Source organism: Streptomyces sp. NPDC127106, from assembly GCF_042677605.1.
Classification (GTDB): Bacteria; Actinomycetota; Actinomycetes; order Streptomycetales; family Streptomycetaceae; genus Streptomyces.
Genome location: NZ_JBHXTC010000059.1, coordinates 1 through 43,822, shown reverse-complemented (window position 1 = coordinate 43,822; position 43,822 = coordinate 1). Strand labels below are relative to the sequence as shown.

Below are 43,822 nucleotides of genomic sequence, written 5' to 3'. Positions count from 1 at the left end.
CCGCGGGCCGGCGCCCCCCCGGCAGCTAGCGCTTCGGAGGGGCCGAGTGCTTGGCCGGAGGGCTGGTCGGCTCGTCGCCGGACGAGGCGAGCCAGCCGCCGACCCCGAGCGCGGCCACCAGGCCCACCGCGGCGGCCGACAGCGCCAGCCGCCGCCGACGGACCGTGCCCGCCCGGTGCCGGGCGGCCCCCGGCCGGTGGCCCCCGGCCGGCCGCGGCACCCGCGCCGTGCCCAGCGCGCCCCCGGCCAGCTCGTCCGGCGCCGGCACCCGCATCGAGGTGTGGGTGTCCCTGTTGGAGTCGGTCGCGGTGCCCGGCACCAGCGGGACGACCCCGCGGCGCCGGACCGGCTCGGCCTGCCCCGGGGCTTCCCGCGCCTCGGGCTGCTCCGGCTCCGCGTCGTCGGGCTCGTCCACGTCCAGCGGCGGCATCCCCGCCAGCATCGGCAGCAGGTCCCGCAGCCGCGCCGACAGCTCGGAGGCCCGCAGCCGCGAGGCGGGGGCCTTGGCCAGGCACTGCACGACCAGTTGCCACAGCTCGTCGGGGATCCCGGGCAGCGGGACCACGGTCTCCGTCACGTGCCGGCGCAGCACCGCGCCCGGGTGGCCGCCGCCGAAGGGGGTGAACCCGGCCAGCAGCTCGTACAGGACGGTGGCCAGGGCGTATATGTCGACGGCCGCCCGCGGCGGGAGGCCCTCCACGATCTCCGGGGCCAGGTAGTCCGGCGTGCCGATGATCCGGGTGGCCGGGGCCGACGCACGGCCCGTCGCGGCGCCCGCCCCGGCCCGCTTCGGCGAGTCGATCAGCTTGGCGACCCCGAAGTCGGTGAGCAGGGCGGGGTGCGATCCGCCCGGCCCGAGCGGGCCCTGCATGTCGAGCAGCACGTTCTCGGGCTTGACGTCGCGGTGCACGACCCCGGCGGCATGGGCCGCGGCGAGCGCGTCCGCGACGTCCGCGACGATCGCGACGGCCGCCTCGGGGGCGAGCCGCCGCTCCCGGTCCAGGCGCGTGCGCAGGTCCGTACCGCGCACGAGGTCCATGACCAGGGCCAGGTCGTTGCCGTCGACGACGAGGTCGCGGACGGAGACGATGTGCGGGTGGTCCAGGCCGAGCAGTGCGCTGCGCTCCTGGACGAAGCGTCCGACCAGTTCCTGGTCGGACGCGAGGTCCTCGCGCAGGAGTTTGACGGCGACGGGCCCGTCCGGCCCTTCGCCGAGCCACACCGTGCCCGCGCTGCCGCGCCCCAGGATCTGGTGTGCGGTGTACCGGCTGCCGATTTTCCGTGCCACGACTGCTCCCTCAGCGGCTGGCGTACGCCCCAAAGCTACGCGGCCGGAAGGGTGAAGGGGGGGGCGGGGCGGCGCGGGCGTTACATGAAAGGGGGTATAAATGCCCCGCATGTGTGTAAAAATAGATATTCAGGCCCGGGGGCGGCGGCCCCCCGCACCCCGGCGGGGGGGCGCGTGGGGCGGGGCCCCGCGCGCCCCCCCCCCCCCCACCACTTCTACGGGCAAAATCGCGCCCGGATGTCGACAAATCTACGAAGTCGGCGCTGTGCGGGCCCGGTTCAGGGCGTGGTGCCGCTGCCGGTGTCGGTGCCGGAGCCCGTGGCTTCGCCGAGGGCCGAGACCCAGTCGACGATTCCGGTGCCCCAGCTCCACACCTGGTCCCACCAGCCCTTGCCGGTGCCGATCCACTCCTGGAGCGGGGTGAGCTCCCAGACCAGCCAGCCCGCCACGAAGAACACCAGGATCATGACCAGGCAGCCCTTGAGGCAGCCGAGGCCGGGGATCTTGATGGGGTTGGCGCTGCGGCGGCGCGGCTCGCGCGGCTCCCGCGGGGCGCGCGGCTGCGGCGGGGCCTGCGGGGGCGCTTGCCGGACCGGGGGCTGCGGGGCCTGCGGGGGCTGGTACGCGGGCTGCTGCTGCGGCTGCCGGTACTGCGGGGGCTGCGGCGGCGGGGGCGCCTGCTGCGGCTGCGGGTAGTACGGCTGCTGCGGTGCCTGCTGGTACTGCGGCGGCTGGGGGCGCTGCGGCTGCGGCGGGTACTGCTGCGGCGGCGGACCCTGACGGTACTGCGGGGGCCGCTGCGGCTGCGGGGGCTGCTGGGGCTGCTGGGGGCGCTGCTGCGGCTGCGGGGGCGCCTGCCGCTGCGGGCGGCGGCGCAGCGGGTCCTCGCTCGGGTCGAGGTAGTGCATCTGCGTCTGCTCGTTGCGCTCGCGCGCGGCCCGCATCTGCGTCTGCCAGGGGTGCGGCTGGTCCGGGCGCTCCACGGGCGGCATGACCGAGGTCGCGGCCGCGTCCGGGACGCCGGGGGCGCCGGTGCTCGGCAGGACGGAGGTGGCGTCGTCGGCGCCGACCGGCGGCAGGACGCTGGTCATGGCGTTCGGGTCGTACGCACCGGCCGGGCCGACGCCCGGCGCGGCGGCCGGGCGGGCGGGCAGCGCCTGCGTGGGGTCCGCGGCGCCCACGGTCCCGGGGACGGGCGCGGGCGAGGGGTCCGGCGCGAGCAGGGCGCCGACGCCGAGCGCGGCCTCGACCTCGTTCGGGGCGCTGTGCACGCCGATGCCGGCGGCGACCACGCGCAGGCCGCGGGCCAGGTTCTCGGCGCTGGGGCGCTCGGTCGGCTCCTTGCGCAGGCAGCGCTCGATGACGATCCAGAGCGGCTCGGGCACGGTCGGGGGGCGCTGCGGGTCCTCGTTGAGGTGCCGCTGGAGCACTTCGAGGGCGGTGGAGCCGGCGAACGGCGGGCGTCCGGTGACGAGTTCGTAGAGCAGGATGCCGGCGCCGTAGATGTCGACGGCGGAGGTCTGCGGGCGGCCCTCGGCGGATTCGGGGGCGACGTAGGCGGGGGTGCCGACGAACTCGTGGGTGCGGGTCAGGCCCGGGGAGTCGGCGAGGCGGGCGATGCCGAAGTCGGTGAGCATCGGCTTCATCCGGCCGTCGCCCTCGTCGAGGAGCACGTTGGCCGGCTTCAGGTCGCGGTGGACGATGCCGTCGGCGTGGCTGGCGGCCAGCGCGTCCGCGATCTGCGCGGTCAGCAGGGCGGCGGCCACCGGGGTGAAGGGGCCGTTCTCACGGATGTACTTGTGCAGGTCCGGGCCGTTGATCAGGTCCATGACGAGCGCGAGGAGGTCGCCCTCGACGACGAGGTCGCGGGTGCGGACGATGTTGGGGTGGGTCAGGCGCAGCAGGACCGAGCGCTCCCGCAGGAAGCGCATGACGATGTCCGGGTCCTGGGCCAGCTCCTCCTTGAGGACCTTGATGGCCACGGTCTCGCCGGGCTGGCCGGCGACGGCCGCCTCCGCACCGGCGGTCTCTCGCTGGCGGGCACGCCAGACGGTGCCCGTGGCGCCGCGCCCGAGCGGCTCCTCGAGCAGGTACTTGCTGCCGACTGGCCGCACGTCTCGCGCTCCCTGTGTCGTCCTGCGGTGGTCCCGCCGGTGGTTCGTTCTCCCGGTTCGTCTTCCGGGTTCGTTTTCCGGCCCACTCTAGGGGGTGTCCTCCCGGAAGACGCGGGGTACCGGAGGTTGGTTGCCGTACATATGTACGAAGGGTGACGTTCGAGGGGTATGCCTGGGGCGATTTTCCTCGGCTTTCCACAGAGGTTCCCCACGGATTTCCCGCGGGTGCGATCATTCAAGATCATTTCTTGGGGAGAACCGGGCGTGTTGTCCGCGACAGGTGCGAGGATGCACCCGTACGGAACGGCGGGGACGGGAGCCCCCGCCGGGTGGGGGTTTCGGGGCAGCCGTGCGGCTGCCGTCGTCCCCTGCCGGGCGCACGAACCGCGCACCGCGCAGAAGGGATCGCTGACGGCGATGCAGATCCGGCTGACCGTCCTCGGGTCGCGCAGCGGCCACCAGACCGCGCCCGCCGGGTGTGACGTGCTCGTCACCGCGCCCGCCGGGACCGCGCTGGCCGCGGTGGCCTCCGGGCTGGCGGCGACCGTCGGTGGGCCCGACACTCCCCCGGCCACCCCTGCGGGTACCCCCCGGGGCACGGTCGTGCTGTACGCCGGTGCGGAGCGCCTCGACCCGCAGCGGCAGGTGCTCGGGGAGCCGCCGCTCGTCGACGGGGCGGTGCTGGGGCTGTACGCCCCCGTGCCGGACGCCGCGCCGGACGCGGCCGAGGGCGCCCAGCTGCACGTGGTGGCCGGCCCCGACGCGGGCGGGGTGCACCTGCTGCACCCCGGGGCGATCCGGATCGGCCGCGCGGCCGACGCGGACGTCCCGCTGGACGACCCGGACGTGTCCCGGCTGCACTGCGCGGTGACCGTGGCGGCGGACGGGCGGGTGGCGGTCGCCGACCTGGACTCCACGAACGGCACGACGGTGGACGGGCGGGAGGTGGGCGCGCAGCCCGTGCCGCTGGCACCGGGCGCGCTGCTCCGGATAGGCGAGACCACCCTCCGCCTGGCCGTCTCCGCCCCGGACCACCTGCCGGTGGTCCCGGACCGCGAGGGCCACCTCTGCGTCCCGCCTCCGGCCGACGCCGCCACCCCGGCGCCCGCCACCCCGGCGCCCACCGCCCGGCCCGCCCCCACCGGCCCGGCGGGCTCCGCGGCGGCGTCCGGAGTCACGGGGACGGGCCCCCTCCCGGCCCGGCCCGGCACCACCGGCCCGGCGGAGTCGGGCGCCGGAGCCCCGCCCGCCGGCAGCACCGCAGGGGCCGCTCCGGCCGGCTCCGGCCCGGCGCGCCCCGTCGGCACCGCCCCGGTCGGCTCGGTCCCGCCGCGGCCCGCCGCCGCCCCGCCCGCCGCCGCTCCCTCCGCCACCGTCCCCGCAGGGCCCGCTCCGACGGACTCCGGCCCGGCGTGGTCCGGCTCCCCGGCTCCGGCGGGCCCCCGCCCGGCGGCATCCGGCCCCGCCGCCGGGTGGCGGGGTGGGTTCGGGGCGTGGGCGCGGCGGTGGATGCGGGGCGAGGAGGAGCCCGCGGCGTCCGCGCCGGCGCCGAAGGCCGCGGCTGCCGTGCCGGACGCCGACGACCCCGCCGCCCTGCTGCTGGCGGCCCTCGCGCCCACCCGGCGGCTGTGGTCCCGGCCGCGCGGCCGCCTCGACGTCGGCCTCGGCGCCGGCAGCCGGGTCGCGCTCCAGGACGTCGGCGCGCTCGGCGTCGCGGGTCCGCGCGCCCGCCTGTCCGGGGTGGCCCGCTCGGTGGTCGCCCAGCTCGCCGCGCTGCACGCGCCCGCGCAGCTGGAGATCGTGCTCATCAGCAGCGACCGGGCCCGTCCCGTGGCGCAGCGCCGCGAGGAGTGGGGCTGGCTCGGCTGGCTGCCCCACGTACGGCCCGCGCACGGCCAGGACTGCCGGCTGCTCCTCGCGTACGACCGCGACCAGGCCGCGGCCCGCACCGCCGAGCTGACCCGCCGCCTCGACGAGGGCCCCCTCGGGGTGAACTGGGTCACCGCCGACGACCGCGCCGTCCGCGGGGCGGCGGCCGCGTACCAGGGGCCGCACACCCTGCTCGTCGTGGACGGGGACCCCGGCACCTCCGCGGTGCGCGACCTCACCGGCCGGCTCGCCTCGCACGGGGCGGCCGCCGGGATCCACGTCCTGGTGCTGGCCGAGACGCCGGCCGCGACACCCGCCTCCCCGCTCTCCGACACCTACGAGGCCGCCTGCGCGGCCGTCCCCGCCTTCCGGGACTGCGGCGCGGCAGCCGTGCTCAGCGGCGACGTGGCCACCACCGTACGGACCTTCGCCGTCGCCGGCGGCACGCCCTGCCCGCCCGGCACCGCCACCCCCGCCGACGCCGTCTCCGCGGCCTGGGCGGAGCGGTTCGCCCGGGCGCTGGCCCCGCTGCGCGTCGGGACCGCCGGAGCCCCGCCGCAGCAGGCGGCCACGGCGCTCCCGCCGACCGCGCGGCTCCTCGACGAGCTGGGCCTGGCCCGGGCCACCCCGGCGTCGCTGATGGCCCGTTGGGCCGCGGCGACCGAGCAGGGGCAGGGCGTCGGCGGGCTCGTCGAGTTCGTGCTCGGCGGCGGCCGCGGCGGCCCGGTCGGGGCCGAGCTGGTGCAGGACGGGCCGCACCTGCTCGTCGAGGGGCCGGCCGGGAGCGGCCGCACCGAGCTGCTCCGCTCGGTCGCCGCGTCGCTGGCGGCCGGGGCGCGGCCCGACCGGCTGGCCCTCGTCCTGCTCGACGGGGCGGGCGGGGAGCGCGGTGACGGGCTGCTGCCCGCCGCCGACCTGCCGCACGTCTCGGCGCACCTGGTCGCCGCCGACCCGGTGCGGATGCGGGAGTTCGCGCAGGCCCTGGGTACGGAACTGAAGCGGCGCGCGGAACTGCTGGACGGGGTCCCGTTCGCGGAGTGGCACGCCCGCCGGGAGGTGTCCGACCGGATGGTGTCGCCGCGCCGGCCAGCCCCGGCGGAGCAGGTCGGCGCGGAGCAGGGCGGCAGCGGTGACGCGGATCAGCCGCGTACGGGCACGCTGCGGCTGCGCGCCGCCGCCGTACGCGTCGACCCGCCGGCCGGGCCGAGCCCGCTGCCCCGCCTGGTGGTGCTGGTGGACGACCTCGACGCGCTGGTCGCGCCGGGCCTGGGCAGTGCGGGCCGGCCCGCCGCCGGGTCGGTGGTCCGCGTCCTGGAGGCGGTGGCCCGGGACGGGGAGCGGCTCGGCGTGCACCTGGTGGCCGCGACCGCCCGTCCGGACCGTACGGCCGATACCGAGCTCGTCCGGAGCGATCCGCTGCGGGTGGAACTCGACGCGCCGGACCGGCCGGGTCCGGGCCGCGGTCTGCTCCGTTTCGCCGACGGGCGGACGGTCCCGTTCCAGGGCGGCCGGGTGACCGGCCGGATACCGCGGACGGCCACCCAGCGGCCGACGGTGGTCCCGGTGGAGTGGGAGCGGATGGGTGATCCTCCGGCCCGCCGTCCGGTGCGTGAGCTCGGCAACGGCCCGACCGACCTGGCCCTGCTGGCCAGTGCCCTGGACCGGGCGTCGCACCTGGTCTCGGCGGTACCGGTGCTGTTCCCGGCCGCCCCCTGACCGCGCCTGCGACGCCACCACCCCGGCGGGCCCCCGGCCGCGCGCCACGACCCCCGCGAGGCCCCCGTGAGCCCCGTACGGGCCCCCCGCTCTGCTCCCGGGGGCCCGGCGCGTCGCCGCCACGCCGGGCTGACGCGGTATTGCGGGGGTGCCCGGCTCGGCGTAGACCTGTGGAACGGGTCACACCACGGGAATCGGGGGCGAACCATGCTCAGGCAGGGACCGATCCATACGAAGAACCGTAGGAGCAGCAACCGCGCCTGGGCGGTCCTGGCCGCCGCGGGCGCCCTTGCGCTGAGCGGGTGCGGGGGCGGCGGGGGCTCGGAGGCGGATCCGCCTCCGGGGGCGACGGCCTCGGCCGTGCCGCGGGTGCAGTTACCGCGGCTGGACGGGGAGAAGCTCCAGGTCTCGGCGGTGTGGACGGGCCCGGAGCAGGCGAACTTCACGAAGGTGCTGAAGGAGTTCGAGAAGCGGACGGGCGCCACGGTCACCTTCGTGCCGGCCCAGGACCCGATCGTCACCTTCCTCGGCACGAAGATCGCGGGCGGGCAGCCGCCGGACGTGGCGCTGCTGCCGCAGGTCGGGGCGCTGACCGCGGCGGTGCAGAACAAGTGGGTGCAGCCGGTCGGCCCGGAGGCCAAGGCCCAGCTCGACGCGAACTACTCCGACGGCTGGAAGAAGCTGGGCGCGGTCGACGGCACCCCGTACGGGGTGTACTACAAGGCCGCCAACAAGTCGCTGATCTGGTACAACGCGAAGGCCTTCGAAGCGGCCGGGGTGCAGCCCCCGACGACGTGGAAGGAACTGCTGACCGTCGCGGACACGCTGTCCGCGTCCGGCACCCCGGCGCTGTCGGTGGCCGGCGCGGACGGCTGGACGCTGACGGACTGGTTCGAGAACGTCTACCTCTCGCAGGCGGGCCCGCAGAAGTACGACCAGCTCGCCAAGCACCAGATCAAGTGGACGGACCCGAGCGTCGGGCAGGCGCTGACCACCCTCGCCGAGCTGGTGGGCCGCAAGGACTTCCTGGCGGGCGGGCCGAGCGGGGCGCTGGCGACCGAGTTCCCGAAGTCGGTGACGCAGGTGTTCACCGGCGGGGACCGGCCGGCGGCCGCGATGGTCTTCGAGGGCGACTTCGTGGCGGTGAACATCGCCCAGACGGACGCGAAGATCGGCGAGGACGCCCTGGTGTTCCCGTTCCCGGCGGTGGGCGCCAAACCTCCGGTGGTTTCGGGCGGTGACGTGGCGGTCGCGCTGAAGCCGTCGAAGGGCGCGCAGGCGCTGCTGACGTTCCTGGCCTCCCCGGACGCGGCGGAGATCCAGGCCCGCGAAGGCGGTTTCCTGTCCCCGAACAAGGCGGTGAACCCGTCGGCGTACCCGAACGACATCCAGCGGGGCATCGCGCAGGCCCTGATCGCGGCGGGCGACGACTTCCGCTTCGACATGTCGGACCAGGCGCCCGCGGCTTTCGGCGGGACCCCGGGCGCGGGCGAGTGGAAGGCGCTGCAGGACTTCCTGGCGAACCCGTCGGACGTGGCGGGCACCCAGAACAGACTGGAGGCGGAGGCGGCCAAGGCGTACGGGAACTGACCCCGTGACGTCCTCGACCGGTACGGGGGCGGCCGCGCGCAAAGCCGCCGCGCGCAAAGCCGCCGCGCGCAAGGCCGCGCCGTCGTCGCGGTCCGGGCAGGCCCGGCACCGCCGCCTCGTCGCGGCGGCGTTCCTCCTCCCGGCGCTGGTGCTGCTCGGGGCGCTCGTCGTGCACCCGATCGGCTACTCCGTCTACCGCAGCCTCTTCGACCGCTCCGGCGACCGCTTCGTCGGCGGGGACAACTACGCGGAGATCCTGCGCGACGACGCCATCCGCACGGCCGTGGAGAACACGGCCGTGTGGGTCGTGGTCGCGCCGGCCGCCGCCACGGCCCTCGGTCTGGTCTTCGCGGTGCTCACCGAACGGGTGCGCTGGGGCACCGCGTTCAAGCTGCTGGTCTTCATGCCGATGGCGATCTCGATGCTGGCGGCCGGGATCATCTTCCGGCTGGTCTACGACCAGGACCCCGACCGGGGCGCCGCCAACGCGGTGCTGGTCGCGGTGCACGACACCTTCGCGCCGGCGTCGGCGTTCCCGCGGGCCCGCCCGGGCCGGGACGCGCCGCTCGTCCCCGCCCGGGGCGCGGACGCGGGCGGCTACGTCACCCGCGAGCCGGTCCGGGCGGGCACGCCGGTGCTGCTCCCGCTGGTCGGCGTCGCCCCGGAGACGCTGCCCGGGGGCACCCGGACGGCGCGGCCCGCGGCGGCGGAGCCGGGCCGGGTCACGGGGACGGCCTGGCAGGACTTCACGCGGGGCGGGGGCGGCCGGACCAACGCGGTGGACCCGGCGGAGTCCGGCTTCGCCGGGATGCGGATCGAGGCGGTCCGGGACGGCCGGGTGGTGGAGTCGGCGACGACCCGCGCGGACGGCACGTTCAGCATGTCCGCGAAGGCCGACGGGGCGCTGCTGCGGCTGCCCGCGTCGAACTTCCGGGAGCCGTACGCGGGGGCGGACTGGCTGGGCCCGTCGCTGGTCACCCCGGCGATCATCGGCGCGTACGTGTGGATGTGGGCCGGGTTCGCGATGGTGCTGATCGCGGCGGGGCTGGCCTCCGTGCCGCGGGAGCTGCTGGAGGCGGCGCGGGTGGACGGGGCGAACGAGTGGCAGGTGTTCCGCCGGATCACCGTCCCGCTGCTGGCGCCGGTGCTGGCGGTGGTCCTCGTCACCCTCGTGATCAACGTGATGAAGATCTTCGACCTGGTGTTCGTGATCGCGCCGGGCTCGGTCCAGGACGACGCCAACGTCCTGGCCCTCCAGCTGTACCGGACCTCCTTCGGCACGGACGCCGACGCGGGGCTGGGCAGCGCCATCGCGGTGCTGCTGCTGGTGCTGGTGGTGCCGGTCATGCTCTACAACATCCGCCGCATGCGCCGGGAGGCCCGCCGATGAGCTTCGTGCACACCGCAGCCTCGCGGGCGGCCGGCGGGGCGGTCCGCGTCTTCCTGGTCTGCGCGGGCCTGTTCTGGCTGCTGCCCACGCTCGGACTGCTGGTCTCCTCCTTCCTGGACCCGGGCGACCTGAACCGCGGCGGCTGGTGGCAGGCGCTGACCGCGCCGGCCCGGCTGACGACCGGGAACTACGAGCGGCTGCTCGCCAACGACGCGATCACCGGCTCGCTGCTGAGCACGGTGGCCATCACCGTGCCCGCGACCCTGCTGGTGCTGGTGCTGGGCTCGTTCGCCGGATACGCCTTCGCCTGGCTGGAGTTCCCGGGCCGGGACTGGTTGTTCCTGGTCGTCGTCGCGTTGCTCGTCGTCCCGGTGCAGGTGGCGCTGATCCCGGTCTCCGAACTCTTCGGCACCCTCGGCCTGTTCGAGACGACCGCGGGGGTGGTGCTGTTCCACACCGCGTTCGGGCTGCCGTTCGCGGTGTTCCTGCTGCGCAACTTCTTCGCGCAGATCCCGCGGGAGCTGCTGGAGGCGGCCCGGCTGGACGGGGCCGGCGAACTGCGGCTGTTCGCCCGGGTGGTGCTGCCGCTGGGGGCGCCCGCGATCGCCTCGCTGGGCATCTTCCAGTTCCTGTGGGTGTGGAACGACATGCTGGTCGCGCTGGTCTTCGCTGACTCCTCGCACCCGCCGGTCACGGTCGCCCTCCAGCAGCAGGTACGGCAGTTCGGCAACAACATCGACGTCCTCGCGCCCGGCGCGTTCTTGTCGATGGTGGTGCCGCTGGTGGTGTTCTTCGCGTTCCAGCAGCAGTTCACGACCGGGGTGACGGCCGGCGCGGTGAAGTAGGACGGTCGCGCTGGGCGGCACCACCGTGGGCGACACGGTCGGCCGCCGCCACGGCCGGACCCCGCGGGGACCGGCTTCGACGTGCCGCGTTGACGCGGTGTAACCCGTTTGCCGCACACCGCGTAACCCGGTCGCCGCACCGGGGGTTCCTGGGAGGTAAGCCCGCGCCGACTCCTGGATGTGCCGTGCCCCGGTTCAGCGTCATCGTGCCCGCGTACAAGGTTCAGGCGTACCTCCAGGAGAGCCTGGAATCGGTCCTGTCCCAGTCCTACCCGGACCTGGAACTGATCGCCGTCGACGACGCCTCGCCCGACGCCTGCGGTGCGCTGATCGACGAGTACGCGGCCCGCGACCCCCGGGTGACGGCCGTGCACCTGGCGCACAACCTGGGCGCGGGCCCGGCCCGCAACGCGGGGCTGGCCCGGGCGACCGGCGACTACCTGGTCTTCCTCGACGGCGACGACACCCTCGCCCCGGGTGCCCTGCGGGCCGTCGCCGACCGGCTGGGGCACACCGGTTCTCCCGACGTCCTCGTCTACGACCACGCGCGTCTGCTCGTGACCGGGGACACGGCCCGCAACCCGCTCGCCCACCTGCTCGGCGAGGACGGCCCGGCCAGCTTCCGCCCCGCCGACCGCCCGGCCCTCCTCCGCCTGCCGGCGGCGGCCTGGAACAAGGCCTGCCGCCGCGACTACGTCGAGCGGGAGGGGTTGTCCTTCCCGACCGGCCTCTACGAGGACCTCGTCTGGAGCTCCCAGGCGCTGCTGGCGGCCGAGTCCGTCGCCGTCCTGGACCGGGTGTGCGTGTACGACCGGCAGCGGCGCACCGGCTCGCTCCGGACCACCACCACCCGCCGCCACCTCGACGTCCTCGACCAGTACGAGCGGGTCTTCGGCCTGATCGCCACCCGCCCCGGTCTGGAGCGCTGGCGGCCGGCCGTGCACCGACGGACCGCCGGGCACCTCTGCGCCCTGTACGCGGACCCGCGCCGCCTCCCGCGCGCCGCCCGGGCCGAGTTCTTCGCGCGGGCCTGCGCGCTCCTGCGCCGCCACCGGCCGGCCGACCCGGCCCCGCCGCCGCTGTCGCTGTCGCGCGCCGACCGGATCCGGCACGCCCTGATGCGGCTCGGCCTGCGCCGCACGTACGGCGCCCTGGCGGCGCTGGACCCCGCCGGGGCGGCCGCGGCCCGGGCCGGGACCGCCCTGTGGCGGGGGCTGCGCGAGACCGCGCTGCGCCTGCACTACCGCCTCCAGCGGCTGCTGCCGCTGCGCCGGGAGCTGGCCGTGTTCTCCGCGTACTGGCACGGCGGCTACGCCTGCAACCCGGCGGCGATCGAGGCCAAGCTGCGCGAGCTCGCCCCGCGGATGCGGACCGCCTGGATCTGCGATCCCCGGCACGCGGCGACCCTCCCGCCGCGGACCGCCCTGCTGCGCCCGGGCTCGGCCGCGTACTGGAGCGCGTTGGCGCGGGCCGGGTACCTGACCACCAACGTCAACTTCGACCGCGGCCTGGTCAAGCGCCGGGGTCAGGTGCTGCTGCAGACCCAGCACGGGACTCCGCTGAAGCGGGTCGGCCTCGACCTCCAGGACCGGCCGGCGGCCGCCCCCACCACGGACTTCGACGGTCTGCTGCGCGGCGCGGACCAGTGGGACTACCTGCTCTCCGCGAACCGGCACTCCACGCTGGTGTGGGAGCGGGCGGTTCCGGCCGCCTACACCACCCTGGAGTACGGCTACCCGCGCAACGACGCCTTCCACCGGGCCACCGGGCCGGACGTGGCGGAGCTGCGCGAGCGCCTGGGCATCCCGGCGGGCTCGACGGCGGTCCTGTACGCGCCGACCCACCGCGACTACCGGCGCAGCCGCCCCGAGCACCTGGACTTCGAGCGGGTGTTGCGGGACCTGGGGCCGCGCTTCACGATCCTCTCCCGCCGGCACCTGACCTACGCGGACACGGGCGCGGGCACCGGGGCGGGCCCGGTGGGCGAGCCGGTGCGCCACCCGCGCCTGATCGACGTCTCCGCGCACCCCTCGGTGGAGGAACTCTGCCTGGCGTCGGACGCGTTGGTGACGGACTACTCGTCCCTGATGTTCGACTACGCGGCGCTGGACCGCCCGATCGTCATCCACGCGGACGACTGGGAGGCGTACGAGGCCGCCCGCGGCACCTACTTCGACCTGCGGAGCTGCCCACCCGGGGCGATCGCGCGGACCGAGGACGAGCTCGTGGACATCTTCGCCACGGGCCACTGGCAGGGCTCGCGCTCGGCGCAGCTGCGGGCTGCGTTCCGGGCCCGGTTCTGCCAGTTCGACGACGGGCACGCGGCGGAGCGGGTGGTGCGCCGGGTCTTCCTGGGGGAGCCGTCGCCGGTCCCGCCGGTGGTTCCGCTCGTGGACCGGCGGCCCGCCCCGGCGCCGTCCTCGCGCACCCCGGAGCCCGCTCTGGCCCCCCTGACCACACGGGGCCTGTGGCCGTAGGGGTGAAGGCGACCGCCCGGGCCGGCCGCCCCCGCCGGCGGCCCCCGCCGGCGGCCCCCGCCGGCTGCCCGGGCCGCCGCTTCCGGTCAGGGCCGCCCGGGAGCCATGGACGTGAGGCCTGCCACCACCGAGGCGGCCAGGTCGTCGAGGTAGCCGGGCGGGACCTCGTCGCGGACCACCACCTGCCGCCAGTACAGCGGCCCGATCGCGAGGTCCAGCGCCCGACCGGGATCCGTGCCCGGTGCCAGCTCGCCGCGCTCGACGGCGTCGGACACGATGCCCTCGGCCATCCGCCGCTCCCCGTCGAGGAGGGCGCCGCGCACCGCGTCCGCGATCTCCGGACTGCGGGCCGCTTCGACGAGCAGGTCGGGGATCACCGCGGAGGCCACCGGGTGGCGCAGCACGTGGGACATGACCTCCAGCAAGGCGCGCACGTCTCCGTGGAGCGAGCCCGTGGCGGGTACGGGCAGGCCGTCCACCGCGAAGGCCTGCACCAGGTCCAGGACCAGGTGGAGCTTGGACTTCCAGCGCCGGTAGACGGCCGTCTTGCCGACTCCGGCGCGCCGCGCGATCCCCTCGATCGACATCCGCGAGAACCCGACCGCGGCCAGCTCCTCCAGTACCGCGGCGCGGATCGCCTCGGTCACGTCCTCGCGCAGTACGGCGGCCCCGGCGGGGGCGCGGCGGGCGGGGGCGGGCGGGGAGGCGGCGGCGGGGTCCGTGGTCATGGACCGAGCATAGCCGGGCGCGCCAGCACCACTCCGTCACGACGATACGGTTGCGTTCCGTCGCATGCCGCCCTAGTCTCCCCGTAGCGACGATACGGATCCGTCCCGTCGCCCCTCACGTTCTGGCCCCGTCGAAAGCGACCCCCGTGACCGTGACCTCACCCGCCCCACCCGCCCCGGCCTCCCCGGCCGCCGCGAGCCCCGCGGAGCTGGCCGCCGCCCACGGCCTGACGGTCAGCGGCGCCCGCCCCCCGCTTCCGGAGTACGTGCGCCGGCTCTGGGGCCGCCGCCACTTCGTCACCGCGTACGCCACCGCCCGGATGCAGGCCACGTACAGCACCGCGAAGCTCGGCCAGGTCTGGCACCTGGCCACCCCGGTGCTCAACGCGGCCGTCTACTACTTCGTCTTCGGCATCGTCCTGAACGCCAGCCACGGCGTGCCCGACTACCTGCCGTTCCTGCTGACCGGCGTCTTCGTCTGGGACTTCATCGGCAGCTCGATCAACACGGGCACCCGCGCCGTGCACGCCAACCTGGGCCTGGTCCGCGCCCTGCACTTCCCCCGCGCGAGCCTGCCGCTGGCCTCCGTCCTCCAACTGTTCCAGCAGCTGCTGGTGACCATGGGCGCGCTCGTCGTGCTGCTGCTCGCCTTCGGCCAGACCCCCCGTCCCGCCTGGCTGCTGGCCGTACCCGTCCTGGCGCTGACGGCCGTCTTCTGCGCCGGCTGCGCCATGGTGATGGCCAGGATCGGCGCCAGGACCCCGGACGTCAGCCAGCTGATGCCCTTCGTGCTGCGCACCTGGATGTACTCCTCGGGCGTCATGTGGTCCATCGAGCAGATGCTCCACCAGGGCAACCTGCCGCACTGGGCCGCCCTCGCCCTGAAGCTCAACCCGGCGGCCGTCTACATCGACCTGATGCGCTACGCCCTCATCGACAGCTTCGACGCGCTCCCGCCCCACGCGTGGGCGATCGCCGTCGGCTGGGCCCTGCTCGCCGGCGTCGGCGGGTTCGTCTGGTTCTGGAAGGCAGAGGAGGAGTACGGCCGTGGCTGACCGCGTCCCCACCGTCATCGCCGACGACGTCCACGTCGTGTACAAGGTGAATACCGGCGCCCGCAAGGGCGGCGCCACCGCCGCCCTCAGCCGGCTGCTCTCCCGCCGGTCGGACCCGGGCGTCCGCGAGGTGCACGCCGTCAAGGGCGTCAGCTTCACCGCGTACCGGGGCGAGGCCATCGGCCTGATCGGCTCCAACGGCTCGGGCAAGTCCACCCTGCTCAAGGCGATCGCCGGACTCCAGCCCGTCGCCCGCGGCACCGTCTACTCCCACGGCCAGCCCTCGCTGCTCGGCGTCAACGCCGCCCTGATGAACGACCTCACCGGCGAGCGCAACGTGATCCTCGGCGGCTTGGCCATGGGCATGTCCCGGCAGCAGATCCACGAGCGCTACCAGGACATCGTCGACTTCTCCGGCATCAACGAGAAGGGCGACTTCATCTCCCTGCCCATGCGGACGTACTCCTCCGGCATGGGCGCCCGGCTGCGCTTCTCCATCGCCGCCGCCAAGGACCACGACGTGCTGATGATCGACGAGGCCCTGGCCACCGGCGACGCCGCCTTCCAGCGGCGCAGCCAGAAGCGCATCGAGGAGCTGCGCGCGCAGGCCGGGACCGTCTTCCTCGTCAGTCACGGCATCGGCACGGTCCGCGAGACCTGCGACCGCGCCATCTGGCTGGAGGCGGGCGTCCTGCGGATGGACGGCCCCGCCGACGAGGTCTGCTCCGCGTACGAGGCCCACACGGGCGGCTGACCCGCCCGGTGGCGGCTGACCCGCCCGGTACGCCCTACAGCGGCGCGGCCGCCTCCAGGAGGCGCGGCGGCAGGTACGGGGAGGCGACCCGGATGTTCCAGCCGCGGCGCCGGGCGTGGCAGGCCAGGGCCAGTGCGCCCAGGTCGAGGGCCGCGTCGCAGTCCTCGGCGCGGTCGGCCACCAGGTAGTGGTCGCGGTGGGCCTCCAGGGCGTCGAGGAGGGCGAGGTTGAAGCTCTCCTCGTCGCCCTCGACCAGCTGCGACAGCAACGCGACCGGGGGCGGCAGGAAGCCGCCCGCCGCGGTGCCCTCCCGGGCCCGTACGGCGTGCTCGGCGGCCTCCTCGGCATCCTCCCCGCGCAGATAGGCGTGCAGGGCCCGGCAGTACGCCGAGTAGGCGGGGGCGCCCTCCTGGAGCCGGGTGGGCCCGGCCAGCACGAGCGGGGCGAGGTCCTCGCGCACCCCCGTGATCAGGGCGAGGTGGGTCGCCGTGAGCCACTGGGCGAGCCCGGCCCGGTGACCGCTGTAGGCGGGGTACGTCAGGGTGCGCCCCTCGACGTGGACCACGGTCTCGGTGCCCGGCTCCGCCAGCGTGGTGCGGAACAACGCGGCGCCCACCGCGGAGGCCAGGTGCAGCCCCCGCAGCTGGACATCGGTGACGTCGGGGCCGTGCGTGGCGCGGGTCTTGAAGAGGATCTCCTGGTACTGCAGGGCGCTGGCCAGACGCCAGGAGGACAGTCCCGGGCCGTCCTGCGGCGTGAAGGCCTTGCGGGTGCTCTCCTCGAACCCGGCCTCGCCCTCCGCGGTCAGCGGCTGCGGGGCGAGGGGCCGTTCGAACTCCACGGTCCGCCCGCCCGCCAGCTCCGCGACCGCGTCCGGGCGCCGGTCGCGGCCGAAGGCGCCGACCCTCGGCCCGGGCTTGGCGAAGCCGGTGAGCAGCGCGTACGGCAGGTAGTCGGTGTCGACCGGCGGCCACCAGCCGTGGTCGCGGTGGCCGAGCGCGGCCAGAGCGATCGGAACGAGCGGCAGCAGCGTGCGCGGCTGGCTCCGCACCCAGGCCCCGGGCTGCTCGGCGTGGCGGTGCAGCAGCCCGACGAGTTCGGTGCCGTACGCCTCCCGGTCGCCTGCGGTCAGGGCGCGCAGGGCACGCAGGGCGGCGCTGTCCGGGTGGTCCGGGAGCGCCTCGCCGGTCTCCCGGGCGAGGGCGTCGATCCGGGCGAGCCCGGCGTCGATCGCGGCGAGCTTCGCCTCCTGTGACGGCGGGAAGTCCTGGTCGTCGTCGTTCAGGTCGCCGCAGACGTACGCCATGAAGCCGCCGACCAGTTCGGCGGCGGGCCGGCCCGCGTGCTGCGCCTGGGATTCCTGGCGGGCGAAGTGGAAGGCCTCGCCGTGCCGTCCGGTGTCTCCGTCGATCACGGCCAGGCAGAAGGCGTCGAGCCAGTCGTGGGGGCTGACGGACTCCCGGTCGGCCGGGTCACCGTCCCGGTCGTAGCTCATGCCGAAGTTGACGTAGTCGAGGAAGACGTGGAAGGAGTCGTACCCGTAGTACGCGGCGAACGACACCGCGCCCGCGGCGGCTTCCGCGGCGTCCTTCAGGACGGCCCGGGCCTCGGGGGTGTCGAGGCGGGGCGTCTCCACGGAGAGCGCGCCGAGGTAGTCGAGGAGCTCCTCGGAGATCGTCTGCCATTCGTACGTGGCCATGCGGTCCGCGCGGGACATGGAGCGGACCAGGGAGCCGATCCGGTTCACGAAGTCCTCGCGCGCCGCGGCGACCGCGGCCCCGCCCACCTGGTGTCGTTCGATGTGCACTGCTGTCCTGCTTCCCCGTGGTGTCGTGAGGTGGCCAAGCCCTGTGGCGGGCAACGCCCTACACGACGAGCGGCCCGGAACTCATGGTTCCGAGCCGCTCGTTCGCTCACGGCCCCGAAGGGTCGTCAGCTGCCGGTCGTCAGCTGTGCACGCGCAGCAGCGACCGCATCGTCCGCATCGCGACCGACAGGTTCGCGAGGTCGAAGTCGTCCGAGCCGCGGATCTCGTCCAGGGTGGTCCGGGCACGGGCGATGATCGCCGCGTTCTTGTCCTCCCAGGCCTCGAAGCGCTCCTCGGGGGTCGCACCGGCCTCACCGGCCGCCAGCACGTCGGCGGTCAGCGCCGCGTGCGCCGCGAACAGGTCCTCGCGGATGGAGGCGCGGGCCATGGACTGCCAGCGGTCGGCCCGCGGCAGCTCGATGATCCGGTCCATCAGCTGGGTGATCTCCAGGCGGTCGGCCAGGTCGTAGTACACCTCGGCGACGCCCAGCGGGTCCACGCCGGTCCGGTCCGAGATCGCCACGATGTCGAGCGTCGGGAAGGCCGAGGAGAACCCGGCGACCTTCGCCGCCAGCTCCTCCGGCACGCCCTCGCCGGTCAGCTCGTCCATGACCAGCTGGTACCACTCCAGGTCCGCGCCGCGCACCAGCTTCGGCAGCTCGGCCCAGACCTGGGCGACCCGCTCGGCGAACAGCTCGATGGTCTCGGTGATCTGGAGCGGCTGCGGCCGGTTGTTCAGCAGCCAGCGCGTGCCGCGCTCGACCAGGCGCCGCGAGTGCAGGCGCACCCGGGTCTGGACGTCCGCCGCGACCTTGTTGTCGAGGGCCTCGACCGCGTCCCACACCGCGGCCAGGCCGAAGATCTCGCGGGCCGCGAGCTGCGCCCGCACGATCTCCTCGGTGGAGGCGCCGGTCTCCTCGCGCAGCCGGTGCAGGAAGGTCGAACCACCGGTGTTGACGGTGTCGTTGACCAGCAGCGTGGTGATGATCTCGCGGCGCAGGGCGTGGGAGGCGATCTGCTCCGGGAACTTCGCGCGCAGCGCGGCCGGGAAGTACGCGTCCAGCAGGCGGCGCAGGTACGGGTCGTCCGGCAGCTCGGTGGTGATGAGCTCGTCCGCCACCGTGATCTTGGTGTAGGCCAGCAGGACGGCCAGCTCCGGCTGGGTCAGGCCGGTGCCGCCGCCGAGCAGCTCGCGGATCTGCCGGTCGCTGGGCAGGAACTCCAGGTCACGGTTGAGCTGGCCGGCCTGCTCCAGGCGGCGCACGAAGCGCTGCTGGGCGTGGAGCAGGCTGTGGGCCTGGGCGATGCCGTTGGCCAGGGCGGTGTTCTGCGCGTAGTTGTTGCGCAGCACCAGGCGGCCGACCTCGTCGGTCATCTCCGCCAGCAGGGCGTTGCGCTGCTTGACGGTCATGTCGCCGTCGGCGACGACCGCGTTCAGCAGGATCTTGATGTTCACCTCGTGGTCGGAGGTGTCCACGCCCGCGCTGTTGTCGATGGCGTCGGTGTTGACCTTGCCGCCCTCGCCACCGGCGCCGGTCCGGGCGAACTCGATGCGGCCGAGCTGGGTGAGGCCCAGGTTGCCGCCCTCGCCGATGACCTTGGCCCGGACGTCGGCGCCGTTGACGCGGATGGCGTCGTTGGCCTTGTCGCCGACCTCGGCGTGCGTCTCGGCCGTGGCCTTGACGTAGGTGCCGATGCCGCCGTTCCACAGCAGGTCCACGGGGGCGTGCAGGACGGCCTGCATCAGCTCGGCCGGGGTCATCTTGGTGACCCCCGCCTCGATCCCGAGGGCCTCCCGGATGTGCGCGTTGACCGGGATGGACTTCGCGCTGCGCGGGTGGACGCCGCCGCCCGCGGACAGCAGCTCGGGGTTGTAGTCCGCCCACGAGGAGCGCGGCAGCTCGAACAGGCGCCGGCGCTCGGCGTACGAGACGGCCGCGTCCGGGGTCGGGTCGATGAAGATGTGCCGGTGGTCGAAGGCGGCGACCAGGCGGATGTGCTCGGAGAGCAGCATGCCGTTGCCGAAGACGTCACCGGACATGTCACCGACGCCGACGACGGTGAAGTCCTGGGTCTGGGTGTCGTGGCCGAGCTCGCGGAAGTGCCGCTTGACGGACTCCCAGGCGCCGCGGGCGGTGATGCCCATGCCCTTGTGGTCGTAGCCGGCCGAGCCGCCCGAGGCGAAGGCGTCGCCCAGCCAGAAGCCGTACGACTCCGCGACGCCGTTGGCGATGTCGGAGAAGGTGGCCGTGCCCTTGTCGGCGGCGACGACGAGGTAGGTGTCGTCCTCGTCGTGGCGGACCACGCCCTTGGGCGGCACGACCTCGCCGCCGACCATGTTGTCGGTGATGTCGAGCAGCGCCGAAATGAAGATCTTGTACGCGGCGACGCCCTCGGCGAGCCAGGCGTCGCGGTCCACCGACGGGTCCGGCAGGTTCTTGGCGACGAAGCCGCCCTTGGCACCAACCGGCACGATGACGGTGTTCTTGACCATCTGCGCCTTGACCAGGCCGAGGATCTCCGTACGGAAGTCCTCGCGGCGGTCGGACCAGCGCAGACCGCCGCGGGCGACCTTGCCGAAGCGCAGGTGGACGCCCTCGACACGCGGCGAGTACACCCAGATCTCGAAGGCCGGGCGGGGCGCCGGCAGCTCCGGGATGGCCTGCGGGTCGAACTTCATCGACACGTAGGAGTGCTGCTCGCCCTGGGCGTTGAGCTGGAAGAAGTTGGTCCGCAGGGTCGCCTTGATCAGCGTGAGGAAGGACCGCAGGATCCGGTCCTCGTCCAGCGAGGCGACCTGGTCCAGGGCCCCGTCCAGCTCCTCCTGCATCGCGTCGACGAGCTCGGTGCCGGCGGACTGGCGTCCGGGCGACATCCGGGCCTCGAACAGCGAGATCAGCAGCCGCGTGATGTGGACGTTGTTGCGGAGGGTGTCCTCCATGTAGTCCTGGCTGAAGGTGGAGCCGGCCTGACGCAGGTACTTGGCGTACGCGCGCAGGATGACGGCCTGCCGCCAGGTGAGCTTGGCGCTCAGGACCAGGGTGTTGAAGTTGTCGTTCTCGGCTTCGCCCCGCCACACGGCGGAGAAGGCGTCCTGGAAGCGCTCGCGGGCGCCGTCGCCGAGGTAGTTGTCGCCGTTCCCGGCGACGGGCATGCGCAGGCCGAAGTCGTAGATCCACGCGCTGGTGCGGTCGCTGCGGCGCAGCTCGTACGGGCGCTCGTCGGTGACCTCGACGCCGAGGCGCTGCAGCACCGGCAGGACCGCGGACAGCGAGACCTGCTCACCGGTGCGGTAGATCTTGAACCGGCGCTCGCCGGGGCCCGCGCCGACCGGCTCGTACAGGGACAGCGCGAACTCGCTGTCGCTGGCGGAGAGCCGCTCCAGGTGGCACAGGTCGGAAACGGCCATGCGCGGCGTGTGGTCGGCCTTGTAGCCCTCGGGGAAGGAGCCGCTGTACTTGCGCAGCAGTTCGGCGGCGCGCTCCTCGCCGAGCTCGGCGACCAGGGCTTCGCCGAAGCCGTCGGACCAGGAGCGGGCGGCCTCCACGAGGCGGCCCTCGACGCGCTCGACGTCGGCGTCGGTCAGCGCGGGCAGCTCGGTGCCCTGCGGGACGCGGACGACGAAGTGGATGCGGGAGAGGATCGACTCGGTGTTCCAGGCGGTGAAGTCGACGCTGGTGCCGCCGAGCTCCTCCTTCAGGATGTCCATCAGCCGCAGCCGCACGCCGGTGGTGAACCGGTCGCGCGGCAGGTAGACGAGGGCCGAGTAGTAGCGGCCGTACTCGTCCTGGCGCAGGTACAGCCGCAGCCGGCGGCGCTCCTGCAGGTACAGGACGGAGGTGGCGATCTCGCGGAGCTTGTCGACCGGGGTCTGGAACAGCTCGTCGCGCGGGTAGGTCTCCAGGATCTGGAGCAGGTCGCGGCCGTCGTGGCTGCTCGGCGAGAAGCCGGCGCCTTCGAGCACCTCGGCGACCTTGCGGCGGATGACCGGGACGCGGCGCACGGACTCGGTGTACGCGGCGGAGGAGAACAGGCCGAGGAAGCGGCGCTCGCCGACGACGTTGCCGTCGGCGTCGAACTTCTTCACGCCGATGTAGTCGAGGTACGAGGGGCGGTGGACGGTGGCGCGGCTGTTGGCCTTGGTCAGCACCAGCAGGCGGTGCTCGCGGGCCTTGGCGCGGGCGTCGGCCGGCAGCCGGTTGAAGGACGGGGAGACCGCGTGGGCGTCGTCCTTGCCGCTGTGGTGCGGGTCGGAGCGCAGGATGCCGAGGCCGGTGCCGGGCACGGCCGCGAGGGCGTCGCCGTCGACGAGGTTGTACTCGCGGTAGCCGAGGAAGGTGAAGTGGTCGTCGGCGAGCCAGCGCAGCAGCTCGCGGGCCTCTTCGAGCTCGTACTCGTGGAGGTCGGCGGCGGTCGGCTCGTCGGGGAGGCCGTCGGCGATGCGCAGCGCGGCCTCGCGCATCTTCTCCCAGTCCTCGACGGCCTCGCGGACGTCGGACAGGACGCGCAGCAGGTCGACGGTGATCTGCTTGAGGTCGGCGCGGTCGGTCTCGCGGTCGATCTCGACGTGGATCCAGGACTCGACGAGGGAGTCGTGGGGGCGCGCGGTCTTGGGGCCGTGCGCGTCGCAGTCGGGACCGAGGATCTCGATCAGCTTGCCCGTGACGTCGCGGCGGACGACGACCTGGGGGTGGATCACGACGTGGATGCCGCGGCCCTGGCGGGACAGCTCGTTCGTCACGGAGTCCACGAGGAAGGGCATGTCGTCGGTGACGACCTCGACGACGGAGTGGCTGGAGGTCCAGCCGTTCTCCTCGACGGTCGGGGTGTGCACGCGGACGTTCGCGGTGCCCTGCGGCCGGGTCTCGGCGAGCCGGTAGTGCGACAGCGCCGCCCCGAAGACGTCGACGGGGTCCCGGTCGACGAGGTCCTCGGGGGCGGTGTGCAGGTAGTAGCGCTGGAGATAGGCGAGCGTCGTGTCCCGGTCGGGCCGCTCTTTCTGCTCGGCACCGGTCGGAAGGAGTCCCCCGGCCGGGCTGTGCTCAGCTACCCGGGCCGCCCGCGCGAGCAGCTCGGCCTTTGCTTCGTCCAGCTTGGTCTGCATGTCCTCTGGCTCCTGTCGCGCGCCATTGCGTGACGTAGGTGAAGGAAGGAATGACGTAGCGCCGCGCTGCGGGTAGTCCGTCCGGAAGCGACGCTATGTCGTCGTGAGAGCCGACCGGGAGGGATACGGCCAGAATCGGCCAGGCGTCCCGGCAGCGGGGATCAGCGAAGGCCCGGGCACGGTCGTGCGCCGGGCGCGGGCCGGGGGCGTCAGTGCCCCCGCGGACTATCGCGCTGATCACGGGTACCAGGCTATCTCGCCCTCCCCCCACCGCGTCACGGTCCGGATCTGTACAAAAGCAAGTCCGGAAGTTTGACGATGTGCGCAGTGACGCGGACCACCTCGCGTGCCAGTACCTATTCGGCCAGCTCGCGAGCAGTGGCTACGGCCTCTGCCAGGGTGTCCACGACCGGCACACCGGCTGATTCCAAACTGCTGCGGCTGTGCGAACCACCCGTGTAGAGGACGGCCCGCGCGCCCACGTGGGCGGCGGCCACGGCGTCGTCGACCGCGTCCCCGATGAGGACCGTGCGCCCGGCCGTCACACCGCCGGCCTCCAGGGCCGCCATGTGCCGGACCAGGTGGGCGGCCTTGGAGCTGTGCGAGGGGCCGGTGCGGCCGTCGACGCGCAGGAAGTGCCGGTCGATGCCGTACGCCCGCACCAGCGGTACGAGCCGGTCGTGGGGTGCCAGCGACAGCAGGGACTGGGTGAGCCCGGCGGCCTGCCAGTCGCTCAGCAGCTCCCGGGCCCCTTCGGCGAGCCCGGCGTCCGCGGCAGCGGCCCAGTAGTGGCGGTGGAACGCCTCGTCCATGACGGCCCACTCGGCTTCGGTGGGCAGCCGGCCCATGAGCCGCTCGTAGAACTTCGGCACCGGTACGACGTAGAGCTCACGGTAGCGCTCCAGCGTGATCGACGCGAAGCCGAACTCGGCGAAGGAGGCGTTCGTCGCCGTGATCACGGCGTCGATGTCGTGGAGCAGGGTGCCGTTCCAGTCCCAGACGATGTGGGTGGCCTTCGATCCGACGCTCATGCCAGGAGCCCCGGGATCTCCTGGACGCCGAACCACAGCAGCTCGTGGTCGTCGGCGCCGTCCACGGTGAACTGGGCGTCGTCGTCCCCGGCGTCGGCGGCCCCGACGGCCGCAGCGGCCGCCTCGACGTCCTTGACCGCGTCCTCGGCGTCCGCGTGGACGGCGGCCGCCGCGGTCAGCCGGACCGGGCCGGCGACGGCGACCTGCCCGAGGGAGGCCTCGTCGATCCCGGGGACGGCCGTGACGGCCTTGTCGGCCACGTCGAGGGCGACGACGACGCGCTTGCGCGGGGCGGTCGGGTCCTCGGCCAGCATCCGCAGGGAGGCGGTGGCGGCCCGGCCGAGGGCGGCGTACTCCAGCTCCTCGATGTCGTCCGACACGTACCACTCGCGCAGGCCGGGCGTGACGGCGTACGCGCGCAGGGGGGATCCGCCCAGCTCACCCGCCTGGTGCACCTCGGCGAGCCCGGGGACGGTCAGGGGGACGTACACGCGCATGGCCGGCTGCTTTCGGTAGTCGGGAACGCCCTCAGGATACGACGGTGGCGCAGCGGCGGCGGAAGACTGCGTGCGGTGACGGCCCCGGTCCCCCTTCGGGCTGCACGGGCGACGGCGGGGCGCGTCCACGGCGCGGCTCCAGGCGGCCCGTGTGCGGCCTCCTGCGGGGCTCCGGCCACCCGGATAGGTGAAGCGGCGCGGGACCCGCCGGGGCGCCACGGCTTTGTTGCGGAGCGTGTCGGGCGGCCGTAGAAGATCCCCGACGAAGTTACCGCCCGGTACCGCCCCGGGCCCGTACGCGTGGGGGACGACCGCCATGACCACCAGGACCGGGACCAGCAGGACGAGCAGCGCGACGCGGACGACGCAGGCGACGCGGACCGCCGGGCCGCCGGGGCGGCCGCCCCGGGCGGCCGGGCCGACCGGGAACGCCGCCCGGCCCCCGGGCCGTCGCGACCAGCGCCGCCCCGGCCCGCGGGAGGCCCGCCCGCAGGCCGCCCGCGGGCCCCACGACTGGTTCGCCGAACGCCTGCTGGCGGTGATCAGCGGCCAGCGCCCGGTGCACTCCCTGCTCGGCCTCACCATCGGACCCGCCTACGACCAGCTGGTGGGCCTGGCCCCGGCCGGTCCGCTGCGCAGCCGGTTGCGCCCGGTGCTGCACCGCTGCGGGCGCTTCCACCCGGGGCCGGGCGTCATCGAGGCCTTCGCCCGCATCGCCACCGGCGACCGGATCTCGGCCATGGCGTTCCGCCTGGAGCAGGGCCCCGACCTGCGCTGGCGCTGCGCCGCCGTCGAGATCCGGGGCCCGCTCCCCTGACCCCGCCCCCGCCGGGGCAGGGCGGGGCGGGGGACCTAAAGGCCGGTCCACCAGGCCGCCCCGGTACCGGTGGCCGTGGCCACCAGCGCGACCAGCCAGACGGGAACACGCTCGACCACGATGTGCAGCCCGCCGCAGCGCAGCTCGAACTGGGGCCGCTCACGGCGGCGCTCAACTCGCTTGTCCATGAAGGCAGTTAAGCACTCCATCCGTCAGGTCCCGCACCGGCCGCAGCTGTACAGAACCGCGGGGCGGAGTTTGCCACTCCGTACAGAACGGGCGGCGGAAACGCCGCCGGGGGCCGGACACGCACTCGGTGTCCGACCCCCGGCGGGGTGCCTCTACGGGCGGCGGCTACTTCTTGCGGCGGCGGCCGCCGGCGGCCTTCTGCGCCTTGCGGCGCTCGGCACGGGTCATCCCGTCGCCCTCCTCGGCCTCGAAGTCGCCCTCGACCACGCCGCCCTCGCCGTCCACCGTCGGGGCGGAGAAGTGCAGCCGGTCCGGCCGCTGCGGGGTGTCGAGGCCCTTGGCGCGGATCTCCGGGCGCGGGCCGGGGGCCGCCACCGGGGCGGTCTCCTGCACCGGGACCTCCTCGACCTGCTGCTCGACCTGGACCTCCAGGTTGAACAGGTAGCCGACGGACTCCTCCTTGATGCCCTCCATCATGGCGTTGAACATGTCGAAGCCCTCGCGCTGGTACTCGACCAGCGGGTCCTTCTGGGCCATCGCCCGCAGGCCGATGCCCTCCTGGAGGTAGTCCATCTCGTAGAGGTGCTCGCGCCACTTGCGGTCCAGCACCGACAGCACCACGCGCCGCTCCAGCTCGCGCATGATGTCGGAGCCGAGCGCCTTCTCACGGGCCTCGTACTGCTCGTGGATGTCGTCCTTGACGGACTCCGCGATGAACTCGGAGGTGATGCCGGCGCGGTCGCCCGCCGCGTCCTCCAGCTCCTCGATCGTGACCTTGAGCGGGTAGAGCTGCTTGAACGCGCCCCACAGCCGGTCCAGGTCCCACTCCTCGGCGAAGCCCTCGACCGTCTCGGCCGCGATGTACGCGTCGATGGTGTCGTCCATGAAGTAGCGCACCTGCTCGTGCAGGTCCTCGCCCTCCAGGACGCGGCGGCGCTCGCCGTAGATGACCTCGCGCTGGCTGTTGAGGACCTCGTCGTACTTCAGGACGTTCTTGCGCGTCTCGAAGTTCTGGGTCTCGACCTGCGACTGGGCGGACGCGATCGCGCGCGTCACCATCTTGTTCTCGATCGGCACGTCGTCCGGCACGTTCGCCATCGACATCACGCGCTCGACCATCTGCGCCTTGAACAGGCGCATCAGGTCGTCGCCCAGCGACAGGTAGAAGCGGGACTCGCCCGGGTCGCCCTGACGGCCGGAGCGGCCGCGCAGCTGGTTGTCGATACGGCGCGACTCGTGCCGCTCGGTGCCCAGCACGTACAGCCCGCCGAGCGCCTTGACCTCCTCGAACTCGGCCTTCACGGCCGCTTCCGCGCGCTGCAGCGCGGCGGGCAGGGCGTGCGCCCACTCCTCGATGTGCTCTTCGGGGTCCAGGCCCTGCTGGCGCAGCTCGGCCTCGGCGAGGTCGTCCGGGTTGCCGCCGAGCTTGATGTCGGTACCACGGCCGGCCATGTTCGTGGCGACCGTCACGGCGCCGCGACGGCCCGCCTGCGCGACGATCACGGCCTCGCGCTCGTGGTGCTTGGCGTTGAGGACCTCGTGCGGGATGCCGCGCTTGGACAGCTGCCGCGACAGGTACTCGGACTTCTCGACCGAGGTGGTGCCGACGAGGATCGGCTGGCCCTTCTCGTGCTTCTCCGCGATGTCGTCGACGACGGCGGCGAACTTGGCGACCTCGGTGCGGTAGATCAGGTCGGCCTGGTCCTTGCGCTGCATGGGCCGGTTCGTCGGGATCGGGACGACGCCCAGCTTGTAGATCTGGTGGAACTCGGCGGCCTCGGTCATGGCCGTACCGGTCATGCCGGAGAGCGTGTTGTAGAGGCGGAAGAAGTTCTGCAGGGTGATCGTGGCGAGGGTCTGGTTCTCGTCCTTGATGTCCACCCCTTCCTTCGCCTCGATCGCCTGGTGCATGCCCTCGTTGTAGCGGCGGCCGGCGAGGATACGGCCGGTGTGCTCGTCGACGATCATGACCTCGCCGTCGATGACGACGTAGTCCTTGTCCTTCTTGAACAGTTCCTTCGCCTTGATGGCGTTGTTCAGGTAGCCGACGAGCGGCGTGTTCACCGACTCGTAGAGGTTGTCGATGCCGAGCCAGTCCTCGACCTTGGAGACACCGGCCTCGTGGATGCCGACGGTGCGCTTCTTCTCGTCGACCTCGTAGTCGCCGGTCTCCTCGATGCCCTTGAGCGGGTTGCCCGGCTCGCCCCTGGTCAGGCGGGTGACCAGCTTGGCGAAGTCGCCGTACCACTTCGTGGCCTGGTCGGCCGGACCGGAGATGATCAGCGGGGTGCGGGCCTCGTCGATCAGGATGGAGTCGACCTCGTCGACCACGGCGAAGTTGTGGCCGCGCTGCACCAGCTCGTCCTTCGACCACGCCATGTTGTCGCGCAGGTAGTCGAAGCCGAACTCGTTGTTCGTGCCGTAGGTGATGTCGCAGTTGTACTGCTCGCGGCGCTGCGCCGGGGTCATGTTGGCCAGGATGCAGCCGACGGTCAGGCCCAGGAACTTGTGGACGCGACCCATCATCTCGGAGTCGCGCTCGGCCAGGTAGTCGTTCACCGTGATCAGGTGCACGCCGTCGCCGGACAGGGCGTTCAGGTACGCCGGGAGCGTACCGACGAGGGTCTTGCCCTCACCGGTCTTCATCTCGGCCACGTAGCCGAGGTGCAGGGCGGCGCCGCCCATCAGCTGCACGTCGTAGTGCCGCTGGCCCAGGACGCGCTTGGCGGCCTCGCGGACGGTGGCGAAGGCCTCCGGCAGCAGGTCGTCCAGGCTCTCGCCGTCCCGGTAGCGCTGCTTGTACTCGTCGGTGAGCGCACGCAACTCGGCGTCGGAGAGGTTGACGAAGTCCTCTTCGATGGAGTTGACCTGGTCCGCGATGCGGTGCAGTTTGCGCAGGATCTTGCCTTCGCCTGCACGCATGAGCTTGTTGAAGACGGACACCGAGGTTTGTCTCCTTGCCGGTCGGGCCTGGCACTGGTTCGTACGCGGGCACGGAGGGTGGGCCCCACCGCACCGGCCATCGTAAGCGAGGACACGGTCGCGTCGGGAGGTCCGCCATGGCCGCGGGGCGGCATGCGCCCGGATTGAGAACGTACGGGAGGCTGCGAAGGTGCCGCCCGGCACGAAAACTGCTCGCCCGGCCGGGGCCGCGCCAGCAGAATTCGGTCATGGAGCCCACCACCCTGATCACCGAACGGCTGATACTGCGCCCCTGGATCCCCGAGGACGCCGACGGCGTCCACCTGTCCTGCCAGGATCCCGACGTCCAGCGCTGGACCTCCGTCCCCGTTCCGTACGAGCGGGAACACGCGCGCGGCTGGACCTCCGAGATCTCCCCGGACGGCTGGCGGCAGGACACCGAATACTCCTTCGCGGTCTGCCGCGCGGACTCCGGCACCCTCGTCGGCGCGGTCGGGCTCCACGTGCGCGGACCGGCGGCGTACGAGGTGGGCTACTGGGCGGCGAAGGAACACCGGGGCCGCGGCTACACCGTGGAAGCCGTGACGGCGGTGTGCCGCTGGGCCTTCACCGGGCTCGGCGCCGGCCGGGTGGAGTGGCGGGCCGAGGTCGGCAACGCCGGCTCCCGGGCGGTCGCGGAGAAGGCCGGGTTCCGCGTCGAGGGCGTCCTGCGGGCCGCCCTGCCGGTCCGGGGCACCTGGCGTGACTGCTGGGTGGGCGGGCTGCTCCCCGCCGACCTGGGCCTGGAGTCCCGGCTGCCGTACCTCCCGGCACCGGACCGGGGGCCCGCTGTCAGTGCCGGGGCCTAGGCTGCGGCGCATGACCACGCCCACCGCCGCCGTGTCCCTGTCCGCCGACGAAGCGCGCCGCATCGCCCTGCGCGCACAGGGGCTCCTCGGAGCGCCCGACCGGCGCGGCGGGGTGCGCGGGGTGCTGCGCCACCTGGGCGCCGTACAGCTGGACACCATCTCCGTACTGGCCCGCTCGCACGAGCTGATCCCGTACGCGCGCCTCGGCGCGGTGGGCCGCGAGGCGGTCGAGCGGGCGTACTGGTCCGACAGCCACGCCTTCGAGTACTGGTCGCACGCGGCCTGCATCCTGCCGATCGAGGAATGGCCGCACTTCGCCTTCCGGCGCCGGGCCCGGCGGGAGCACGGCTACCGCTGGCACCGGATGAAGGACCGCGAGGGCTCCTGCGCGCTGGTCCTGGACCGGCTGCGGGCCGAAGGCCCGCTCACCTCCACCGCGCTGGGCGGCGCCAAGAACGGCGGCCCGTGGTGGGACTGGTCCGAGACGAAGATCGCGGTGGAGTGGCTGCTCGACGCCGGTGACGTGGTCTGCACCGAGCGGCGCGGCTGGAAGCGGGTCTACGACCTGGCCGAGCGGGCCGTGCCGGACGCGCTGCTGCACGACGACCTGGACGACACCGAGTGCCTGCGCCGCCTCGTCGGCCTCGCCGGGAAGTCCCTGGGGGTCGGCACCCGCGCGGACATCGCCGACTACCACCGGATCAAGGGTGAGCAGTTCGACGCGGTGATCGCCGACTCCGGCCTGGTGCCCGTGGCGGTCGAGGGCTGGACCAAGCCCGCCTGGGCCGACCCGGAGGCGCTGGCCGCTCCCCCGCGCGGCCGGCACCGCACGACCCTGCTCTCCCCCTTCGACTCCCTGGTCTGGGACCGCCCGCGAACCGAGCGGATCTTCGGGTTCAGCCACAAGCTGGAGGCGTACGTGCCCAAGCCGCAGCGCGTGCACGGCTACTTCGCGATGCCGCTGCTGGCCGGCGGCCGGCTCCAGGGGCGGGTGGACCCGGCCCGCGAGGGCCGCACCCTGGTGGCCCGGCAGCTGTCCCTGACCTCGCCGAAGGCGGCCCCGGCGATGGCCGCGGCGCTGCGCGAGGCGGCCGAGTGGGTCGGCTGCGACGACGTCCGGGTGGAGCGCGCGCAGACCCCGCAGGAGGCGGCGGCGGTCACCGCCGAGCTGGCGGCCGGCTGAAACCGGAGGTCTAGCGGATCTCCAGGATCTTCTCCCGCATCGCGTAGACCACGGCCTCCATCCGCGAGTGCAGCTGGAGTTTCTCCAGGATGTTGCGGACGTGGTTCTTCACCGTGTTCTCGGAAATGAACAGTTCCTTGGCGATGTCCCGGTTGTTCATCCCGGTCGCCACGAGCTTGAGCACTTCCACCTCGCGGTCGGTGAGCCGGGGCGCGGGCACCAGCCTGCGCTCGTCCGTCCGCTGGATCATGGATTTGAACTCGGTGAGGAGTTTCGACGCCATCGAGGGGCTGATCTGCGACTGCCCGTCGGCCACCGCGCGGATCGCGGTGGCCACCTCGTCCGTGGAGATCTCCTTCAGCAGGTACCCGGTGGCGCCCGCCTTGATCGCGTCGTAGAGGTCCGCCTCCTCATCGCTGATCGTCAGCATGATGATCTTCGCGGAGGGGGCCACCTCCTTGATCGACGTACACGCCTCGATCCCGCCGCGCCGGGGCATCCGCACGTCCATCAGCACGATGTCCGGCAGCAGGTCCGCCGCCTTGTCCACCGCCTCCGCGCCGTCCCCGGCCTCGCCGACGACCTGGATGTCCTCTTCCTGCGCGAGGACGATCTCCAGCCCGCGCCGGAACAGGGCGTGGTCGTCGACGACGAGCACCCGGATCGGCTCGCCGCCGCCCTCGTCCTCGCGCACCGGTTCGAAACCGTCCGCCATCGTTCCTCCCCCTGCATGTGCCGAGCTGCCCGGCCAACCCGGCGTACGCACCCACCGGTTGACTGCCCGCCATGATTCCATGCCCGCGCTGCCCACCGGGGCTCTCCGGGCGGACGCCTGGCGCATATCCGGTCACAGGGATGCCCCTGCCGGACGCGTCCCGTCCGGCAGGGGCACCGCGCGGAAACCCGACGCGGCTCAGCCGCCCAGCGCTCCGCCCGCGCCTCCCGGACCGGGCTCATCCGTGCTGGAGGCCTGGTCGGAGTTGAGGTGGATCACGCCGTAGTCGTAGCCGTGACGCCGGTAGACGACGCTCGGCATCTTCGTCTCGGAATCGACGAACAGATAGAAGTCGTGGCCGACCAGCTCCATCTCGTACAGAGCCTGGTCGAGCGACATGGGAGACGCCGAGTGCGTCTTCTCGCGGACGATCAACGGGCCTTCGCCCTGTACCTCCAGCGACCCGATCCGGGTCGTGGGAATCGCGTCCGTTTCCTCGGCGGAGACCGGCATGCCGTGCCCGTTCAGGGTCGCGGCGTCCGGCACCGCGTCGGCGACCTCGGCCGCCGAAAGCCTGCCGCTGCCGCGGCGGGTGGCGCGCTTGTCGTGCTGCCTGCGCAGCCGGGCCTCGAGCTTCTCGTGCGCCAGATCCAGCGCCGCGTACGGGTCGGCCGCTGCGGCCTCGGCTCGGATCACCGGCCCGCGCGAACGCAGCGTGATCTCGACACGGTCGGAACGGTCGGCCTGTCGCGGGTTGTGCTCCTTGGACACCTCGACATCCATGCTGATGACCTTGCCGTCATACTTCTGGATCTTGTCCACGTTGAGCTTCTCCGCAACGTGCTTGCGGAACCGCTCGGGCACCTCGGTCTTGCGACCCTTGACGACGATGTCCACGCAGAACTCCGTTCCCGGAGAGCCCGCCTCCGCAAAGGCGAAGCGTCTCCCTTTCGCACCAGGCTCCGGTGTTCACCGGAGCCTCGGACTTGGCGACTTTCACCTCCTCCTCCCCCATCGGCAAGATCTACACCCCACCGACTTCGGAGTCGAGAGACAGTCTCTGACACGAAGATTCAGCAACTGCGAAACGTGCGATCCGACGCGAGCCCCAGGGTCGCCAGTTCCTTACAACCGAACATATCTCTCCATGTCGGTTGTCGGCACCCGCTACCGGAACGTACCTCCGTTCAGGTGTCCAGTCCCTCTCGTTACCTGCAACGATGCGCCTTCCCCATCAGTTCCAAATCTATTCACAGGAATGTTGCTCTGTCCGGGTAGACGACCGGATTCGTACGAAAGACCCGGGCGGAGCCGCCACCACGGCCGCCCCCACCACCGGACCGGCCCCGGCCGCCCCCAGCGCCCGCGCCGCCTCCGCGAGCGTGGACCCGGTCGTCATCACGTCGTCCACCAGCACGATCCGCGCCCCGGCCACCGCTCGCGCACCGCCCCGGCACACCGTCAGCGCCCCGGCGAGGTTCTCCCACCGCTCCCGCGCCCCCAGACCCGCCTGGTCGGCCACCGCCCGCGCCTGGCGCAACACCGACGCCACCCGCGCGGGGACACCGGACCGCCGCAGCCGCCCCGCCGCCGCGAGCGCGGTCCTGCGCACCGGATCGTGCCCGCGCGCCCGCACCTGCCGCGCCGCCGAGGGCACGGGCACCAGGACCACCGCCGCCGGGCCCGCCGCGGGGCGGCCGGCCGGGCCCTGCGCGGCCGCGGCGACCGCCGCCGCCAGGGCCACCCCGAGCGGCCCCGACAGCGCCAGCGCCCCGCGTTCCTTGTGCGCGAGCACGACCGCCCGTACGACACCCTCGTACGCCGCGGCCCCGTACACCGGGGGCAGCCCCCGCGGCCGCCCGGAGGGCCGCACCGGGCCCGCCGCGGCGCCGTCCAGGGCCCGACCGCAGGCAGCGCACAGCACCACGCGCAGCGCCCCGCAGCCGGCGCAGGCGCCCGGCAGCACCAGCCCGGCGAGCTCCCGCCACCACCCCCGCATCCCCTTACTGTGCCCGGCCGCCCCGAAGCCCGCCACGAGCCCGCCGCGCCCTGTGGAAAAACGGGAAAACCCCGGCCGGGCCGAAGCCCAGCCGGGGTTCTCGCCGTCCGCTGCCGTCAGCCCCGGCCGACGGACCGGGATCAGCCCGGGTACACCGGGCTCCGGCCGCCCGCCGCCGCCGTGCGCCACTGCGCCCCCGGCGGCAGCCACACGATGCCGTCCTCGTCCGAGGCGGCCACGACGGGCTTGCGCTCGTCCTCCGTGGCCGCGACCGCGACCAGCCCGGCCGCCCCGGGCAGGCTCGCCGCGACCATCGACCCGTCCGCCAGCATGTACCGGGCCTGCACGACCCCGCCGTTCTCCCGGCCCACCACCAGCAGCCGGCCCCGCGGCGCCCAGCTCACCGCCGTCACGTCCGCCATCTGCGGCGCGACCGGGCGCAGCTCGCGCACCGACACCGCACCCGGCTGGTCGGCCCGGCCGCCCTCGGGCCGCTCGATCCGCCCGATGTAGAGGTGCTTGCCGTTGCCCTTCTGCACCAGCAGCGCGATCCGCACCCCGTCCGGGGCCGCCTTCAGCGCGGTGATCCGCCCGCCGCCCAGTCCCGCCACGTCGATCTTCTGCGCGGCGGTGCCGCCCGCGGGCACCCGGTACAGCGCCGCGTTCTGCGGGTCCTGGTCCGCGACCCACAGGTCGCCCGCCGCGTCCCAGCTCGGGGTGGACAGCCCGTTCGGCTTGGCGCCCTTGCCGGTCAGCACCGGCTGCGGCATCGGGCCGGCCGTCGTCAGGCTCACCAGGTGCAGCCCGTGCCCGTCCTCCGACACCACCGCGGCGCGCTTCTCGTCGTAACTCACGGCCGCGGACCCGACCTTGAAGGCGGGGGCGCCCGGCGGGTTCAGCGGCCCCGGCACCGGCTCCGGCCGGTACTGCTGGTCCTCGCTGTTCACGTCGAGCTTCATCCGCACGAGCCGGTGGTCGGCGTCGACGTAGTACTGGTGGTCGGGGCTCGGCACCCGGCGCGCGATGCCCGCCGCGCCCGCCTCGGTCACCGAGCACAGCGGGGAGCGGTCCGAGCGCAGCAGCTCGACCCGGTCCAGCCGGGACGCCGTCAGGTCCTTGACGGTGAACAGAAGCTGAGTGGCCATCTTCTGGCACTGCGGCTGCGCGACGTCGTTGACCTTGTCGTTGAGCGGCACCCGCAGCGTGTTCTGCCCGTCGTACGTCAGGGACTTGGTGCCCTCCCGCAGCTCCGTGCCGGCCGGGAAGCTCGAAGTCGCCACCGGCCCCAGCCACTTGGACGGACCGGCCAGCAGCGACTGCACCGTCTGCGTCGTGGGGTCCATCCGCGAGTCGGGGTCGTTGCGCTGGCGTACGTACACCGGGTCGGCCACGAGCGCGCCGCCGGCGAAGTAGTACTTGTTGACCGGCATGTAGATGCGCTGGAAGTCGGACTCGCTGAGCACCAGGCTCTTCGGCGGCGTCGCGATCCGCCACTGCTTGTTCTCCTGCACCAGCTGCAGGAACTCCTCGTAGCGGCCGGCCGACGGGTCCGGCTGGTACGCGCTGCGCTCGTCCACCGTCGCGAGCATCTTGCCGGTCATCTTGAAGCGGGGCCCGGCCGGGTCCTTCTCGCCCTGGACGGAGAACCGGTCGATGCCCGCGGAGAGGACGGTGACGGCCGCGCCGGGCTTCCAGTTCTTCGCCGCCTCCTCGGTGAGGTACTTGCGGGCGGTCTGCAGCTGCGGATCGTCGCTGGTCATGGCCTCCAGGAAGCCGTCGACGATGTCGGTCGGGCTCGCCTTGTCCGCCGGCGGCACGCCGAACACCCGCACCTGGGAGTCGACGCCCTGCGAGGCCCGCACCTCGCGGATCTCGCCGCTGTCGGGCATCGAGGCGCAGCCGGCGAGCAGCAGCGCGCCCGCGCCGGCGGCGCAGCCCGCGGCCGCCCGGGCCCGCGCCCGGGCGCCCGCCCGTGCCGCCGCCCCGCGGCCGTCCCTGGCTGCGCGTACGGGCTCAGCGTCCACCTGCTCCATCCTCCTGTGCTGCCTGGTCGGCCGGCCGGGCCACGACACGGGCCCCGTTCCCCGGCAGGGCGGTGGGGTCGGCGGGCACCGGCACCGCCCCGGCGACCGCGGACCGCGGCGGTATCGCCGCGATGTCGGGCCGGGCCGGGGCCTGGGCCCGGTTGCCCCCGGAGCCCTGCGGCCCGGAGCCGGCCGGGCCCGTACCGGTGGCGTCCTGCGGCCCGCCGGCGGCGGCCGCCGCGTCGGCCGCGGCCCTGGCCCGGTTGGCCCGCGAGTCCTCGGGCTCCAGCGGGATCGGGGAGCCGCGCAGCGGCTCGTCGGCGGTCCGCGGCAGCGTCAGCCGGAACTGGGAGCCGCCGCCCGGCTCGCCCCAGGCCTGGAGCCAGCCGCCGTGCAGCCGGGCGTCCTCGACGGCGATGGACAGGCCCAGGCCGGTGCCGCCGGTGGTGCGGGCCCGCGCCGGGTCAGCCCGCCAGAAGCGGTTGAAGACCCGGGTGGCCTCGCCGGGCTTGAGGCCGACGCCGTAGTCGCGTACGGCGATGGCGACGGCACCGCCCGCGGACGCGAGCCGCACGACCACGTCACGGCCCTCGCCGTGCTCCACGGCGTTGACGACGAGGTTGCGCAGCACCCGCTCCACGCGCCGGGCGTCGGCCTCGGCGATCACCGGCTGGGTGTCGCCGAGGACCCGGATCCGGGTGCCCTTGTGTTCGGCGAGCGGCTCGGCGCCCTCGACGACCCGGTGGACCACGTCACGGAGGTCGATGGGCTCGGCCTCCAGGGCCGCGGCGCCCGCGTCGAACCGGCTGATCTCCAGGAGGTCGGCCAGCAGCGACTCGAAGCGGTCCAGCTGTCCGGCGAGCAGCTCGGCGGAGCGCGCGGTCACCGGGTCGAAGTCGACCCGGGCGTCGTGGATGACGTCGGCGGCCATGCGGACGGTCGTCAGCGGCGTGCGCAGCTCGTGCGACACGTCGGAGACGAACCGGCGCTGCATCCGCGACAGGTCCTCCAGCTGCTGGATCTTGACCTGGAGGTTCTGCGCCATCTTGTTGAACGCCTCGCCCAGGCGCGCGATGTCGTCCTCGCCGGTGACCTTCATCCGCTCCTGCAGCCGCCCGGCCGACAGCCGCTCGGCGATGCCCGCGGCCATCCGCACCGGTGTGACGATCTGCCGGACGACCAGCCAGGCGATGGCGCTGAGCAGCACGACGACGAACAGTCCGGCGGTGGCGATCGTCGACTTGACCAGGTTGAGGGACTCCTCCTCCTGCGTCAGCGGGAAGAGGTAGTACAGGTCGTACGGGTCCCCGTTGATGTCGGTGAGCCGCTTGCCCACGACCAGCGCGGGCTCGGGCGACTTGTCGCCCGCCCCGTCCGTGTACTTGATCTGCGAGAATGTCTTGAACGTGCCGGTGGCGTGGTTGACGGCCTTGCGCAGCTGCGGCGGGATGCTCGCGGTCGGGTCGACGTTGCCGGAGGCACGGGCCCCCTTGACGCCCGACGCGCCGGCCCCGCCCGGCTGCGTGCCGGTGCCGGTCGTCCCGGCGCCGGTCCCCGAGCCGCTGTCCGTGCCGGCACCGAGGGCGACGACCTCGAACGCGGTCTGGCCGCCACTGGCGAGCTGCTTGACCAGCGAGTTCATCCAGGTGCTGGCGTCCCGGCCCACCTTGTTGTCGGTGGCGTCGGGCCCGTCCACGGTCGCCGGCGTGTTGGCCTTCTCCTGCGCGACCGCGAAACCGCCTGCGGCCTGACTCTGCGCGGCCTCCTCCTTGGCGTCGAGGAGACCCTTGCTGACCTGCGCGATCACGACGAAGCCGAGCGCCAGCACCACGGCCAGCGACATCAGCATCGTCGCGGCGACGACCCTCAACTGGATGTTGCGCCGCCACAGCCGGACAGCCGGCAGCAGCGGCCGCCGCACCAGTCGTACGAACAACCGCAGCACGGGCCCGCCGGGCGCTCCGTCCTGGAGCAGCCGGCCGGCCCGCAGGGCCCCCCAGCGGGAGCCGCCCCGCGGCCTGCCGGGCTTCACGTCAGCTCGGTCCTGCCTTGTAGCCGACACCGCGCACCGTCACGACGATCTCGGGGCGCTCCGGGTCCTTCTCGACCTTGGAGCGCAGCCGCTGCACGTGCACGTTGACCAAGCGGGTGTCCGCGGCGTGCCGGTAGCCCCACACCTGCTCCAGCAGCACCTCACGGGTGAAGACCTGCCAGGGCTTGCGCGCGAGCGCGACCAGCAGGTCGAACTCCAGCGGGGTCAGCGCGATGGAGGTGCCGTCCCGCTTGACCGAGTGCCCCGCCACGTCGATGACCAGGTCACCGATGGTGAGCTGCTCGGGGGCGGGCTCCTCCGACCGGCGCAGGCGGGCCCGGATGCGGGCCACCAGCTCCTTCGGCTTGAACGGCTTGACGATGTAGTCGTCGGCCCCGGACTCCAGGCCCACGACCACGTCCACCGTGTCGCTCTTCGCGGTGAGCATGACGATCGGCACCCCGGACTCGGCCCGGATCAGCCGGCACACCTCTATGCCGTCCCTACCGGGCAGCATGAGGTCCAGCAGCACCAGGTCCGGCTTCGCCTCCCGGAAGGCAGCCAGTGCCTTGTCACCGTCCGCTACGAACGACGGCTCGAAACCTTCTCCACGCAACACGATGCCGAGCATCTCGGCCAGTGCGGTGTCGTCGTCGACGACAAGGACGCGTCCCTTCATGCTTGACATCATCCCATTAGCCAATCGTTACCCGGCGGTGAGCTGTCCCACAGCCAAAAAGGCTGGAAATCGACCCTCGAACCTGCGTGGGGAGGACACCGACCAGTCTGCCCCGGACTGGGGCGACAATTGAAGGCGGACCGGCGCGGATCGGGGGGACGGCCGGTCCGCACACCGTTCCCACGTGGCACGATGGCAGCCGACCAGCGCCCCCGCCCCACCAGGTGCACGTGAAGGAGCGAGAATGAACGACTCTCCGGGCCGGGCCGTGCCCGGACCCTCCCCGTCCGACGGCGAGCGGCCTGGCGCACCCGACGGTCAGCAGGGCGGGGGCCCGCAGCAGGGCGACACCGCGCCCCGGCCCCCCGCCGGCGGCCAGAAGTGGTCCGCCGAGCAGCCGCCGCCCGGCGAGTGGCAGAGCCCCGGCGCGCCCCAGCCGCCCCAGCCCGCCCCCGCCCCCACCGCGGTCCCCCAGCAGCCCGCCCCGCGCAGCTGGGCCGCGTCCACGGGCCCCACGGGACCCGCCGCCGGCCAGCAGGCCCCGTACGGCGGCCAGTACGGCTACCCCGGCGGCCCCGGCCCCTGGGGCAAGCCCCCGGCCGCCAAGCCGGGCACCATCCCGCTGCGCCCCCTCGACATGGGCGAGATCCTCGACGGCGCCGTCGCCACCATGCGCGGCCAGTGGCGCTCGGTCCTGTCGATCTCCCTCGTCGTGGCGACGATCGTGCAGGTCGTCGACCTCGTCCTGAAGAAGTACGCGCTGGCCGACCTGCCCGCCCCGGACCCCGAGGCCGGCCCCGGCGCCCTCCTCGACGCCATGGGCGCCAGCCTGATGTCCAGCAGCGCCAGCCTCCTCATCCAGTTCATCGGCGGCATCCTGGCCGCCGCGCTGCTCACGATGGTCTTCAGCCGGGCCGTCCTCGGCCGCAGCTCCACCGTCGCCGAAGCCTGGCGCGACGCCCGCCCGCGGCTGCCGCACCTGGTCGGTCTGACCCTGCTGCTCGGCCTCGGCGCGGCCGTCCTGGTGGCCGTGCTGCTCCTGCCCGCCGTCCTCGCCCGCAGCATCGGCCTCGCCCTGCTCGGCGCCTTGGTCGCCTTCCCGCTGCTGATCTGGCTGGGCATCAAGTTCAGCCTGGCCTCGCCCGCGCTGATGCTGGAGAAGAGCAGCATCCCCACCGCACTGCGGCGCTCCTCCAAGCTCGTCCGCGGCTCCTGGTGGCGCATCTTCGGCATCACCGCCCTCACCGCGCTGATCACCGGCTTCATCTCCGCCGTGATCATCTACCCGCTGCTCTTCCTGGGCGCCGCCGTCTCCGGCAGCGGATTCAGCGGCTTCGAGGACGGCACCCTCCTCGACGACTGGACCTTCCTCGTCATCCTCGGGATCGCCTCGGTCATCGCCCAGACCATCACGCTGCCCATGCAGTCCGGCGTCACCGTCCTGCTCTACGTCGACCAGCGCATCCGCCGCGAGGCCCTCGACCTGGAGCTCGCCCGGGCCGCCGGTCTGGAGAACTACGGCACGGACCCGACGGCCCCGCCCACCGGAGGCTGACCGGGCGATGACGGCCAGGGGGGACCTCATCACACGCACCGCGGCGCTCCTGACGGGAGAGCCGACGCCACCGGTGACGACACCGCGCGAGCCCGCCCGCGAGGCGGCCGAACGCGAGCTGTCCAAGCAGCTCTACCACCAGGACGACCCCGGGCTGCTCCAGCGCGCCCTGGACCGCTTCTGGGCCTGGGTCGGCGACCTCTTCGACCGGGCCGGGAGCGCCACTCCGGGCGGCACCCTCGGCCTGGTCGCCGTCGCCGTGCTGGTCCTCCTCGCCCTCGCCGCCCTGTGGTGGCGGCTCGGCGCCCCCCGCCGCACCGCCACCGGCGGGGCCGCCCTCTTCGACGAGGGCCCGGCAAGTGCCGACGACCACCGCACCGCCGCCGACGCCCACGCGGCCGCGGCCCGCTGGAACGAAGCCGTCCAGGAGCGCATGCGCGCCATCGTCCGCTCCCTCGAGGAACGCACCCTCCTCGACCCCCGCCCCGGCCGCACCGCCGATGAGGCCGCCGCCGAAGCCGCCCGCGCCCTCCCCGGCCACGCCGCGGACCTGCACGCCGCCGCCCGCACCTTCGACGACGTCACCTACGGCGGCCGCACCGCCGACGCAGACACCTACGCCCGCCTGCGCACCCTCGACCTCACCCTGACCCGTACGAAGCCGCTCCTGACGGGACCCCCGGCATGACCGCCCCCACCCCGCCCCCGGCAGCGGCCCCGGCCCCCACCCCCGCCACGGGCACCCCCGGCACCCCCGCGCCCGGTCCCACCGCCGCCGCCGGCGCCACCCCCGCGGCCGTGTGGCGCCGCGCCCGCGGCTTCCTCATCGCCCTGGCCATCCTCCTGACCGCCGCCATCGCCCTCGCCGCCCTCTCCTCCGGCACCCACCACGGCCGCCTCGACCCCCGCTCCCCCGACCGCGAGGGCAGCCGGGCCGTCGCCGAACTCCTCCGCGCCCGCGGCGTCACCACCCGCGTCGTCACCACCGCCGAAGAGGCCGCCGCAGCCGCCGGCCCCGGCAGCACCCTCCTGGTCACCGACCCGGACCTGCTCGGCGACCACCGGCTCCGCGCCATCCGCTCCGCCGTCGACCTCTCCGGCGGCCGCACCGTCCTGCTCACCCCCGGAGCCACCGCCCTGGCCGGCCTGGCCCCCGCCGTCCACACCGCCGGAAGGGCCCACGAGCGCACCCTCATCCCCGGCTGCGCCCTCACCGCCGCGGCCACCGCCGGCCGGGCCGACACCGGCGACGGCCGCCGCTACAGCACCACCGCACCCGGGGTGACCGCCTGCTACCCCAGCGGCGGCCACCCCACCGTGCTCGTCCTCCCCTCCACCACTTCCGGCGGCGACACCGTCCTCCTCGGCTCCGAGCGCATCCTGCTCAACGAGGACCTCGCCCGCGAGGGCAACGCCTCCCTCGCCCTGCAGCTCCTCGGCACCCGCCCCGACCTGGTCTGGTACCTGCCTTCCGTCGCCGAGCTCCAGGACGGCGAGACCGAGGAGAAGTCCTTCCTCGAACTGGTCCCGGCCGGCTGGCACTGGGCCCTGCTCCAGCTCTTCTTCGCCGCCGCCGTCGCCGCCGTGTGGCGCGCCCGCCGCCTCGGCCCGCTCGTCACGGAGCGGCTGCCCGTCGCCGTCCGCGCCTCGGAGGCCACCGAGGGCCGCGCCCGCCTCTACCGCAAGACCGCCGCCCGCGACCGCGCCGCCACCGTGCTGCGGGCCGCCACCCGCGAACGCCTCGCCGCGCTGGTCGGCGTACCGTCCGCGCACACCCACGATCCCGCGGTCCTCGTCCCCGCCGTCGCCGCCCGCCTCGCGGACCCCGGCCGGGACCTGACCGCCCTCCTCTTCGGCACCGCCCCCGCCGGCGACGCGGCCCTCGTCGTGCTCGCCGACCACCTCGACGCCCTCGAAAGAGAGGTCCGCACCTCATGACGGCCAGCACGGACAGCGCCCGCTCCTCCCTGGAAGCGATCCGCACCGAGATCGGGAAGGCCGTCGTCGGCCAGGACTCGGCCGTCACCGGGCTCGTCGTGGCCCTGCTGTGCCGCGGCCACGTCCTCCTCGAAGGCGTCCCCGGCGTCGCAAAGACCCTCCTGGTACGGGCCCTGGCCGCCTCCCTCGACCTGGACACCAAGCGCGTCCAGTTCACCCCGGACCTGATGCCCAGCGACGTCACCGGCTCGCTCGTCTACGACACCCGCACCGCCGCGTTCTCGTTCCAGAACGGCCCGGTCTTCACGAACCTCCTCCTCGCCGACGAGATCAACCGCACCCCGCCCAAGACCCAGTCCGCCCTCCTGGAGGCCATGGAGGAGCGCCAGGTCACCGTCGACGGCACCCCGCGCCCGCTGCCCGATCCGTTCCTGGTCGCCGCCACCATGAACCCGGTGGAGTACGAGGGCACGTACCCTCTCCCGGAAGCCCAGCTGGACCGCTTCCTGCTCAAGCTGAACGTCCCCCTCCCTTCCCGCGAGGACGAGATCGGTGTCCTGACCCGGCACGCCGCCGGCTTCAACCCGCGTGACCTCCGGGCCGCCGGCATCCGCCCGGTCGCCGGGGCCGCCCAGCTCGAAGCCGCCCGCGACGCGGTCGCCGCCGTCGCCGTCTCGCCCGAGATCGCCGGGTACGTCGTCGACGTCTGCCGCGCCACCCGCGAGTCGCCCTCCCTCACCCTCGGCGTCTCCCCGCGCGGCGCGACCGCCCTCCTGGCCACCTCCCGCGCCTGGGCCTGGCTGACCGGCCGCGACTACGTCACCCCCGACGACGTGAAGGCCCTGGCCCTGCCGACGCTGCGCCACCGCGTCCAGCTGCGCCCGGAGGCCGAGATGGAGGGCGTCACCGCCGACGCCGTCCTCACCGCGATCCTGTCCCACGTCCCCGTTCCCCGCTGATGGCCGCGCCCACCGGACGCGTCGCCCTGCTCGCGGCTCTCGGCAGCATCCCCGTCGGCATCCTCGAACCGAGCTGGGCGGGCATCCTCGCGGTCAACGCCCCGCTCGCCGTGGCCTGTGCGGTCGACTACGCCCTCGCGGCCCCGGTCCGCCGCCTGGTCCTCACCCGCTCCGGCGACACCTCCGTACGCCTCGGAAACCCGGCCGAGGTCCACCTCACGGTCACCAATCCCGGCTCCCGCACCCTGCGCGCCCGCATCCGCGACGCCTGGCCCCCCAGCAGCTGGCTGCAGGGCACGGAACAGCAGGCGTCCCGGCACACCGTGCGCATCCCGCCCGGGGAACGCCGCCGCCTGACCACCCGCCTGCTGCCGACCCGGCGCGGCGACCGCCACGCGGACCGCGTCACCATCCGCTCGTACGGCCCGCTCGGCCTGCTCGCCCGCCAGGGCACCCACACCGTCCCCTGGACGGTGCGGGTCCTGCCGCCCTTCACCAGCCGCAAGCACCTGCCCTCCCGGTTGGCCCGCCTGCGCGAGATGGACGGCCGTACGAGCCTGCTGACCCGCGGCGAGGGCACCGAGTTCGACAGCCTGCGCGACTACGTGCCCGGCGACGACACCCGCTCCATCGACTGGCGGGCCACCGCCCGCCAGGACAAGGTCGCCGTCCGCACCTGGCGTCCGGAACGCGACCGGCACATCCTGATCTGCCTGGACACCGGCCGCACCTCCGCCGGCCGCGTCGGCGACGCTCCCCGCCTGGACTCCGCCATGGACGCGGCCCTGCTGCTCGCGGCCCTGGCCTCCCGGGCCGGGGACCGCGTGGACCTGCTGGCCCACGACCGCCGCCCGCGCGCCCAGGTCCAGGGCCGTTCGGCCGGCGACATCCTGCCGGCCTTCGTCAACGCCATGGCCACCCTGGAGCCGGAGCTCGTCGAAACCGACGCCCGCACCCTCGTCTCGACCGTCCTCCGCAACGCCCCGCGCCGCTCCCTGGTGGTCCTCCTGACGAGCCTGGACGCCGCCCCGGTGGAAGAGGGCCTGCTGCCGCTCCTCCCGCGCCTCACGCAGCGCCACACGGTCCTGCTGGCCTCGGTCGCCGACCCGCAGATCGCGGAGATGGCCCGGTCCCGCGGCTCTCTGGACGCGGTCTACGAGGCCGCGGCCGCCGCTCAGACCCGGGCCCAGCGCCGCCGCACCGCCGACCAGCTGGCCCGCCACGGCGTCCACGTGGTCGACGCCACCCCGGACACCCTGGCCCCGTCCCTGGCCGACGCCTACCTCGCTCTGAAGGCCGCTGGCCGCCTGTGACGGCCGGCGGCTGGCATCAGCGGTTGAGGTCGAAAACGACCGCACCGCGGTTTTCGTATGCCTTGGGCTCCAAGGCCAAAGTGCTTCGCCAGGTAGGCACGGGTCTGCTCCGCCCGTTCCCGCCTCTCCTCGTCGTTCAGCATACTTTCAGCGAACTCCTGAACCAGGGCTCGAATAGGACGTGCCGCGGGACTCGGCGATGACCGCAAGGCGATCGCGCACCTCAGCCGGCACTCGGATCACGGGATCGGACCTGGGCCGCGTTTACAGCGGTGTCTACGCGAACGACCCGTAAACGCAGAAAAGCCCCGCACCACACCCTGAACGGGCTGGTGCGGGGCTTCCCGCAATGATTGTTCGGCGGCGTCCTACTCTCCCACAGGG

The 43,822-nt window shown here is 73.9% G+C and carries 31 protein-coding genes; 15 read left to right on the top strand and 16 right to left on the bottom strand.

Features of this window, described 5'->3' with window-relative positions; translation table 11 throughout:
• Positions 1-25 precede the first annotated feature (25 nt).
• Positions 26-1,288 carry a serine/threonine-protein kinase gene (locus ACFVGY_RS31920; protein ID WP_385684081.1) on the bottom strand — a complete coding sequence of 421 codons (1,263 nt, stop codon included), beginning with the start codon at positions 1,286-1,288 and terminating at the stop codon, positions 26-28.
• Between the two features lie 278 nt (positions 1,289-1,566).
• Complete coding sequence (locus tag ACFVGY_RS31915) at positions 1,567-3,402, bottom strand: protein kinase (protein ID WP_385684078.1); 1,836 nt, start codon at positions 3,400-3,402, stop codon at positions 1,567-1,569.
• Positions 3,403-3,819: 417 nt separating this feature from the next.
• Here ACFVGY_RS31915 and ACFVGY_RS31910 point away from each other — a divergent pair, with 417 nt between their 5' ends.
• The 5 genes from ACFVGY_RS31910 to ACFVGY_RS31890 all read left to right on the top strand — a co-directional run bounded on the left by ACFVGY_RS31910 (position 3,820) and on the right by ACFVGY_RS31890 (position 13,289).
• Positions 3,820-6,987, top strand: a complete 3,168-nt coding sequence (locus ACFVGY_RS31910; RefSeq protein ID WP_385684075.1) for an FtsK/SpoIIIE domain-containing protein — start codon at positions 3,820-3,822, stop codon at positions 6,985-6,987.
• A gap of 207 nt (positions 6,988-7,194) precedes the next feature.
• Positions 7,195-8,577 carry an ABC transporter substrate-binding protein gene (locus ACFVGY_RS31905; RefSeq protein WP_385684072.1) on the top strand — a complete coding sequence of 461 codons (1,383 nt, stop codon included), beginning with the start codon at positions 7,195-7,197 and terminating at the stop codon, positions 8,575-8,577.
• Between the two features lie 4 nt (positions 8,578-8,581).
• Entirely contained in the window at positions 8,582-9,967 is a 1,386-nt protein-coding gene (locus ACFVGY_RS31900) for a carbohydrate ABC transporter permease (RefSeq protein ID WP_385684069.1), read from the top strand.
• Complete coding sequence (locus tag ACFVGY_RS31895; RefSeq protein ID WP_385684066.1) at positions 9,964-10,812, top strand: carbohydrate ABC transporter permease; 849 nt, start codon at positions 9,964-9,966, stop codon at positions 10,810-10,812. Before ACFVGY_RS31900 ends, ACFVGY_RS31895 begins: the two co-directional genes overlap by 4 nt.
• A 185-nt stretch (positions 10,813-10,997) precedes the next feature.
• On the top strand, positions 10,998-13,289 hold the full coding sequence (locus tag ACFVGY_RS31890) for a CDP-glycerol glycerophosphotransferase family protein (RefSeq protein ID WP_385684063.1): 2,292 nt from the start codon (positions 10,998-11,000) through the stop codon (positions 13,287-13,289).
• Positions 13,290-13,375: 86 nt separating this feature from the next.
• Here ACFVGY_RS31890 and ACFVGY_RS31885 read toward each other — a convergent pair whose 3' ends face one another.
• Positions 13,376-14,017 carry a TetR/AcrR family transcriptional regulator gene (locus tag ACFVGY_RS31885; protein ID WP_385684060.1) on the bottom strand — a complete coding sequence of 214 codons (642 nt, stop codon included), beginning with the start codon at positions 14,015-14,017 and terminating at the stop codon, positions 13,376-13,378.
• Between the two features lie 152 nt (positions 14,018-14,169).
• Between ACFVGY_RS31885 and ACFVGY_RS31880 the strand changes: the two genes are divergently transcribed.
• Positions 14,170-15,072, top strand: coding sequence for an ABC transporter permease (locus ACFVGY_RS31880; RefSeq protein ID WP_385684057.1), 903 nt, complete (start codon positions 14,170-14,172; stop codon positions 15,070-15,072).
• The gene (locus tag ACFVGY_RS31875) at positions 15,065-15,826 is read left to right on the top strand and encodes an ABC transporter ATP-binding protein (RefSeq protein ID WP_385684054.1); all 762 of its coding nucleotides are present in this window, start codon (positions 15,065-15,067) and stop codon (positions 15,824-15,826) included. Before ACFVGY_RS31880 ends, ACFVGY_RS31875 begins: the two co-directional genes overlap by 8 nt.
• Positions 15,827-15,860: 34 nt before the next feature.
• Here ACFVGY_RS31875 and ACFVGY_RS31870 read toward each other — a convergent pair whose 3' ends face one another.
• From ACFVGY_RS31870 to ACFVGY_RS31855, 4 genes are all read right to left on the bottom strand, one after another.
• A complete protein-coding gene (locus ACFVGY_RS31870; RefSeq protein WP_385684051.1) occupies positions 15,861-17,633 on the bottom strand; it encodes an immunity 49 family protein in 1,773 nt (590 codons plus the stop codon).
• Positions 17,634-17,772: 139 nt separating this feature from the next.
• Entirely contained in the window at positions 17,773-22,737 is a 4,965-nt protein-coding gene (locus ACFVGY_RS31865; RefSeq protein ID WP_385684048.1) for an NAD-glutamate dehydrogenase, read from the bottom strand.
• A 356-nt stretch (positions 22,738-23,093) separates the two neighbouring features.
• Positions 23,094-23,768, bottom strand: a complete 675-nt coding sequence (locus ACFVGY_RS31860; protein ID WP_385684045.1) for an HAD family hydrolase — start codon at positions 23,766-23,768, stop codon at positions 23,094-23,096.
• Positions 23,765-24,265, bottom strand: coding sequence for a DUF6912 family protein (locus tag ACFVGY_RS31855; RefSeq protein ID WP_385684042.1), 501 nt, complete (start codon positions 24,263-24,265; stop codon positions 23,765-23,767). The genes ACFVGY_RS31860 and ACFVGY_RS31855 overlap by 4 nt, the downstream gene beginning before the upstream one ends.
• A 316-nt stretch (positions 24,266-24,581) precedes the next feature.
• Here ACFVGY_RS31855 and ACFVGY_RS31850 point away from each other — a divergent pair, with 316 nt between their 5' ends.
• Positions 24,582-25,082, top strand: a complete 501-nt coding sequence (locus tag ACFVGY_RS31850; protein ID WP_385684039.1) for an Rv3235 family protein — start codon at positions 24,582-24,584, stop codon at positions 25,080-25,082.
• 35 nt (positions 25,083-25,117) lie between these two features.
• Here ACFVGY_RS31850 and ACFVGY_RS31845 read toward each other — a convergent pair whose 3' ends face one another.
• Together ACFVGY_RS31845 and secA are read right to left on the bottom strand one after the other, a co-directional pair.
• On the bottom strand, positions 25,118-25,270 hold the full coding sequence (locus ACFVGY_RS31845) for a hypothetical protein (RefSeq protein WP_385684036.1): 153 nt from the start codon (positions 25,268-25,270) through the stop codon (positions 25,118-25,120).
• A 166-nt stretch (positions 25,271-25,436) separates the two neighbouring features.
• Positions 25,437-28,214 (bottom strand): preprotein translocase subunit SecA, encoded by a 2,778-nt coding sequence (secA, locus tag ACFVGY_RS31840; protein ID WP_385684033.1) that lies wholly within the window; start codon positions 28,212-28,214, stop codon positions 25,437-25,439.
• Between the two features lie 227 nt (positions 28,215-28,441).
• Between secA and ACFVGY_RS31835 the strand changes: the two genes are divergently transcribed.
• Both ACFVGY_RS31835 and ACFVGY_RS31830 read left to right on the top strand, forming a co-directional pair.
• Positions 28,442-29,041: a GNAT family N-acetyltransferase gene (locus tag ACFVGY_RS31835; protein WP_385684030.1), complete on the top strand. Its 600-nt coding sequence runs from the start codon at positions 28,442-28,444 to the stop codon at positions 29,039-29,041.
• A gap of 10 nt (positions 29,042-29,051) precedes the next feature.
• The gene (locus ACFVGY_RS31830) at positions 29,052-30,224 is read left to right on the top strand and encodes a winged helix-turn-helix domain-containing protein (protein WP_385684027.1); all 1,173 of its coding nucleotides are present in this window, start codon (positions 29,052-29,054) and stop codon (positions 30,222-30,224) included.
• Between the two features lie 10 nt (positions 30,225-30,234).
• Here the strand turns inward: ACFVGY_RS31830 and ACFVGY_RS31825 are convergent, their stop codons facing one another.
• The 6 genes from ACFVGY_RS31825 to mtrA all read right to left on the bottom strand — a co-directional run bounded on the left by ACFVGY_RS31825 (position 30,235) and on the right by mtrA (position 37,685).
• Positions 30,235-30,939, bottom strand: coding sequence for a response regulator transcription factor (locus ACFVGY_RS31825; protein WP_360637593.1), 705 nt, complete (start codon positions 30,937-30,939; stop codon positions 30,235-30,237).
• A 198-nt stretch (positions 30,940-31,137) separates the two neighbouring features.
• Positions 31,138-31,836 (bottom strand): ribosome hibernation-promoting factor, HPF/YfiA family, encoded by a 699-nt coding sequence (hpf, locus tag ACFVGY_RS31820; RefSeq protein ID WP_385684024.1) that lies wholly within the window; start codon positions 31,834-31,836, stop codon positions 31,138-31,140.
• 349 nt (positions 31,837-32,185) lie between these two features.
• Positions 32,186-32,938 (bottom strand): ComF family protein, encoded by a 753-nt coding sequence (locus ACFVGY_RS31815; protein ID WP_385684021.1) that lies wholly within the window; start codon positions 32,936-32,938, stop codon positions 32,186-32,188.
• Between the two features lie 140 nt (positions 32,939-33,078).
• Positions 33,079-34,962 carry an LpqB family beta-propeller domain-containing protein gene (locus tag ACFVGY_RS31810; protein ID WP_385684018.1) on the bottom strand — a complete coding sequence of 628 codons (1,884 nt, stop codon included), beginning with the start codon at positions 34,960-34,962 and terminating at the stop codon, positions 33,079-33,081.
• On the bottom strand, positions 34,952-36,994 hold the full coding sequence (gene mtrB / locus ACFVGY_RS31805) for an MtrAB system histidine kinase MtrB (protein ID WP_385684015.1): 2,043 nt from the start codon (positions 36,992-36,994) through the stop codon (positions 34,952-34,954). Before mtrB ends, ACFVGY_RS31810 begins: the two co-directional genes overlap by 11 nt.
• A gap of 1 nt (position 36,995) precedes the next feature.
• Positions 36,996-37,685: a two-component system response regulator MtrA gene (gene mtrA, locus ACFVGY_RS31800; protein WP_385430457.1), complete on the bottom strand. Its 690-nt coding sequence runs from the start codon at positions 37,683-37,685 to the stop codon at positions 36,996-36,998.
• A 232-nt stretch (positions 37,686-37,917) separates the two neighbouring features.
• On the opposite strand from mtrA, the gene ACFVGY_RS31795 reads away from it, so the two are divergent.
• Genes ACFVGY_RS31795 through ACFVGY_RS31775 form a run of 5 tightly spaced genes read left to right on the top strand, consistent with a single transcriptional unit; the run spans position 37,918 to position 43,438 of the window.
• Positions 37,918-39,228 carry a glycerophosphoryl diester phosphodiesterase membrane domain-containing protein gene (locus tag ACFVGY_RS31795; RefSeq protein ID WP_385684011.1) on the top strand — a complete coding sequence of 437 codons (1,311 nt, stop codon included), beginning with the start codon at positions 37,918-37,920 and terminating at the stop codon, positions 39,226-39,228.
• Positions 39,229-39,235: 7 nt separating this feature from the next.
• Complete coding sequence (locus ACFVGY_RS31790) at positions 39,236-39,916, top strand: DUF4129 domain-containing protein (protein WP_385684008.1); 681 nt, start codon at positions 39,236-39,238, stop codon at positions 39,914-39,916.
• A complete protein-coding gene (locus ACFVGY_RS31785; protein WP_385684005.1) occupies positions 39,913-41,166 on the top strand; it encodes a DUF4350 domain-containing protein in 1,254 nt (417 codons plus the stop codon). Before ACFVGY_RS31790 ends, ACFVGY_RS31785 begins: the two co-directional genes overlap by 4 nt.
• Positions 41,163-42,125: an AAA family ATPase gene (locus ACFVGY_RS31780; RefSeq protein WP_385684002.1), complete on the top strand. Its 963-nt coding sequence runs from the start codon at positions 41,163-41,165 to the stop codon at positions 42,123-42,125. Before ACFVGY_RS31785 ends, ACFVGY_RS31780 begins: the two co-directional genes overlap by 4 nt.
• Positions 42,125-43,438 carry a DUF58 domain-containing protein gene (locus ACFVGY_RS31775; protein WP_385683999.1) on the top strand — a complete coding sequence of 438 codons (1,314 nt, stop codon included), beginning with the start codon at positions 42,125-42,127 and terminating at the stop codon, positions 43,436-43,438. The genes ACFVGY_RS31780 and ACFVGY_RS31775 overlap by 1 nt, the downstream gene beginning before the upstream one ends.
• 147 nt (positions 43,439-43,585) lie before the next feature.
• Here the strand turns inward: ACFVGY_RS31775 and ACFVGY_RS31770 are convergent, their stop codons facing one another.
• Positions 43,586-43,660, bottom strand: coding sequence for a hypothetical protein (locus tag ACFVGY_RS31770; RefSeq protein ID WP_385684084.1), 75 nt, complete (start codon positions 43,658-43,660; stop codon positions 43,586-43,588).
• Between the last annotated feature and the right edge of the window lie 162 nt (positions 43,661-43,822).

What these genes read in the sequence shown, in the direction of transcription:
- ACFVGY_RS31905 (WP_385684072.1), top strand. Translation starts at nt 7,195, where the DNA reads ATGCTCAGGCAGGGACCGATCCATACGAAGAACCGTAGGAGCAGCAAC.
- ACFVGY_RS31850 (WP_385684039.1), top strand. Translation starts at nt 24,582, where the DNA reads ATGACCACCAGGACCGGGACCAGCAGGACGAGCAGCGCGACGCGGACG.
- ACFVGY_RS31860 (WP_385684045.1), bottom strand. Translation starts at nt 23,768, where the DNA reads ATGAGCGTCGGATCGAAGGCCACCCACATCGTCTGGGACTGGAACGGC.
- ACFVGY_RS31785 (WP_385684005.1), top strand. Translation starts at nt 39,913, where the DNA reads ATGACCGCCCCCACCCCGCCCCCGGCAGCGGCCCCGGCCCCCACCCCC.
- ACFVGY_RS31845 (WP_385684036.1), bottom strand. Translation starts at nt 25,270, where the DNA reads ATGGACAAGCGAGTTGAGCGCCGCCGTGAGCGGCCCCAGTTCGAGCTG.
- ACFVGY_RS31815 (WP_385684021.1), bottom strand. Translation starts at nt 32,938, where the DNA reads ATGCGGGGGTGGTGGCGGGAGCTCGCCGGGCTGGTGCTGCCGGGCGCC.
- ACFVGY_RS31895 (WP_385684066.1), top strand. Translation starts at nt 9,964, where the DNA reads ATGAGCTTCGTGCACACCGCAGCCTCGCGGGCGGCCGGCGGGGCGGTC.
- ACFVGY_RS31910 (WP_385684075.1), top strand. Translation starts at nt 3,820, where the DNA reads ATGCAGATCCGGCTGACCGTCCTCGGGTCGCGCAGCGGCCACCAGACC.
- ACFVGY_RS31865 (WP_385684048.1), bottom strand. Translation starts at nt 22,737, where the DNA reads ATGCAGACCAAGCTGGACGAAGCAAAGGCCGAGCTGCTCGCGCGGGCG.
- ACFVGY_RS31835 (WP_385684030.1), top strand. Translation starts at nt 28,442, where the DNA reads ATGGAGCCCACCACCCTGATCACCGAACGGCTGATACTGCGCCCCTGG.
- ACFVGY_RS31775 (WP_385683999.1), top strand. Translation starts at nt 42,125, where the DNA reads ATGGCCGCGCCCACCGGACGCGTCGCCCTGCTCGCGGCTCTCGGCAGC.
- mtrA (WP_385430457.1), bottom strand. Translation starts at nt 37,685, where the DNA reads ATGATGTCAAGCATGAAGGGACGCGTCCTTGTCGTCGACGACGACACC.
- ACFVGY_RS31855 (WP_385684042.1), bottom strand. Translation starts at nt 24,265, where the DNA reads ATGCGCGTGTACGTCCCCCTGACCGTCCCCGGGCTCGCCGAGGTGCAC.
- ACFVGY_RS31790 (WP_385684008.1), top strand. Translation starts at nt 39,236, where the DNA reads ATGACGGCCAGGGGGGACCTCATCACACGCACCGCGGCGCTCCTGACG.
- ACFVGY_RS31830 (WP_385684027.1), top strand. Translation starts at nt 29,052, where the DNA reads ATGACCACGCCCACCGCCGCCGTGTCCCTGTCCGCCGACGAAGCGCGC.
- ACFVGY_RS31885 (WP_385684060.1), bottom strand. Translation starts at nt 14,017, where the DNA reads ATGACCACGGACCCCGCCGCCGCCTCCCCGCCCGCCCCCGCCCGCCGC.
- ACFVGY_RS31795 (WP_385684011.1), top strand. Translation starts at nt 37,918, where the DNA reads ATGAACGACTCTCCGGGCCGGGCCGTGCCCGGACCCTCCCCGTCCGAC.
- ACFVGY_RS31780 (WP_385684002.1), top strand. Translation starts at nt 41,163, where the DNA reads ATGACGGCCAGCACGGACAGCGCCCGCTCCTCCCTGGAAGCGATCCGC.
- ACFVGY_RS31825 (WP_360637593.1), bottom strand. Translation starts at nt 30,939, where the DNA reads ATGGCGGACGGTTTCGAACCGGTGCGCGAGGACGAGGGCGGCGGCGAG.